This window comes from Bailinhaonella thermotolerans (genome assembly GCF_003594875.1).
Classification (GTDB): Bacteria; Actinomycetota; Actinomycetes; order Streptosporangiales; family Streptosporangiaceae; genus Bailinhaonella; species Bailinhaonella thermotolerans.
This window is the reverse complement of sequence record NZ_QZEY01000006.1, coordinates 1-57671: the sequence shown is the minus strand read 5'-3', so window position 1 is coordinate 57671 and position 57671 is coordinate 1. Positions and strand designations below refer to the sequence as shown.

Genomic DNA, 57671 nt, shown 5'->3' with positions numbered 1-57671 from the left:
CGGCGCGTGATCGCCCTGATCCACGCCCGCCGCCGCCTGGCCCCGGTCGCTCAGGAGTTCGTCGCCCTGGCCGAGGGCGGCTCCGCCGCGTGACCCGCGTGATCCGTGTGACCCGTGCGCCCGCCGTACGGCACGGGCGGGGCGGCGCGGGCGCGTGAGCCGTACGGGATCGGCGGCGGGGGAGCGGGTAGGTTGGGCGGGATGGGCGGCAATGTGGATCGGCGGGGCGTGCTCCGGCTCGGGCGGCGGGAGTTCGCGGCGGGGGAGTACGCCGTGATGGCGGTGATCAACCGCACGCCCGACTCGTTCTTCGACCGGGGGCGGACGTACGGCTTCGGCGCGGCGCTGGAGGCGGTGGACCGCGCGGTCGAGGAGGGCGCGGACATCGTCGACATCGGCGGGGTCAAGGCCGGGCCCGGTGACGACGTGGATGTGGCCGAGGAGCTGCGGCGGGTCGCCGGGCTGGTGGCGGCCGTCAGGGAGCGGCACCCCGACGTGGTGATCAGCGTGGACACCTGGCGCGCGGCGGTGGGCGAGGTGGTCGCCGAGGCGGGGGCCGACCTGCTCAACGACACCTGGGGCGGCCCGGACCCGGAGCTGGCCGAGGTGGCCGCCAAGCACGGGATCGGCCTGGTCTGCGCGCACGCCGGCCGGGTCACGCCGCGCACGCGCCCGCACCGGATCGGGTACGCCGACGTGGTGGCCGACGTGGTCGCGCTGACCACCGAGCTGGCCGAGCGCGCGGTGTCCCTGGGCGTGCGCCGCGACGCCGTGCTGATCGACCCCGCTCACGACTTCGGCAAGAACACCCGGCACTCGCTGGAGGTCAGCCGTCGTCTCGGGGAGCTGGTGGCCACCGGCTGGCCGGTCCTGGTCGCGGTGTCCAACAAGGACTTCGTCGGCGAGACCCTCGGCGGCCTCCCCGTGGACCGGCGCGCCGCGGGCACCACGGCCACGCTCGCGATCTCCGCCGTCCAGGGCGCCCGGGTCTTCCGCGTCCACGACGCCAAGGCCGCCCGCACCGCCCTGAGCACCATCACCCGCCTCCACCCCCCCACCTGACCCCGCCCCTCCTCCCCGGCACCCCCCACCCAGGAACACAAACGCCGGGCGGGCCTGCCCGGCACCGCCCGACCCCTCGCCGTGATCGTGCGGTTTCGCCCACTCCGGGTGCTGGAAGGTGCGTGATCACGGCGAGGGACTCCCCCCGGCGTATCGCCGCCGTCGGCGTTCGCCCACGTTGCGGGGCGCCGGGGGAGGTGCCGCAGGAGGTTCGCCGCAAGGGCGTCTCCCGCCGGGCCTGGTCCTGGCCGCGCGGCCTCCCCGCCGTGCTCACGCGGTTCGCGCAGCGGGTGCTTGAGAGTGCGTGATCACGGCGGCGGAGGGCTCGGGGCATGGGGTCAGCGGCGGGTGCGGGTGAGGGCCAGGATGCCGGTGGCGGCGCCTAGGAGGGCGGCCACCAGGGCGGCGATGGAGAGGGCGCGGGTGGTGGTGTCGGGGGCGGCGGCGGGGCGCGCGGGGGCGGGGGACGGGGTGGCGGCGGCCTTGGGGACGAGCTTCAGGAGCGGGGCGGGGTGTTCGGGTTCGGTGCCGTCGGGCTTGGGGGCGTCGGCCCAGTTGACGACCTCGCCGCTGGAGTAGGTCTGGGTGGTGGGGAAGGCCAGCGAGGCGGCGTTGTCGGGGAGGACGCCCATCGAGACCTCGAACTCCTGGAACTGGCCGGGCTCGATCCGGCCGCCGGACCAGGTGACCTTGCCGACCGCCTCGGTCAGCTCGCCCTCCTTGGTCTTGACGGGCGGGTTCAGCCTGGTCTCGGTGATCTGGACCTGCCAGCCCGGCACCGGGCGCACGGAGACGAACGCCAGCGGGTGGTCCTTGGGGAACGTGACCTCGACGCGCGTGGTGGCGGCGTCGGCCCGCTCGTTCGGCACCCGGAACGCCGCCTTGCTGAACGACCCCTGCTCGGCCGTGCCCGGGTTGATCGTGACGTGGGCCGAGGCGGGGAGCGCGAGGGCGAGGCAGAGCGCCGCCGCGCCCGCCGCGACGGTCCCGGCCCGGCGCATCGCCGTACGGCCGAAGGCGGGGGCGCGTCCGGGCATGACGGAGGCACGCGTGTTCGACATGGGGAGATCTCCACTGTGTGAGGGGATGACGAGGGACGGCGCGGCGCCGCGGGAACGGGCTACCGGCCGGTGACGGGGGCCGCCCAGGGACGGGCGGCGGCACACGGTGGAGGACCCCGGCGGGTGAGCGAGTGCCGGAGCGTGAGCCGGGCCGGGCGGACGGGGCCGCCGGCCGGCCGCGGGGCGGTCCCGGGGGCCGGGATCGGGGCGGGGGACGCCAGCACCGCGAGCAGGCGTACGGCGAGCCGCCGCAGCACCGACCACAGCGCGGCCTCGCCCCGGGCCAGCCACCACCCGGCGAGGGCGGCGGCGACCAGGTGGGCGAGGAGCATCGCCGAGCCGCCGTGGTCATGCGCGGCGGAGGGCCCGGGCGCGGGGGCGCCGAGCCGGAACAGCTCGTGCGAGAGCAGTTGCGCGCCCAGCAGGAAGCCGACGATCAGCCCGGGGGACCGTTCGCGGCCGGCCAGCGCGTAGGCGGCGGCGAGCACCAGCGCGCCCACGCCCGCCGGCGCCGCCCAGCCCGGCAGGCCGCCCCCGGCGAAGACATGCCCGAGCACGCCGAGCAGCACGCAGACGGCGGAGAAGACCGCCGCCCTGGCGAGGCGGAACACGGGCTGAGCAGTCATGACGCCGTCAATCGTCTCACCTCGGCCGGATCGGCGTCCCCGTGGCGGCGTCTTGCGGGGAATCCTGGGAGTTAACGGGATTTGAGGGCCGATGGCGTCATCATCCCGATACTGTCATCGGGCGCCGGGCAACCGGCCGGACAACAGGGTGGTGAGGACATGCGGCACCTCGTCGGCTTCCTCGTCGGGCTCGTGGTCGCGGCGGTCTTGCTGTTCGGGGCCGGATGGGGGCAGCAGCGCGTCGCGCCCGGGCCGCAGCCGCCGGTGAACAACGCCCTCGGCGACACCCGCCTGCTGCTGGCCTTCGCCGCCCTGGCCGGGGCCGGGCTGGTGCTGGGCCTGGTCGTGGCCGGCCGCGTCTCGCCGCTGGCCACCCTGGTCCCCGCGCTGGCGCTGCTCGGCTGGACCGGGTACTTCCTGCTGGACCGGGCCGGCGCGATCCGCCTGGTCCCGGTGAGCGAGGCCACCCCGGGCATGCTCGCCCTGCTCGGCGGCGGGATCTACACCCTCCTCGGCGCCGCGCTGCTCATCCCGGTCTTCATGCCCTCCCGCTGGCGCCGCCGCGAGCCCGACCTCCAGCTCCACGAGCCCGTCGAGGAGACCTACTACTGATCGCCGCCGCCCGCCCGGGCCGCTGCCTCTGATGGGTTTCGTTGGCATTTCGGGTGGGCTGTGGGGTTTTACTGGCTTGCCCGGCACTTCCTGCTTACTTGCCGATACAACGGTGTCCGGGGCGGGAACGATCTGGGCGGAGGCCGCCGATGCGCAGTGATCTCGATGTGGACATCCACCCCGCCTATCCCCTGAGCTGGCAGGCGCGCGCCGTCAACGGCGTGCTGCGGGGGACGGTCAAGCCGCTCGGGACCGTGTTCCTGCGCGGGCAGGGCAGCATGCGGGCGCTGTGCGCGCTCGTGGACGCGACGGGCTCCCTGCCCGGGCGGCTGCCGCGCCACGTCACCGTCCGGCCGGAGGACTTCGGCGACTTCGACGGCGAGTGGGTGCGGTGGGGCGGCGGCGTCGACGAGGGCAAGGTCCTCCTGTACTTCCACGGCGGCGGCTACTTCGTGTGCTCGCCGGCCACCCACCGGCCCATCACCTGGCGCCTCTCGCGCGCGGCCCGGCGGCCGGTGCTCGCGATCGCCTACCGCCAGGGCCCGGTGCACCGGCTGTCGGTCTCGCTCGAGGACGCCCTCACGGCGTACGGCGTCCTCCTGGAGCGGGGGTACGCCCCGGAGGACGTCCTGTTCGCGGGCGACTCGGCGGGCGGGCACCTCACCCTCGCGTCGATGCTCGCGCTGCGCGACCGGGGGCTGCCGCTGCCCCGCGCCGCGATCTGCCTGTCCCCGTGGGCCGACCTGACCGCCTCGGGCGACTACCGCCGCCGCCGCAACCGCTGGGCCGACCCGATGCTGCCCGCCGGCCGCATCAACTGGGTCGCCGGCCACTGGACGCGCGGCCTGGAGTCCCGCGACCCCCTCGTGTCACCGGTGTTCGGCGACTACACGGGGCTGCCGCCGCTGATGATCGTCGTGGGGTCCACCGAGATCCTCAGGGACGAGGGCCGGCTGGTCGCGGAGCGTGCCCGGGTGGCCGGGGTGCCGGTGACCTACGAGGAGTGGCACCGGATGCCCCACGTCTTCCCGATCATGGCGGACGTCCTGCCCGAGGCGCGGCTGGCCTTCCGGCACGTCTCGCGGTTCCTGGCCGCCGTGCACGCCCAGACGGGCAGGCCCGAGCCGGTGGAGCGGGCGGCGTGACTCTCCGCGCACTAGCCAAGAGGTAGTAGTCACCTCACTCCGCCCAGAAAATACTCAGGTTTCGCCATATAGGTGCAACTTCTGCGCCACGCTGTGCCAGGGGTAGGGAACCCCTACAGAGAGGCGAACGGGTCATGGCACCTGCCGCGAACGGCATTCCGGAACCCGCACAGTCGCTCACCGCCGGTGACCCGACCGTCATCGGCCGTTACGTCCTGCGCGCCCGCCTGGGGAGCGGCGGCATGGGGGTCGTGTATCTCGCCCACGGGCCGGAGGGGGCCCCGGTCGCGATCAAGACGTTGCACCCGCTGCACGCCGCCGACCCGACACACCAGGCGCGGTTCCGCGAGGAGGTCGGGCTGACACTGCGGGTCGCGCCGTTCTGCACGGCGCGGGTCCTGGAGCACGGGGTGGACCGGGGCCGCCCCTACCTGGTGACCGAGTACATCGAGGGACCCCACCTGGGCCGCGTCGTCGGCCTGACCGGGGCGCTGAGCCCGGAGATGGCGTACGGCGTCGCGCTGGGCGTCGCCGCCGCCCTCGACGCGATCCACTCCGCGGGGCTCGTCCACCGCGACATCAAGCCGGGCAACGTGCTGCTCGCGCCCGACGGCCCCCGCGTGATCGACTTCGGGATCGCCCGCGAGGTGGACGTGGCCATGGGGCACACCCAGGCCGGGGTCGTCATGGGCAGTCCGGGCTGGATCGCTCCAGAACGGCTGACCGGGGGCGAGGCCATGCCCGCCGCCGACGTCTTCGGCTGGGGCTGCCTGGTGGCCTACGCGGCGACGGGGCGGCACCCCTTCGGTGAGGGAGCGCCGGAGGACCTGGCCCATCGCATCCTCGGCGGCGAACCCGACCTGGCCCACGTCCCGGGCTCGCTGCGCCCGCTGGTGGCCGCGGCGCTGGCCCGCCGCCCCGAGCACCGGCCGCCGGCCTCGCACCTGCTGCGGACCCTGCTGGCCGGCCGCCACCCGGGCCTGCCCCCGCGCGAGGCGGTCGCGGCCGTGCTCTCCCGGATCTGGAACGTGCCGGAGCCGCCTCCCCCCGCCGAGCCCGCCCGCCGCGGCGGGAGCCGTACGGCGTGGCGGCGGCGCCGCGTCCCCGAGCCCGCGCGCGCGGTCGACGAGTCCGGCGGCTTCCCCTGGTTCCCCGCCCGGGCGGACGAGCCCGGCCCGCACCCGGAGGCCGGCGGGGAGGACGGCGCCGGGGACGCCGTGACCGATCCCGGGCGCGTGGCGCTCGGCTCCGGCACGGCGGGCCCGGGGCCGCTCGGGAGCGAGGCGGCGGACTGGCTCTTCGGGGACCGCCCCGCCCGCGCGGACGGGACCGGCGGCGCGAACCCCTCCCGCGAAGCCGGCGCCCACGCCGGCGGCGACGGGGCCCCGGGTGGCGAGGGGGACGCGGGGGACGCGCGGAGACGCGACGACGGCGCCGGGGCACGGCGGCGCGGGCGGCCGGCGCGCGCCGCCCGGCCGGCGCGGGGGCCGCAGGCGGAGCGGCTGCCGCAGGCGGAGCGGTTGCCGCGTACGGAGCGGACGGCGCAGGCGGAGCGGTTGCCGCGTACGGAGCGGACGGCGCAGGCGGAGCGGACGGCGGACGGGGGCGGCCGGGGACGGAAGGCCGGCGGGCGGCGGCGGCGCGGACGCGATGATCGCCCGGCGCGGGTGTCGGGGATGGCGGCGGTGGCGACGCTGGCGCTGGCCTCGCTGACGGTGGTCGCGGCGCAGGCGGGGTTCGAGACGCCGCCGCGGCCGGGCGACGAGGTGATGGGGACCCCCGACGGGCGCAGCCCGACCGTGCTGAACGAGGCGCTGCCCGAGCCGGACGCGACGTCGTACCGGATCAGGGTGCCGATCAGGCCGGTGGACCGGCCGGTTCCCTCGGTGACCGTGACCGAGACCGAGACGCCGACCGTGGGGCCGACGGGCGGCCGCCCTCCGGCGGAGGAGCCCCGGCCGACCGAGACCTCGACGCCTCCGCCGCCGGCCGAGGAGCCGCCGCCGGTGTGCAAGAAGAAGAAAAAGAAGAAGCGGCCGTCGCTGTGCCTGCTCTTCCCCGACCCGTTCGAGCAGCCCAGCCCCAGCGCGAGCCCGACCTCCATCCCGCCCGGTGGCCCCGAGTAGCGGGCGGCCCCGGGCGGCCGGAGCGGGAAGGGAACCGGATCAGGGCGGGCCCGCCCCCGGCCGGGTCAGCTCGACTGGAGTTCGCCGACCGCGCGGGTGGCCGCGGTGATGGCCGCGTCGGCGTACGCCGCGGGGACCGAGTCGGAGTTGGCGATCGCGATCCGGCCCACCCGGCGGCGCGCGGTGTCGGCGGGCAGCGGCCCGTCGGGGTACCAGGGGTCCCAGGGGCGGGTGTACTCCGGCGCGTACCCGTGGCCCCAGCGGTTCACGGTGATCGCCTCGATGTCCCGGGCCGCGTCGAACCCGCCCGGGCCGAGGAGCCGGTTGAGCTGGTCGCGGATGGAGTACTCGAAGTAGGAGAAGCTCGTGCGCAGCAGCTCGTAGCGCCCGGCGACGGCCCCGTTGCGCGGGGACATGCCCGGCTTGGTGGGGATGCGGATCATGTGCACGTTGATCGGTTCGTCCGGCGACCTCGGGCACCGGTAGGAGCCCATGCTGACCGGGAAGTCCAGCTCGGCCACGCACCAGTACGCCCCGGTGAAGCGCGTCTGGTGCACCTTCCGCCGCACCCACGCCCGCCAGTCCCGGAGCTGCACCATCGCGTAGACCAGCGGCATCTTGACGGCCTCGTGCAGCGCCTTGGCCTGGTCGGGGGGCACGTCCGGGCAGAGGTAGGGGATCATCATGTTCCAGCAGGCCATCACCACGTTCCCGGCGGTGACCGAGCGGACCCGCCGCCCGTCGAAGTACGCCACCTCGACCGTGCGCGACCTGGCCGGGTCGCCCCGGTGCGCGACCCGGACGACCGGGCTGGACAGCCGTACCCGCACCCGGCTCCCCGGCTGGTCGAGCCGGCCGTAGTCGAACCGGGCGGTGACGACGTCCTCCATGGTGCCGCCGGGGGCGAGGCCGGGGATGAGGGAGCGCAGCATCAGCCGGACCAGCGAGTGGTTGCCGTCGGGGAAGTGGTCGATGTAGGCCGACTCGTCGTCCCACTCCTTGATGATCGACGGGGAGCAGAGCCGGAAGGGCTTGGAGTCGTCCAGCTTCATCCCGTCGAAGCCGGGATAGCCGCTGGCCCAGGCGTCGTGCGCGCCCATCGCGTCCGTGGCGTACGCCCACTCGTCGCTGGACTGCGTGTGGTAGAACTTCACGACGTCCGGGTGGACCTTGCACACGTCCTTGAGGAACTGCGCGTAGGTCATCGTCGCGAGCTTGTTCTTCTTGTCCTCGTCGGACAGCCCGGGGAACCAGTCGCGCGGGTGGTCCGAGAGCATGACCATGTCCTTCTTGGCCTGCTCGGCGATCGGCATGTCGCGCACGAACTCCGGCGTCTTCCGCCCGTCCTGGATCGCCAGGTGGTCCCTGCCGAAGGTCTCCCGGTCGCAGAAGACGCTCTCGTTCATCCCCAGCGAGCCGTACAGCTTCTGGTCGAAGAACCTCCCGAACTTCTTCAGGTCGACGCCGAGGTCGGCGAGCAGCGCCTTGCCCTCGGCCGTCCACGCCTTGGGCGCCTCGATCGACTGCGAGCCGCCGTACCCGATGAGCGGGCCGCTCCGCTCCTTGGGGTGGAACTCGTTGCGGCGCGCGTGGCCGCCGAAGTCGTCGTGGTTGTCCAGGATGAGGACGCGCGCCTTGGGGTGCCGCCTGGCCCACAGGTACGCCGCCGCCGTGCCGCTGATGCCCGCGCCCACGACGACCAGGTCGTAGTGCTCCCCGGTCGGGTGCGCCCGGCCGGCCCGGCCCCAGAACCGGTCGTCGCGCAGGGCGTGGGGGACGCTGAGCGCCGGATCGGTGTTGCCGCGCAGCCCCTGCAGGTCGGGCGGATACGCCCGGTGGGCCGGCACCTCAAGCCGGGGCGTGCCGATCATTCCGGACCGGTCGGGCTCGTCGGCGCAGCCCGCCGCCGCGCCGAGGGCCGTCGCGCCCACGGCGAGGGCCACCCCGTCGAAGAAGTCGCGCCGGGTGATCGGTCTGTCCATGCCGAGCCGGCGGGCCTCGCCGGGTGACGGCTCGAACGGCTCCGGAGTGCTGCTCATGGGCCGGATGCCATCACACGCGCGGCGGGGGCGGCTCGCGGCGCGAGCGCCCTAGACCCACCCTTGGCCCCGGGTTGCCGCGCGTGTGGGGGTACGGCGGCGCGCGGGCGCTCTGGGCCGTTCCCGGGCGAGGGGGTCGGGGCATCGGTCCTCCGTCTCCCGCCGGATCCGCCTCCCGGGCGCGCGGGGTCGCCGGGGACGGGCGGGCGCCGCCGCGCGCCCGTCCTCATGCTCCCCCAGGCACTCGTCCGGATCAATATGTCATGACATATGGACGTCCTATTGAATTTGAGACAATCTGTCATTACTTTCGGCCCGCAACACCCCCGACCGAGGAGGCGCGATGCGTCCCTTGTCCAAACCGTCCGTGCTGCTGCTGATGCCGGTGCTCCTCGCGGCGCTCGCGGCGCCGGCCGCGGCGCAGGACGTCCCGTCCGTGACGCCCCGGGTGGAGACCCCGGCGCTCTTCGACGACGAGGCGGGCGGCAACGCCAACGGCGACGACCCGGCGATCTGGGTCGACCCCGACGACTCCGAGGACAGCGTCGTGGTCGCCACCGCCAAGGAGGGCGGCCTGTACGTCTACGACCTCGACGGGCGGCAGGTCCAGCACATCCCCGCGCCCGCCCCGCCCGGCCCCGACGACGAGCCGGGCCGGTTCAACAACGTGGACGTCACGTACGGCTTCGCCGGCAAGGACCTGGCGGTCGTGTCGGACCGGGGCCGCGACCAGCTCCGCGTCTACTCCGTCAGGGACGGGCGGCTGACCGACGTGACGGACCCCGCCGCGCCGTTCGTGTTCAACGCGACCCAGGAGGAGGTCAACGAGGCCGCCACCGTCTACGGCCTGACGACCTGGAAGGACTCCACGGGCACGTACGCCCTGGTGAGCCGGCGGCACAAGACCTCGATCGCGCTCGTCAAGCTCCAGCCGGTGACGGGCGGCAAGGTCGGCTACCGGGTCGTGCGGACCCTGGACCTGCCCGCGTCGTTCACCCTCCCCAACGGGCAGACCTGGACCCCCTGCGAGGACCCGGGCGAGCTGCCCCAGGTCGAGGGGATGGTGGTGGACCAGCAGACCGACGTGCTCTACGCGGCGCAGGAGGACGTCGGGATCTGGCGCATGCGGGCCGACCTGACCGGCGCCCCCGTGCTCATGGACAAGGTCCGCGAGTACGGCGTGCCGGGCACGTTCGACCCGGAGACGGAGGAGTGCGTCGCCGGGCCCGACCCCGGGTTCGGCGGGCGGCACATCTCGGCCGACGCCGAGGGGCTGACGATCTACTACCGGGACGGCGGCAAGGGTTACCTGCTGGCGTCCAGCCAGGGTGACAGCACCTTCGCGGTGTACCGCAAGGAGGGCGCCAACGCCTTCCTCGGGCGGTTCCGGATCGGCGGGCCCGACGGCGTCCAGCACAGCGACGGCGCGGCCGTGCTGAACGTGCCGCTGGGCGACTTCGACGAGGGCGTGTTCATCACGCACGACGGCGAGAACGCCCCCGCGGTGCCCGACCGGGAGAACACCAACTTCAAGTACACCGAGTGGGACGACATCGCCGACCCGCTCGACCTGGACGTCGACACCGACGGCCACGACCCGCGCGACTGACACGCCCGGCACGCCCGGCACGCCCGGCACGCCCGGCACGCCCGGCGCGACCGGCACGACGGGCGCGACGGGCACGAAGGCGCGACCGGCACGACCGGAACCCCGGCTGACACCCGCCGCCGGCACCCGCCCGGCGCGAGAAGGCCCCCGGCGCACCCCGCGCCGGGGGCCTTCCGGCAGGGGGTGGACCGGTCAGCGGCGGTTGACGCGATCAGGAGTGATTGTCAAGACGTCTTGACATAACGCGCACTCCGGGCGTGCCGATCACGACCCCCGGCCGCCTTGCGCCCCGAGCGCTCCGACCTGGGGTGTTGAACGCGCGCATTGATAGCTCGTCCTTATGTCAGGACAAAGTATTGACTCGTCCGTTGTGCCTCCTTTAGAACTGAAGACCCCTCGACAAGGAGTTTCGTCATGCGTGTGGGCTTGCTGGGCCTGGGGCGTATCGGCGCCTTCCATGCCGCCACCCTCTCCGGCCTCGTGGACGAGCTGGTGGTGGCGGACCCGGACCGGGCCAGGGCCGAGGACGCGGCCGCCCGGTTCGGAGCGCGGGTGGGAGATCCGTTCGCCGCGGACGCCGTGGTGATCGCGACGCCCACGTCCACGCATGCGGAACTGCTGACCCGGGCGTGCGACCTGGGGATCCCCGCGTTCTGCGAGAAGCCGGCGGCGGCCGGGGCGGAGGAGACCCGGCGGGTGGCCGACGCGGTCGCGCGCAGCGGCGTGATGGTGCACATCGGCTTCCAGCGGCGCTTCGACGCCGGATACGCCGCCGCCCGCGCGGCGCTGGCGGCGGGCGAACTGGGCGACCTGCACCGCGTCCACCTGGTGACCGCCGACCCGGCGCCCCCGCCCCCCGACTACATCCCGCTCTCGGGGGGCATCTTCCGCGACTGCCACATCCACGACTTCGACATCCTGCGCTGGGTCACCGGCCGGGAGGCCGACACCGTCTACGCCACCGGGGCCAACCGCGGCGAGGCGTTCTTCGCCGAGGCCGGGGACGTCGACACCAGCGCCGCCGTGATCACCATGGACGACGGGACGCTCGCCACGCTCCAGGGCTCCCGCTACAACGGGGCCGGCTACGACGTCCGGATGGAGCTGGCCGGCACCCGCGCCACCTGGGCCGCCGGGCTCGGCGACCGCACCCCGGTGCGCCCCGCGGACGGGCCCGCGCCCGCAGGCGAACCCTGGCCGGACTTCCAGGCGCGCTTCGCCGAGGCGTACGCCGCGGAGATGACGGCGTTCCTGGCGGCGGCGCGGGGCGAGCGGGAGAGCCCGTGCACGGTCCAGGACGCCCTCGCCGCCCTCCACATCGCAGAGGCGGCCGACCTGTCCCTGCGGGTGGGACGTCCCGTGCGCCTCGTGGAGGTGACCAAGTGAGGATCGCGGCGGCCCCCATCTCGTGGGGCGTGTGCGAGGTGCCCGGCTGGGGCCACCAGCTCGCCCCCGAGCGGGTGCTCGCGGAGATGGCCGGGCTCGGCCTGACCGCCACCGAACTGGGCCCCGAGGGCTTCCTGCCCGCCGACCCCGCCGAGCGGTCCGCGCTGCTCGCCCGGTACGGCCTGCGCGCCGTCGGCGGGTTCGTCCCGGTCGTGCTGCACGAACCCGGGCACGACCCGCTGCCCGGCCTGCGCGAGGCCCTGGCCGGCTTCGGCGAGGACATGGTGGTCGTGCTCGCCGCGGCCACCGGCGCCGACGGCTACGACGTCCGGCCGGAGCTGGACGCCGGGGGCTGGCGCACGCTGCTGGGCAACCTCGACCGGATCCGGCGGGAGATCGGCCTGCCCGTGACGCTGCACCCGCACGTCGGCACGATGGTCGAGACGCGGGAGGAGGTGGACCGGGTGCTGGACGGGTGCGAGGCCGCCCTCTGCCTGGACACCGGGCACCTGCTCGCCGGCGGGACCGACCCGCTGGACCTCGCGCGCCGGGCCCCGGGACGGATCGCCCACGTCCACCTCAAGGACGTCGACGACGCCCTCGCCGCCCGGGTCCGCGCGGGCGTGCTGACCTACACCGCGGCCGTCAGGGCCGGGATGTACCGGCCGCTGGGGCGGGGCGACGTGGACGTGGCCGGGATCGTCGCGGCGCTGGGCGGCGCCGGCTACGACGGCTGGTACGTCATGGAGCAGGACGTCGTCCTGGACGCCGAGCCCCCCGAGGGCGCGGGCCCGGTCGAGGACGTGCGCGCGAGCGTGGCCGCCCTGGGGGGCCTCGGGTGACCGACGTGATGGTGATGGGGCGGGTCGGCGTGGACCTCTACCCGCTCCAGGTCGGGGTCTCGCTGCGCGAGGTGGAGACCTTCGGCAAGTACCTCGGGGGCAGCGCGGCCAACGTGTCCGTGGCCGCGGCCCGGCTGGGCCGGTCCAGCGCGCTGATCAGCCGCACCGGGCGCGACCCCTTCGGGTTGTTCGTCCACGACGCGCTGCGGGAGTACGGCGTGGACGACGCGCACGTCCTGGACGTGCCCGGCCTGCCCACTCCGGTGACCTTCTGCGAGATCCGGCCGCCGGACGACTTCCCGCTCTACTTCTACCGCTACCCCAAGGCGCCCGACCTGGAGATCCTCCCCGGGGAGCTGGACCTGGCCGCGATCACCGGCGCCCGCCTGTTCTGGGCGACCGTGACCGGGCTGTCGCAGGACCCGTCGCGGTCGGCGCACTTCGCCGCGTGGCGGGCCCGCGGGCGCGCGCCGTACACGGTGCTGGACCTGGACTACCGGCCGATGTTCTGGGAGCGCCCCGCGTCGGCGGCCGAGCAGGTGCGGGCCGCGCTGGAGCACGTCACCGTGGCCGTCGGCAACCTTGACGAGGTGGAGGTGGCCACCGGCACGCGCGAGCCGTACGCGGCGGCGCGGGCGCTGCTGGACTCCGGCGTCGAGCTGGCGGTCGTCAAGCGGGGGCCCGCGGGGGTGCTCGGCATGACCGCGCGCGAGACCGTCGAAGTCCCGCCGGTGAAGGTCGAGGTCGTGAACGGCCTCGGCGCGGGGGACGCCTTCGGCGGGGCCCTGTGCCACGGGCTGCTGGCGGGCTGGCCGCTGGACCGGGTTTTGCGGTTCGCCAACGCGGCCGGGGCGATCGTGGCCGGCCGCCTGGCCTGCGCGCCGGACATGCCCGCCGAGTACGAGGTGACGGCCAAGATCGCCGAGGGGGGCCGGGACGATGCGTGAGGAGGACTACCGGCGGCTGCTCGACGACCGGGCCTGGCGGCCAGAACGGGTGGCCCAGGCGGCGGCCGAGCGGGTGCGCAGGCCGCACCCCCTCGGCCCGGGACAGCTCCTGATCATCGCGGCCGACCACCCCGCGCGCGGCTCGCTCGGGGCCGGGGGGCGGCCGATGGCCATGGAGAGCCGCCCGGAGCTGCTGGACCGGCTGGTCACCGCCCTGGAACGGCCCGGCGTGGACGGCGTCCTGGCCACCCCCGACATCGTGGAGGACCTGCTGCTGCTCGGCGCGCTGCACGGCAAGCTCGTCTTCGGCTCGATGAACCGGGGCGGCGTGCAGGGCACGGTCTTCGAGTTCGACGACAGGTTCACCGCCTACGACGCCGAGTCGATCGCGGCGGCGGGGCTCGACGGCGGCAAGATGCTCTGCCGCATCGGGCCGGACGACCCGGCCACCGCCGGGACGCTGGAGAGCTGCGGGCGGGCCGTCACGCGGCTGGCCGGGCACGGGCTGATGGCGATGGTCGAGCCGTTCTGGTCGCGCCGGGTGGACGGGCACGTGCGGCACGACCTGTCGCCCGAGGCGATGATCCACGCCATCGCCGTGGGCCAGGCGCTCGGCGCGACCTCCGCCCGGACCTGGCTGAAGATCCCGGTGATCGACGACATGGAGCGGGTGATGGCGGCCACCACGCTGCCGACCCTGCTGCTCGGCGGCGACCCGGCCGAGGCGCCCGACCGCGTCTACGCGTCCTGGCGCAAGGCCCTGCAACTGCCCGGCGTCCGCGGCCTCGTCGTGGGCCGGGCCCTGCTCTACCCACCCGACGACGACGTGGCCGCCGCGGTGGACACCGCGGTGGGCCTGCTGGAGGGACGATGACGCACCTGCCCCGGGGAAAGGCCGCCGCGGGCCCGTGGGACGTGGAGATCACCCCCGCCTCGGCCGGCTGGACGTACTGCGGCCTGCGCGTGGCCGACCTGACCGGCGGCGCGCTGACGTTCTCCACCGGACCGGCGGAGGCGCTGGTCCTGCCCCTGTCCGGCTCCTGTGAGGTGGTCGCGGACGGCGTGCGGCTGGAGCTGGCCGGGCGGGACTCGGTCTTCGCCGGGATCACCGACTTCGCCTACCTGCCGATCGGCACGGAGGTCACCGTCACCGGCCGGGGCCGCGTCGCCTTCCCCTCCGCGCTCGCCGGGCGCCGGCTGCCCGTCAGGTACGGCGCGGCCGGGGACGTGCCGGTCGAGGTGCGCGGCGCGGGCCCGGCGACGAGGCAGGTGAACAACTTCTGCGCGCCGGAGGCCTTCGAGTGCGACCGGCTGGTGGCGGTGGAGGTGCTGACGCCCGGCGGCAACTGGTCGTCCTACCCGCCGCACAAGCACGACACCGAGGCGGAGGGGGAGGCCGTCCTGGAGGAGATCTACTACTTCGAGGGCGGCCCCGGCTACCAGCGGGTGTACGGCACGGCGGAGCGGCCCATCGACGTGCTCGCCGAGGTGTCCGCCGGGGACGTCGTGCTGGTGCCGCACGGCTACCACGGGCCGTCGATGGCGGCCCCCGGATACGACCTGTACTACCTGAACGTGCTGGCGGGCCCGGCGGACGAGCGCACCATGGCCTGCCGCGACGACCCCCGCCACGCCTGGGTCCGCGCGTCCTGGGCCGGGCTGCCCACCGACCCGCGCGTCCCGGTGACGGGGGCGGGCCGATCCCCCGGAGGTTCCCGATGAGACTGACCACCGCCCAGGCGCTCGTGCGGTTCCTGTCCCGCCAGTGGACCGAGCGCGACGGGACCGAGCAGCGCCTGATCGCCGGCTGCCTGGGGATCTTCGGCCACGGCAACGTCGCCGGGATCGGCCAGGCGCTCGCCGAGCAGGGCGCGGGCCTGCGCGACGAGCTGCCCTACTACCCGGCCCGCAACGAGCAGGCGATGGTCCACACCGCCGTGGGCTACGCCCGGACCCGCTCGCGGCTGTCCGCGTTCGCCTGCACCACCTCGATCGGCCCCGGCGCGACCAACCTGGTCACCGGGGCGGCGCTGGCGACCATCAACCGGCTGCCCGTGCTGCTGCTGCCCGGCGACGTCTTCGCCACCCGCGTCGCCAACCCGGTGCTCCAGGAGCTGGAGGACCCCAGGTCGTACGACGTGAGCGTCAACGACACCCTGCGCCCGGTGTCGCGCTTCTTCGACCGGGTCAACCGGCCCGAGCAGCTCCCGTCCGCGCTCATGGGGGCCATGCGCGTGCTCACCGACCCGGCCGAGACCGGCGCGGTCACGATCGCGCTGCCGCAGGACGTGCAGGCCGAGGCGTTCGACTGGCCGGACGAGCTGTTCGCGCGGCGCGTCTGGCACGTGCCGCGCCCGGCGCCGGAACCGGCGGCGCTGGAGCGGGCCGTACGGCTGCTGCGGGGCTCGCGGTGGCCGCTGATCGTGGCCGGCGGGGGCGTGGTGCACAGCGAGGCGTGGCGCGAGCTGCTGCGGTTCGCGCAGCGCCACGGCATCCCCGTCACGGAGACGCAGGCGGGCAAGGGCGTCATGCCGTACGACCACCCGTGCGCGGTGGGCGCGATCGGGCACACGGGCACCGCGGCGGCCAACGAGCTGGCGCGCGAGGCCGACCTGGTGATCGGGATCGGCACCCGCTACAGCGACTTCACCACGGCCTCGCGGACCCTGTTCGGCCGGGCCCGGTTCCTCAACGTCAACGTGGCGGCCTTCGACGCGGCCAAGCACGCGGGCGAGACGCTGGTCGCCGACGCCCGGGCGGCGCTGGCGGCGCTGGACCCGGGCGACTGGCGGGCGGCCCCCGTGTGGACCAGGCGCGCGGCCGAGCTGGCCGGGCGATGGCACGCCGAGGTGGACCGGGCGTACGGCGGCGCCGGCCTCACCCAGCCGGTCCTGCTCGGCGTGGTCAACGAGGTCGCGAACGAGACCGGCGACGCCGTCGTGGTCAACGCGGCCGGGTCGATGCCCGGCGACCTGCACCGGATGTGGCGGGCCCGCGACCCCCGCGGCTACCACGTCGAGTACGGCTACTCCTGCATGGGCTACGAGATCGCCGGCGGGCTCGGGGTGAAGCTGGCGGCCCCCGAGCGCGAGGTGATCGTGCTGGTCGGCGACGGGTCGTACCTGATGATGGCCCAGGAGATCGTCACCGCCGTGCAGGAGGGGGTCAAGCTCGTGGTCGTCCTCGTGGACAACCAGGGCTTCGCCTCGATCGGCTCGCTGAGCGAGGCGGTGGGCGCGCAGCGGCTCGGCACCGCCCACCGGGGCCGGGGCATCACCGGGCGGCTCGACGGCCCGCCGCTGCCCGTGGACCTGGCGGCGAACGCGGCCAGTCTCGGCGCCGACGTGCTCAGGGCGGAGGACGCCCGATCGCTGCGCGCGGCGCTGGTCAAGGCGGTCGCCGCCGAGCGCACCACCGTCGTATACGCCAGGACCGAGCCGGGCGGCGGCCTGGACGCCCAGGCGTGGTGGGACGTGCCCGTGGCCGGCGCGTCCGGGCTGGCCGGGGTCCGGGAGGCCCGCGAGCGCTACGAGGAGGCCAAGCGTGATCAGCGGCCCTACCTCTGATGGCTCCGGCGCCGAGCCGGCGCTCACGCCCCGGGCCCTGCTGCTCGACTTCGGCGGCGTGGTGGTGGAGACCCGGAGCCGGCCCGGGTGGGCGGGCGAGCTGGCGGCCGAGGTGCACGAGCTCCTCGCGCGGGCCGGGTTCGCCGGGCTCACCGTGACGGACGTCGAGACCGACATCCGCGCCGGGGCCACGGCCTGCCGGTACTGGAAGGACTCCGCCTCGCGCCGGTACGCCCCGGAGGAGATGACCCACCGCCGCTTCTGGGCGGACTTCGTGGCGGCCGACTGGCCGGAGCGGGCCCGCGCCCTGGTGACCGCCGAGGCCGCCCCGCTGTGCAGGCGGATGGGCGAGCTGAGCCGCGAGCGCGTCACGAGGCCCGGGATCAAGGAGCTCCTCGCCGCCTGCCGGTCCCACGGGGTCGTGCCCGCGATCGTGAGCAACGCCCTCTGCGGCGCGGTGCACCGGGACCACCTGGCCCTGGAGGGCCTGGACCGGCAGGTGGCCGTGCAGGTCTACAGCGACGAGGCCGGCGTCCGCAAGCCCAACCCCGAGATGATCCACATCGCCTGCCGGGCCCTGGGCGTCACGCCCGCGCGGACCTGGTACGTCGGCGACAACCACGACCGCGACGTGCTGTGCGGCACGCGGGCCGGGGCCGGGACCACGGTCCTCATGGTGTCCCGGAGCACCGGGCGGATCCCCTACGAAGTGCGGCAGCGGCCCGGGGTCACCGTGGAGGACCCGCGCGGCCTGCTGGCGTTGCTGGAGGCGACATGGACGTGAACACCTCGCGCGCGCCGGCCGCGACCGCGGCCGGGGAGAGCGGGCGCGAGTCCTCCGCCGGGGCCCTGTCGTGATCCGGTGGATCGTGACCGACCTGGACGGCACGCTGGTCGGCCGGGACCTGGCCATGGTGCCCGCCTCCCGCGAGGCGCTGCGCCGCTTCACCGCCGCGGGCGGCGAGGTGGTCATCGCCACCGGCCGCATGGAGGACTCCGCCCGCCGCTTCTACGAGGAACTGGACCTCACCGGGGAGGCCATCCTCTACAACGGCGCCCGCACGGTGAACCTGGCCACCGGCCGCGTCCTGCACGAGCGCCACCTGCCCGCGGCGGCGTGGAAGGAACTGCTCGCGCTGTTCGGGGAGCTCCCGTCCGGCGTCCATCCGGTCGCCTTCCGCGACGGTGCGGCCTACGCCGTGGACGACGCGCCCGAGCTGCGGGACTTCGCCCGCCGCGACGGCATCACGCTGCGCGACCCGGGGAGCTGGCACGACCTGCCGGCCGAGGGGTTCACCAAGTGCATGCTGATCGGCGACCCGCTGCCGGACCCGCCGATCGCGGGGATCACCGCGGTCAAGTCGGAGGCGACGTACCTGGAGCTGCTGCCCGAGGGCGCCACCAAGGGCGAGGCCCTGCGCCTCCTGGCGGCCTCCCGGGGCGTCCCGCTCGGCCAGGTCGCCGCGATCGGCGACAACCCCAACGATCTCGACATGCTCGCCGTGGCCGGCCTGGGCGCGGCCGTGGGCGACGGCCATCCCGACGTCCGCGCCCGCGCCCAGATCACCGTGGGCGCGTGCGCCGACGGCGCCGTCGCCGACCTGGTCTCCCTGGTCATGTCCGCCTCCTGACCCCCGTACGGCGGGGCGCCCCGCGCGGCGTTCCACCGGGGCCGGGCCCGTCAGGGCGGGCAGGTGGGCGGACGGTCGGAGCGGGGCCAGACGTAGGGCAGGTCGTCGGGGACGTCGCCGAAGACGGGGCGGTAGTGGGCGGGGTCCTTGCGCAGGAGCGCGGAGCGGTGGCTGCGGTGGAAGCCGGGGTCGCCCAGCCACGGCGGGAGGGCGGAGGCGCGGGCCAGGGCGTTCTGGCCGCGGGGATGGCCGATCCCGCAGCGGTCGGCCAGTTCCCTGGTCATCGTCGCGGCGGTGGTGTCGGCCCGCCCGGCGGCGCACCACACGCGGCAGATCTCCAGGCCGTACCGGACCAGGGCCTCCTCGTACCCGGACCACATGCGCACGGCCGGGTGGTGGCGCCAGCCGTACCCGGCGACGGTCAGCGCGCGCAGGACCTGCAGCGTCTCGACCCGCTGCTTGCCGAGCCGGAGCCGGTCCAGGACCCGGGCGGTCTCGGCGAAGTCGGGGTACGGCAGGAAGGTCTGCACGGTCGCCGGAGGTGACCGGCCGGCCCGGCCCGCGCGCGGTGGCACTCGGCGCGGGCCGGGCCCGGCGGGTCAGCCCACGTTCGCCATCTGCGGGGAGCGGGCGTGGCCGAGGCTCTCGTGCGCGTGGCGCTCCTCGTCGGCCTGCTCCTCGATGCGCAGGGCGACGCCCATCGCGAAGAAGGTCGGCGCCCACTCGCCGATGAACAGGCCCCAGTGGTCGGCGCGCTCGATTCCCCGGGCCTCGAAGCGCTTGGACGTCGCCCAGGAGGCCACGGTGAGGGCGATGGAGCCCAGGCCGAGGCCGTACATCATGGACGAGCGGATGCCCATCTTGTGAAGAGCCTTAATCATGATTCCCCCCGAAATGTCGCACTACAGGCCGCTCTACCCGCGATCCCCGGCGTAACACCTGACGGGGCTCCCCACCTGCGGTTTCACGAGCGAGCGGGCGTCACGCCCGCCCCGGACGGCGGTCAGCCCCGCCCGGATGAGCCGCATCCGGGCGGGGCTGACGCGTTCGACCTGGCTTCGCAAGGGGTGGTGCCGTGGGTGCCGCACGGATGCGCGGCGGCGCGCATCGAGTCAGTGAGCCTCGAACTGCTCCTCCTCGGTGGAGCCCTTGAGGGCCGTCGTGGAGGAGTCCGGCGCGATGGCCGTGCTGACCAGGTCGAAGTATCCGGTGCCGACCTCGCGCTGGTGGCGGGTGGCGGTGTAGCCCTGGGACTCGGCGGCGAACTCGGCCTCCTGGAGCTCGACGTAGGCGGTCATGCCCTCCTCGGCGTAGCCGCGCGCGAGGTTGAACATGGAGTGGTTCAGGGAGTGGAACCCGGCCAGGGTGATGAACTGGAACTTGTACCCCATGTGGCCCAGCTCGCGCTGGAACTTGGCGATGGTGGAGTCGTCCAGGTGCTTCTTCCAGTTGAACGACGGGGAGCAGTTGTAGGCGAGGAGCTGGTCGGGGTACTCCGCCTTGATCGCCTCGGCGAACTCCTTGGCGACCTCCAGGTCCGGCGTGGACGTCTCCATCCACAGCAGGTCGGAGTACGGCGCGTACGCCAGGCCTCGGGCGATGCAGGACTCGATGCCGTTGCGCACCCGGTAGAAGCCCTCGGCGGTGCGCTCGCCGGTCACGAACTTGCGGTCGCGCTCGTCCACGTCGCTGGTCAGCAGGGTCGCGGCCTGGGCGTCGGTCCGCGCGACGATCAGCGAGGGCACGCCGGCGACGTCGGCGGCGAGCCGGGCGGCGTTGAGGGTCTTGATGTGCTGCCCGGTCGGGATGAGAACCTTCCCGCCGAGGTGGCCGCACTTCTTCTCGGAGGCGAGCTGGTCCTCCCAGTGGACGCCCGCCGCGCCCGCCGCGATCATCGCCTTCATCAGCTCGAACGCGTTGAGCACACCGCCGAAGCCGGCCTCGGCGTCCGCCACGATCGGCGCGAGCCAGTGCGGGGCGTTCTCGTCCCCCTCGGCCCAGGTGATCTGGTCGGCCCGCAGCAGCGCGTTGTTGATGCGGCGGACCACCGCCGGCACCGAGTTGGCCGGGTACAGGCTCTGGTCGGGGTACGTGTGCCCGCTCAGGTTGGCGTCCGCCGCGACCTGCCAGCCGGACAGGTAGATGGCCTTGAGGCCGGCCTTCACCTGCTGCACGGCCTGGTTGCCGGTCAGCGCGCCGAGCGCGTTCACGTAGTCCTCGTTGTGGATCAGGTCCCACAGCCGCTCCGCGCCGAGCCGGGCGAGCGTGTGCTCCTCCTGGACCGAACCGCGCAGCTTCACAACGTCCTCGGCCGAGAAGGACCGCTCGACTCCCTGCCAGCGCGGGTTGGTCTCCCACTCACGCCGCAGTTCCTCGGCCGCTCCCTTGAGGCGATCGTTCATCGAAATTCACTCCCTATGTCGTCCCCTGGGCGCTTGGTTGGAGTTTCTTCCCGTTACTGGTGGGTTAACAAGCGCGGAACCGAGCGAAGATTGACGAAAATTCTGTCCAGAGGAAGTCGATGCCTTCTTGCGAAGTGAAGATTCGCTGGTCTTTCCCTATGGTCTAGTCCAGTGGCCTGGACCGAAGTTAGGGGGTTGGCGCAAGAACGGCGGTTCTTCCGCCTAGGATCGACGCATGGCAACGTTGCTGGGTGAAGACTCGCTGAGTTTGTCGAACGAGCTGGATCTGCTGGCTTTTGGCCAGCGGCTCCGGCACCTGCGCAAGGCCCGCGGGTTCACCCTCTCCGAACTGGGCGAACGCGTCGGTCGCGCGCCCAGCCAGCTCTCCCTGATGGAGAACGGCAAGCGCGAGCCCAAGCTGTCGCTGCTGAAGGCCCTGGCGGACGCGCTCGGCGTCCCGGTGGAGGAGATGCTGCGCCGGCAGGCCCCGAACCGCCGCGCCCAGCTCGAGATCGCGCTGGAGGAGGCCCAGCGGGACCCCATCTACGCGAGCCTCGGGCTGCCGCACCTGAAGGTCTCCGCCCGCGTGCCCAACGACGTGCTGGAGCACGTGCTCGGCCTCTACCAGGAGCTGCGCCGCCGGGCCGCCAAGGGCACCGCCACCCCCGAGGAGGCCCGGGTCGCCAACGCCGAGCTGCGGCGGCGCATGCGCGAGCGCGACAACTACTTCCCCGAGATCGAACGGCAGGCCGCCGCCGCGCTGGAGGCCGTCGGCTACCGGGGCGGGGCCCTGTCGCAGAGCACCGTGCTGGCCCTGGTCACGCACTTCGGGTACACCCTGCATACCGTCCAGGACCTGCCGCGGACCGTGCGCTCGCTCACCGACCAGCGCAACCGCCGGATCTACCTCAAGCGCGAGCAGCTCGGCATGCACACCCCGCGCACGATCCTGCTCCAGGCCCTCGGCCACCTCGCGCTCGGCCACGCCAAGCCGCGCGACTTCGCCGACTTCCTCCGCCAGCGCGTCGAGGCCAACTACTTCGCGGCGGCCGTGCTCGTGCCGGAGACCTCGGCGGTGCCGTACCTGCTGGAGGCCAAGTCCGAGCGGTCGCTGTCGGTGGAGGACCTGCGCGACGTGTTCGCGGTGTCGTACGAGATGGCCGCGCACCGGTTCACGAACCTGGCCACGCACCACCTGGGGCTGCGCTGCCACTTCGTCCGCAACGACGCGGGCGGGATCATCTACAAGGCGTACGAGAACGACGGGATCCTGCTGCCCGCCGACGAGCAGGGCGCGATCGAGGGGCAGCGCATGTGCCTGCAGTGGTCGGGGCGGCAGGTGTTCACCTCGCCCGACCGGTTCTCGCTCTACTACCAGTACTCCGACACCCCCACCGGGACGTACTGGTGCGTGGCCCACGTGGACCCCAGCCGCGAGCGGGACTTCGCGATCACGCTGGGCGTGCCGTACAAGGAGTCGCGCTGGTTCCGCGGGCGCGAGACCACGAACCGGACCAAGTCCAACTGCCCCACCGGGGAGTGCTGCCGCCGACCGCCCAAGGAGCTGGCCGAGCGCTGGGAGGGGTACGTCTGGCCGTCGGCCCGCGCCAACTCCCACGTGCTCGCCGCCCTCCCGCCCGGCTCGTTCCCCGGCGTGGACGAGGCCGACGTCTACGGCTTCCTGGAGCGCCACGCCGCCGACCAGTGGCCGCCGACCAGTGGCCGCCGACCAGTGGCCGCCGACCAGTGGCCGCCGACCAGTAGCCGCCGACCAGTGGCCGCCGACCAGTGGCCGCCGACCAGTGGCCGCCGACCAGTGGCCGCCGACCAGTGGCCGCCGGCTGGTAGCCGCCGGCCGGTAGCCGCCGCCTGGGGGCCGACCGGCCGCCGACCTGCGCGGTCGTACGGCGGGCGCGGATTAGACGGGGGCCGGTCGTCGTTGGGAAACCTGGACGTACTGGACAAGCCTTACGGTGTTGACGTGAGAAACGGGACGAGGGGGCGGGCGCGTGCTGCCTGAGGTCGAGGCCTGGACGTCCGCGCGCACCTCCTCGGCGGCCCGCTGGCCCCTGGCCGGGCTGCTGGAGGCCAAGGGCGGGCGGACGGTCAGCGTCGTGCTGCCCGCCAGGAACGAGCGCGAGACGGTCGGCGTCATCGCGGGCGTCATCCGCCGCGAGCTGATGGAGGCCGCGCCCCTGGTGGACGAGCTGGTCGTGGTGGACTCCCGCTCCACCGACGACACCGCGGCCGTCGCCCGCGCGGCCGGGGCCCGCGTCGTCGCCCAGGACGAGGTGCTGCCGGATCTCAAGCCGCTGGACGGCAAGGGCGAGGCGCTGTGGAAGTCGCTCGCGGCCACCTCGGGCGACATCGTGGTGTTCGCGGACGCCGACCTGCTCAACTTCACCCCGTCGTTCGTCACCGGCCTGCTCGGGCCGCTGCTGGCCGACCCGTCCGTCGCGTTCGTCAAGGGCTGCTACGACCGGCCGCTCGCGGGCGAGAGCGGCGCCGGGGGCCGGGTCACCGAGCTGGTCGCGCGCCCGCTGATCAACCTGCACTGGCCCCGCCTGGCCGGCTTCGTCCAGCCCCTCGCGGGGGAGTACGCCGCGCGCCGCGACGTCCTCGAACGCGTGCCGTTCGTGACGGGGTACGGCGTCGAGCTGGCCCTGCTCATCGACCTCCTGGAACTGTGCGGCCTGGACGCCCTGGCCCAGGTGGACCTGGGCACCCGCGTCCACTCCCACCAGGGCATCGACGCCCTGGGCGCGATGTCCGCCCAGCTCCTCCACACCGCCTGGTCCCGCCTGGAACGCCACGGCAAGCTGGTCCCCCTCCACACCCCCGCCGCCAGCCTCACCCAGTTCCGCCGCACCCCCGCGGGGCACAGCGTGACGGTCCGCGACGTGGCCGTGGCCGAACGCCCCCCGATGCGGGAGGTCCGGGAACGGCTGGGCGCGGCGTAGCGGCCGGCGCCGTTCCCGGGATGCCCCGGCCCGCGCTGGCCGTACGGCGTGATGGTCAGGACAGGGCGGCGCGGGCGAACTCGACGACGTGATCGCGCATCCGGTCCTTGCCCTCGGGGGTGTCGGCCTCGGGGCCGACGATGAGGCGGGCCACCGTCGGCATCGCGTTCGGCCACACCGCCAGGCCGATGAGGGTCAGCACGAGCCGCGCCACGTCCGGTGACGGGTCGCGGCCCAGGCCCCGCGCCAGCGACTCGACCTTGCGGGCGGACTGGGCCACGCGCTGGGCCTCGCCCGGCAGCGCCTCCTGGCGGTAGTGCAGCGCCTCCCACATCAGCAGGCGCACCACGGTCGGGTTGTCGCGGTGGAAGTCGTAGATGCGGCCCACGTAGTCCACCGGGTCGTCCCCGGGCAACGCCACGGACTCGGCCACCTCGTCGAGCGCGTCCCGCATCACCGCGTCGAACAGCTTCTCCTTGTTGCCGAAATGCCCGTAGATGCGCTCCTTGTTCACGCCGGCCCGCTGCGCGATGCGGTCCACACGCGCTCCGGCGATCCCGTGCTCGGCGAACTCCGCCCGGGCGGCGCAGAGGAGGGCGTCCCGGGTGGCGGTCGTGTCCTTCGGCATGACGACAGACTATCCCAACCATCCAGTTGGCATCCAACTAGTTGGTTGGTATAGCGTTCTCCTCATGACCGCTATCGCATCCGCCGGGCCGGCTCGCGCGGCCTTCGCCCGGACCCTCCCGGTGCTCGTCGGCGTCGCGCTGCTGCTCACCGGTCAGCTCTACGCCGTGATCCCGATGTTCGGTTCGCTCGCGCGCGAGTGGGCCGTCGCGCCCTCGGCCCCCGCCTGGCTGGCCACCGCGTTCTCGACCGGGTACGCCGCGGGCTTCCTGCTCTTCGGCCCCGTCTCCGACCGGTACGGCCGCCGCCGGGTGATCGTCGCCGGGCTCGCCGCCACCGCCGTCACCACCGCCCTCGTCGCCGCCGCGCCCGGCCTCGGCGTGGCGATCGGGCTGCGCGTGCTCCAGGGCGTGACCGCCGCCGCGTTCCCGCCCGCCGCGTTCGCCTATGTGGCCGAGCGCTTCGACCCGGACCGCCGGGCCCCCGCCCTGGCCGCTCTCACCAGCGCCTACCTCGCCTCGGCCGTGGTCGCCCAGGTCGCGGCGCAGGGCGTGCTGGCCGTGGCCGGCTGGCGGGTGTTCTTCCTGGCCTCCGCGGCCGGATTCGCCCTCCTCGCCCTGGCCGTGCGCCGGGTCCTGCTCCCCGACGCGCCGGCCGAGAACGCCGCCGGGTCGCCGTTCGCGGTCTACCGCGCGGTCCCCGGCCTGCTGCGCACCCCGGGCCTGCCGCCGCTGTACCTCGCGACCACCACGCTGCTCACCGGGTTCGTCGGCGTCTACACCGGCCTCCAGCTCGCCGGATGGGCCCCCGGCCCGCTGCTCGCGCTGCGCGCCACCGCGCTGCCCGCGATCGTGGCCGTGCCGCTCCTGATGCCCTGGCTGGCCAGGGTGCCCGCGCCCCGCCGCGCCGGCCTCGGCCTGCTCCTCGCCGCGGCCGCCGCGGGGCTGACCGCGCTGACCGTGCTGACCTCGTCGAACGTCGTCGGGCTCGCGCTGGCGCTGGCGCTGTTCTCCGGCGCGATCGCGGCGACGGCCCCCGCGATGGTCGAGACCGTCGGGCGGTGGGCCGGGGCGGCGCGGGGCACCGGGGTGTCGCTGTTCACCTTCATGCTCTTCGCCGGGGCCGCGCTCGGCCCGCAGCTCGCGGGCGGCCTCGCGGCGGCCGGGGGCTTCGCCGTGGTGCTCGCCGCCGTCGCGCTGGTGCAGGCCGCCGGAGCCGCGATCGTCCTGGTGGCGGCCCGCCGCGCCGGAGCGCCCGCCGGGCGGTAGGGGCCGCCGGACCCTTGGGCCGCCGGCCGTGGGGCCGCCGGACGGTGGGGGCCGCGCCGGACGCCGCCCGCGCGCCCGGGCCGCTCCCGCCGGTCCCGCCCGCCGGAGGCCGTACGGCGATCCGCCCCGGGATGCGGTGACCTGGGCGCCCGCGCCCCGCGCGGATGTGGCCGAGGCCGCCCCGCCGTACGGCCCGGGGCGGGAAGCCGGGCGCGGCGGCCAGGGCCGGGGGAGTGCTGCCGGGGTGGCCGCGCGGTAGGGTGTTACCGCCGGTAACTTTTCGCCGAGGGGTGGGTTAGATGAGCGGCTTCTCGATGGAGCTCAGCGAGGAAATTCGCGAGGTGCGCGACTGGGTGCACGAGTTCGCCAGGGACGTGATCCGGCCGGCCGGGGCCGAGTGGGACGAGCGTGAGGAGACGCCCTGGCCGATCCTCCAGGAGGCCGCCAAGATCGGGCTCTACTCGCTCGACTTCTTCGCGCAGCAGTGGTTCGAGGAGAGCGGCCTCGGCATCCCCGTGGCGTTCGAGGAGATCTTCTGGGGCGACGCGGGCATCGGCCTGTCCATCGTCGGCACCGGGCTGGCCGCCGTCTCGGTCACCGCCAACGGCACCCCCGAGCAGGTCGGCGAGTGGATCCCGCAGATGTTCGGGACCCCCGACGACGTCAAGCTCGGGGCGTTCTGCGCGTCCGAGCCCGACGCCGGCAGCGACGTGGGGGCGATCAGGACCCGCGCCGTCTTCGACGAGGCGGCGGGCGAGTGGGTCATCAACGGTGTGAAGACCTGGGCGACCAACGGCGGCATCGCCAACGTCCACATCGTCGTGGCCTCGGTGGACCCCGACCTGGGCACCCGGGGCCAGGCCAGCTTCATCATCCCGCCGGGCACCAGGGGGCTGTCGCAGGGCCAGAAGTTCAAGAAGCACGGCATCCGCGCCAGCCACACCGCCGAGGTGGTCCTCGACAACGTCCGGGTGCCCGGGAGCTGCCTGCTGGGCGGCAAGGAGAAGCTCGACGAGCGCCTGGCCCGGGCCCGCGAGGGCCGGCGCAGCGGCCAGCAGGCGGCCATGCGCACCTTCGAGGCGTCCCGCCCCAGCGTCGCCGCGATGGCGGTGGGCATCGCGCGCGCGGCCTACGAGTACGCCCGTGACTACGCCGTGGAGCGCCACCAGTTCGGCCGTCCCATCGGCGAGAACCAGGCGATCGCCTTCCTCCTGGCCGACATGGCCACCAAGGTGGACGTCGCCCGCCTCCTGACCTGGCGGGCCGCCTGGATGGCGCGCAACGCCCGGCCCTTCGCCCAGGCCGAGGGCTCCATGTCCAAGCTGGTGGCGGGCGAGACCGCCGTCTGGGTCACCGAGCAGGCCATCCAGGTCCTGGGCGGCGCGGGCTACACCCGCGACCACCCGGTGGAGCGCTGGCACCGCGACGCCAAGATCTACACCATCTTCGAGGGGACGTCGGAGATCCAGCGCCTGATCATCGGCCGCGCGGTCACCGGCCTGACCGTCCGCTGAGGGCCCGCCCGGGGATCGCGGTACGGCGGTGCGCCGCGTTCCCGGGCGGGCGGGTCACCGCTCCACGGTGATGACCGTGATGAGGAGGGCGCCCGTGGCGAGCCAGCGGCCCGTGAGCGTACGCCACGGGCCCTCGGTGTGCAGCCGCGCGCGGAACGCCCCCTCGCGAGCCTCGGAGGCGGTGGCCTCGGGGGCCGGGTCGATGTCCACGGAGGCGTCCTCGAAGCCGAGGGGGCGGCGGGTCAGCGGGAACCAGGCCTTGTAGACCGCCTCCTTGGCGCAGAACAGGAGCCGGTCCCAGCAGACCTGGCCCGGCGGGAGGGCCGCCAGGCCGGCCCTGTCGTCGGGGCGCGAGATCGCCTCCAGCACGCCGTCCGGCAGCGGCGCGTGGGGCTCGGCGTCGATGCCGATGGCGGTGAGATCGGCCGCCCTGGCCACGGCGGCGGCCCGGTAGCCGGCGCAGTGCGTCATGCTGCCGACCACACCCGGCGGCCATGCGGGCGCGCCGCGCTCGGCCGGCAGGATCGGCGCCGGGGCGACGCCCAGCCCGGCGAGCGCGTCGCGGGCGCACCGCCGTACCGTGGCGAACTCGCGCCGCCGCTTCTCCACCGCGCGGGCCACGTGGGCGCGCTCCTCGGGGTAGAGCGGCGCGTCGGCGGCGTCGTCGTACGCCTCCACGGCGACGGCCGAGGGCGGCAGCAGCCTCTCGATCACGGGTCCTCCGGCAGGATGGTCACCGGGTGGCGGGGCCCGCCGCGCCGCCGCCACTCGCGCGGGTAGCCCAGCGAGACCTCCTCGAACCGCACGCCGTCGTGCCAGGTGGTGCGCGGGATGTGCAGATGCCCGTAGACGACGGCGGCGGCGTTGTACCGCAGGTGCCACTTGGCGGTGCGCTCGGTGCCGCACCACAGGGCGAACTCCGGGTAGCGCAGGACCCGGGTCGGCTCGCGGACCAGCGGGTAGTGGTTGACCAGGACCGTCCGCGCGCCGTCCGGCAGTTCGGCCAGGCGCCGCTCGGTGACGGCGAGGCGGGCCGCGCACCAGGCGTCCACGCTCGGGTAGGGATCGGGGTCCAGGAGCACCTCGTCCGTGCAGACCACGCCCGCGTCGTGGGCCAGCCGCAGCGCCTCGGCCTTGGACGCGACGCCGTCGGGCCGGAAGCTGTAGTCGTACAGGAGGAACAGCGGCGCCACGGTCACCGGGCCGTCCCGGCCGGGCCAGACCGGGTACGGATCCTCCGGGGTCAGCACGCCGAGCCGGCGGCAGAGCTCGACCAGGGCGCGGTAGCGCGCGGCGCCGCGGGGCTCGTCGGGGCGGTCGGGGAAGGACCACAGCTCGTGGTTGCCCGGGGCCCACACCACGGTGGCGAACCGGTCGCCGAGCAGTCGCAGCGCCCATTCGATGTCGTCCATGCGCTCGGCCACGTCGCCGGCCACCAGGAGCCAGTCCGACTCCGAAATGGGCCGCAGGTCACGAAGATGCGACCGATTCTCGGGGAACGCCACGTGCAGGTCGCTGATCGCCAGCAGGTTCATGTCATCCACACCATAACTATCGAATGTCCTAGTTGGTCCCTCGAAGGGGGGAGATAGGGGGCCTTTAGGGGTCGAGAGGGGTCGTATTGCCGGATACAGTCATCATGTTGTCCGAAAGATCCATTAATCATGCTGTCTGACAGGGTGGAGCGGGAAGGAGAGGGGCGATCCCAGGATTGTCTCGGGGGGCCGTGACTATCCGTATTGACGGAGCTGGAGGATGCGGGTTGCGGCGGCAGTCCCTTGCGGGAGCGAGAAGAAGAGCCGCGGCGGTCGGCCTCGGCGCGGAATGTGCCGCCGTGAGCGACGCGGCGGGCGCGGATCGTGCTGGTGGGGATTGACGGCTGGCCGCACACCGTCGCGGTGGAACGGACAGGGGGCGGCGTGCCTACGGTGGGGGCGGGATACCCGCGGCATGCCTCGTGAACCAGGGGGAGATCATGGCGGCCGGTTGGGGGTCGCCGCCGGAACGGCTGGAGGCCGGCGGCGGTCCGCACATCGTCCGCGACGACAGCGTCACGCGCAAGCGCCCCGACGTCACATCCTGGCCGGCCGGACGCCGTCGTATCGCCCCGCGCGTCACCTCGCCCGCCCGCGCCCGGCCCGGGCCTGCCGAGATCCTCTCCGGAGTCGTCGCCCGTCAGGCCGCCCGCCGCGGTGTCACCGATGTCAGCGGCCGGATCGCCGTGCCCGGCGTCCCCGTCCACGGCGGGAATGGCCGCCGTGAATCCCTCTCTCCGGCGAGGGACGGCCGAGGGAACATCGCGGAAATTCACCGGAAAGCGAAAGCGACTGATCGAGAGCAACAACTAGGGTGGCCGGCTGGAGGTCTGGGCCATGCAGCTCATCGAACGTGCAGAGGCGCTGGCGAACTTCCACAGCCTAATTGAGAAGGCGCGGCGCGGGGTCGGCGGAGTCATGGTGATAACCGGTCCCGGCGCCATGGGCAAGAGCGCGTTACTGCAGGCCTGTGCGAACGACGCGGCCGCGGCGGGGTTTTTCCTCATGAAAAGCGCCGGCTCGCGGGCGGAACGAATGTTTCCCCTGGGGACTCTGGGACAGTTGTTCCGGTCCGCGGAGTTGCCCCAGGAACTGACCGACGAGGTGGAGCAGACACTCGTCCCAGAACCCGTCAACGGAATCTCCGGGGTGCCCGACCCCGTGGTGCTCGGGCAGAATCTCACCCATGTCGCGGCCCGGCTGTGCGGGGTCCTCGTGGAGCTCACCAAGCGGCAGCCGATCCTGCTGGCCGTCGACGACGTGCACTACGCGGACGGCCCGAGCCTGCAGGCCCTGCTCTACATCCAGCGGCGCATGGCGAACGCGCCGCTGCTGCTGGCCGTGACCTCGCTGTCGCAGCGCCGCTCGGTGAACTCCCTGTTCAGCGCCGAGCTCACGCGGCAGCCCAACTGCGTCCAGGTACGGGTCACCGGGCTCTCGCAGGGCGGGGTGGAGGAACTCCTCCGGGACGCGGTGGGCGCCGAGCCGGCCGTCCGGCTGGCCCCGGAGTACCACCGGCTCAGCGGCGGGAACCCGCTCCTCCTGCACGCCATGGTGCAGGACTACTGGGACGTGGCGCAGGGCGGCTGGTCGCCGGAGGGCTGCCAGCCGGGCGTCGGCCGCCACCTCCACCAGGCCGTCCTGTCCTGCCTGCACCGCTGGGATCCACGGGTCCTGGACGCGGCCCGCGGCGTCGCCCTGCTGGGCCGTTCGGCCAGCACCGGGTCGGTGGCGCAGTTGCTCGGCGTCAAGCCCGCCTACGTGCTGCCCGCCCTGGAGGCCCTGGACTGGGCCGGGCTGCTGCGGGCGAACCAGTTCCGACATCCGACCATGCGCAAGGCCGTACTCCGGGACCTGAGCCCCGACCGCCAGTCCGTGATGCACATGCGCGCCGCGCGGATCATGTACCAGCTCGGCGCCGAGGCCGGGGACATCGCCGAACACCTGCTGACCGCCAGCCCGGCCACCCCGGCCGAGGGGGAGCCGTGGATGGTGGCGGTGCTGCGCGAGGCCGCCCAGGCGGCGCTCGTGCACGACGACCCGGACCGGACGATCAGTTGCCTGGAGCTGGCCCGGCGCATCTGCGACGACGAGCCGGCGCGGGCGGCGATCCTGACCGAGCTGGCCAGGGCGAACTGGTGCCATCGGCCCGCCGCCGCGCTGCGCTTCCTGGCCCCGCTGGAGGACGCCTTCGGGCGCGGCCGGCTCGCCGACGCCGACGCCCGGGCCCTGAGCAGGTATCTGCTGTGGCATGGCCGGATCCGCCGGGCGTCCCGCGTCTACGACTGGACGGCGCCCTCGCGCGATACCCCGCCCCGGGGGAAGGACCGGCTCTGCCTCACCCGGGAGTGGGTGCGGCTGATCTTCCCCTCCCTGTTCGTCGAGGGCGAGGCGGGCGAGCCCGCGGGCGGCGGCGACGCGCGGGAGTTCGCGCTGCGCAACGTGCTGCTGGGCAAGGCCGAGGAGGACGTCGTCGGCGCCGCCCAGGAGCTGCTGGAGAGCTGCAACCTGGCCGAGGCGGAGCTGGAGGCCGTCGTCGGCGCGCTGTTCACCCTGGCCCACGCGGGCCGCCGCCAGGAGGCGGTGCGGTGGTGCGAGTCGCTCGGCACCGAGGGGGCGGCGCGGGGGTTCCCGCGCTGGACGGCCGCGCTCGCCGGGATCCGGTCGTGGCTGGCCGTGCAGAACGGCGAGCTGGGCGACGCCAGGAGGTACGCCCGGCAGGCGCTGAGCGGGATGTCGCGGACCGGCTGGGGGGTCGTCCTCGGGCTGCCGCTGACGGTGCTGCTGCGCGCCACCGTCGCCATGGGGGACCTGGACGAGGCGGCGGAGATCATCAAGCGCGGAATCCCCGACGACCTGCCGCATACCACGCTGTGGCCGCTGTTCCTGCAGGCCAGGGGGGAGTACTACCTCGCCACGGACCGCACCCGGGCGGCGCTGAGCGACTTCCACGAGTGCGGCGAGCTGCTGCGCGCGTGGGACCTGGACATCCCCGCGCTCGCGGACTGGCGCTGCGCGGTCGCCCGGATGTACCTGCGGATCGGCGCGGTCGAGGAGGCCCGGCAGAAGATCACCGAGCAGTTGTCGATGCCCGGCGGCACCCACCCGCGGGTGCGCGGCAGGGCGCTGCGCCTGCTCGCGTCGGTCACCGAGCTGCGGCAGCGGCCGGCGCGGCTGCAGGAGGCGATGTCACTGCTGCAGCGCTCCGGGGACCTGCTGGAGCTCGGCTGGGCGTACGCGGATCTCAGCGACGCCTACCAGGAGCTCGGCGACATCACCCGGGCCCGGCTCATGGCCCGGCGGGCCAAGCAGATCGCCAAGGCGTGCGAGGCCGGCCCGCTGTCGGCGCGGCTGCAGCCGCGCGAGGAGGACAGCGGCGGCGGCATGGGCGAGGTGGCGGCGCTCAGCGACGCCGAACGCCGCGTCGCCTCGCTGGCCGCCTTCGGCTACACCAACCGGGAGATCAGCCAGCGCCTGTTCATCACGGTCAGCACGGTGGAGCAGCACCTCACCCGGGTGTACCGCAAGCTCAACGTGAAGCGGCGCGCCGACCTGCCGACCGAGCTGTCCCTGGGCGTACGGGACTCGTCGAAGGAGACCTATCCCGTCTGAGGACGGCCCCGCCACGCCCGGCGGGAGAGCCGCCCCCGCCGGCGCGCCGCCCCGCGCGCCGGCGGGGACGGACACGCGGAGCGGCCCGGACGACCCGGACGGCTCGGACTTCCCGGACGACCCTGACTGTCCGGACCGCCCGGACTGTCCGGGTGGGCCGGACGGGGTGGCGGCGGTCACGCGGTCATCCACGAGCGCGAGGCGTGGTCGGCGTCGGTCAGCAGCGCGTCGAGCGCCAGCGGCTGCGGCTCGGGCAGCAGGGTGACCAGCAGGCTCATCTTCCTGACCATGCCGGGGGAGTACTCCCGCACGGGAGTGATCTCCGCCTCGGCCAGCTCCCAGGGGCCGAGCAGCTCCTCCGCGCGCTGGGCGGCCAGCACCGGGTCCAGCCCGTACCAGAGGATGACCGAGGTGAGCAGGTCGCGGCCGGTCCAGTGATCCGGGATGTCGGAGTTGCCGGCGAGGGTGAACGGCGTGGTGACGGACGATAGTGGCTTCTGGAACATCAGTGTCCCCCGAATCAGCTCAGCCGTTGTTCGCCGACGATGCGGTGCCGAGTACCTCGCGCTCGGGGCGCGGGTGCCCCCCGCGCCGGTGGATGGGGGGCTGGCGCAGGAGCACGCGCAGCCCGTCGGTCAGATCGGTCACGGAGACCAGGTCGGGGCTGATCAGCCATTGCGCCATCAGCCCCTGGAGCAGGGTGAGGTAGAGCCTGCCCACCGCCCGGGCGGACTCCTCGTCGAGCGCCCCCTCCACGCCGAGCAGGTTGGCCAGGCCGTCGGGGGCCGCGGCCGACTCGAGGGCGTCGCTCAGCCGCTCACGCAGGTCCGGGGCGTGCTCGGCGCAGGTGAGCGCCTCGAAGTTGGCGGCCAGGAGGGGGCGGTTCTCCGCGAAGCTCTCGACCACCTGCGCCCAGGTCTTCTCGAAGCCCTCCAGGGGGTCGGCGGCGTGCGTGGGCACGGCGACCCGCCACAGGTCGACCCAGTCCTGGGTCATCTCGATGAGGGCCTCGCGGAGCAGGGCCTCCTTGGAGCCGAAGTGGTAGCCGATGGAGGCGAGGTTCGCCCCGGAGGCGGCGACGATGTGCCGGGCGGTGGTGTGCGCGTAGCCGCGCTCCATGATGCACCGCTTCGCGCCTTCGAGGAGTTGCTCCCGATGTCCCATGGTCGAGATTCTACCATCTATCCATACGTCCGTCCTATACGGTTGTACAATTCCGGGCATGGCGCAGATGACTCCCGCCGGCGCGGGACCTCGCGAGTGGCTCGGCCTGGCCGTACTCACCATTCCCGTGATCTTGCTGTCCAACTCCATCACCATCCTGTTCCTCGCCGTCCCCTGGATCACCGCGGGGCTCCGGCCCACCGGCACCGAACTGCTGTGGATCATGGACATCTACACGTTCGTGCTCGCCGGTCTGCTGATGACGATGGGCGCGCTGGGCGACCGGATCGGCCGGCGGCGCGTGCTGCTGGGCGGCGCCGTGGTCTTCGGCGTCGGCTCGGCCGCCGCGGCCTACTCGACCTCGCCCGAACTGCTGATCGCCGCGCGGGTGCTGCTGGGCGTCGGCGCGGCCACGCTCATGCCGTCCACGCTGGCGCTCATCCGCACGCTGTTCCGGGATCCCGGGCAGCGCAAGATGGCGGTGGGCATCTGGACCGCCGGCTCGTCGGGAGGCGTGGTGCTCGGCCCGCCGCTGGGCGGCTTTCTGCTGGAGTACTTCTGGTGGGGCTCCGTCTTCCTGATCAACGTGCCGTTCATGGTGCTGCTGCTGATCGCCGGCGTGATGCTGCTGCCGGAGTCCATGGACCCCCGCAAGGGGCGCTTCGACCTGCTCGGCGCGGTGCTGTCGCTGGCCGCGGTGCTGCCGCTGATCTACGGGCTGAAGCAGCTCGCCCTGGAGGAGCCGTCGCTCTGGGCGGTCGGCGCGCTCGCCGCGGGTGTCGCCTTCGGCGTGGCGTTCGTGCGCAGGCAACGCCGGCTGGCCGATCCGATGATCGACATCGACCTCTTCCGGCGGCCCGTCTTCGCGACCGCGGTGAGCGGCTACGCGCTGGTCATGTTCGCCCTCACCGGCGGCACCTACCTCGCCTCGCCGTACCTCCAGCAGGTGCTGGGGCTGAGCCCGCTGCCCGCGGCGCTGTGGCAGATGCCGGCCGGGGCCGGGGTGATCGTCGCGGCGGTGGTCGCCGGCTACCTCGCGCAGCGGGTCCGGCCCGGGCCGATCTTCGCGGCCGGGCCGCTGCTCATGGGCGCCGGCCTGCTGCTCATGGCGCAGGTCCAGGTGGACTCCGGGCTGGCGGTGCTCGTGCCCGGGACGATCCTGGTCGGCGCGGGCACCGGGATCGTGGCCACGGTGGCGGTGGACATCGTCCTCGGCAGCGTCCCGCCCGAGCGGTCCGCGCGGGCCTCCGCGCTGTCGGAGACCAGCCTGGAGCTGGGGACGGCGCTGGGCATCGCGCTCATGGGCCTGATCAGCACCGCCGTCTACAGCCGGACGCTGCTGGACACCGTGCCCGAGGGGCTGCCCGAGGCCGAGACCGCGGCGGCGTCCGAGACCCTCTCGGCGGCGCTCGCGATCGCCGGCGAGCTGTCCGGGCAGCTCGGCGCCCAGCTCGCCGCGGCCGCCCGGTCGGCGTTCACCCTCGGCATGCAGGTGCCGCTCTACGTGACCGCGGCGCTCATGGTGGCGCTGGCCGCCGTCGCGCTGTTCGCGCTGCGCGGCGCCACCATCAAGCACGCGGAGACCGAGGTCCACTGAGGGGCGGCCCGGGAAACGGCTCCGAGGCGTTGAGCCGTGTGCGTCGCGCTGAGCCGTGCTGAGCAGCGCCGAGCCCGCCGCGTGGCGCCGCGGCGGCGTCGCGTGGCGCGGGCGCGCTGACGTGCGGTGAAGGCGCCGTGCCCGGGCTCCCCCTGGCCTCACCCCGGCCCCCACACCTGGTTCGTGGGGCCGGGGTGAGGCCCATTAGGGGTTGATCTAGGGGCGATGGACGCACCTACCGTGGCGATCGTCGATCTGATCGCCGGCGAGGTGGAGGCACCATGCCCGAGGGCGCCAACCCAGTAGCCGATTACGAGTTGGGCCTGCGCCTGCTCAACATCCGCGCCACGCAGCGGGTGCTGGGCAGCCTGGGCGATCCCTACGCCCTGGTCCTGCGCGGCGCCGATGATCCGTACCCCCACTACGCCGCGATCCGCGAGCGCGGCCCGATCCACCGCAGCGCGACAGGGAGCTGGGTGACCGCGGACCCGGAGGTGATCGCCGGGGCCCTGGCCGACTCGCGCTGGCGGATGGCGGGCCCGGACGGCGCGCCCGCCGCCGAGCAGCCGCTGCCCTTCTACGGGTACGGCACGCTGGGCGCCGAGGCCGGCGAGCACGAGCGGCTGCGCGCCCACTGGCGGCCCCTGGTCGACCAGGAGGCGCTCGCCGCGCATCGCAAGACCGTCGAACGGGAGTGCCGGGCCGCCCTCGGCCGGGTCACCGGCGGCGACCTCATGGCCGGGTACGCCTGGCCGGTGGCCGCCGCCGCCACCGGGGCGCTGCTCGGCGTCCCCGGCCCCGCGCTGCCGAGGTACGCGGAGTGCTGCGCGGAGTCCGCGGCGCTGCCGGACTCCCTGCTCGCCGCCCAGCCGCTGCCCCTGGTCCGCCGGGTCGAGGCCGCGGTGGCCGGCCTCGACGCGCTGTTCGGCGAGGCCCCCGACGCCCCGGACGAGCCCGGCCGGGCCGTACGCGTGCTGCTGTCCACCACCGCCGCCCCGGCCACCGCGCACCTGGTGGGCAACGCGGTCCGCGCGCTGCTGGCCGAGCCCGGACAGTGGGCGGCGCTGTGCCGGGACCCGGAGCTGGCCGGCGCCGCCGTGGCGGAGACGCTGCGGTACGACCCGCCGGTGCAGGCGGAGGCCCGGGTGGCCGCGGCCCCCGTCGAAACGGCCGGAACGGAGCTGCCCGCGGGCGGCCACCTCGTGATGATCACCGCGGCCGCGGGGCGGGACCCGGCCCGGCACCCGGATCCGGACCGCTTCCGCCTCGACCGGGAGGCCGGGCCCGCGCCGCTCGCGTTCGCCGGCGGCCTCCACCACCTCCCCGCCGCCCCGGTGGTGCGCGCGCAGGCCGAGGTGGCGCTGCGGGTCCTCGCCGAGGAACGGCCGGACCTGCGGCCGGCCGGCGCCCCGGTGTACCGGCGGCGCGCCCCCGTGGCGCGCGGCCCCGTCGAGCTGCCCGTGCTCGGGCTTGGAGAGAACTGATGCGTGTCCTGCTCACCTCGTTCGCCCTCGCCTCGCACTACAACTGCCTGGTGCCGCTCGGCTGGGCGCTGGCCGCCGCCGGGCATGAGGTCCGGGTGGCCAGCCAGCCCGCGCTGACCGACGCCATCACCGCCTCCGGGCTGACCGCGGTCCCGGTCGGCACCGACCCGCCCCTGGACGAGGTGCGGGAGCGGCCGGGCGCGGCGATGGGCCCGCCCCGCGTGCACGAGGACCGCGACGAGCCGGTCACCTGGGAACAGGCCCTGGACTTCGACACGGTGATCGCGCCGCTGCTGCTCGCCGCCACCAACAACACGGCGATGGTGGACGAACTGGTCGCCTTCGCCCGGCGGTGGCGCCCGGACCTGGTGATCTGGGAGCCGTTCACCCTGGCGGGGGCCGTCGCGGCCGAGGCCTGCGGGGCGGCGCACGTCCGGGCGCTGTGGGGCCTCGACGTGCTGGGCAGCGCCCGCCGCGCCTTCCTGGAACTGCGCGACCGGCAGCCGCGCGCCCACTGGGAGGACCCGGTGGGCGAGTGGCTGGCGCTGACCCTGGGGCGGTACTCCCGCCCGTTCACCGAGGAGGCGGTCACCGGGCGGCTCACCATCGACACCACGATGCCGCCGAGCCTGCGGCTGCCGGCCGGGGTGCCCGTGGTGGGCATGCGGGCGCTGCCGTACAACGGGCGCTCGGTGATGCCCGGCTGGCTGGCCGAGCCGCCCGCGCGCCCGCGCGTCTGCTTCACGCTGGGCCGTACCGGGGCGGACTTCCTGCACGACTGGAAGCTCGGCCCGGCCGAGCTGGTGGCGGCGGCGGCCGAGCTGGACGTGGAGGTGGTGGCCACGCTCGACGCGCAGCAGCGCGCCGCGCTGGAGCCGCTGCCGGGCAACGTGCGCGTCGTCGACTTCGTGCCGATGAACCTGCTGATGCCGACCTGCGCGGTGGCGGTGCACCACGGCGGGGCCGGCACGTTCAGCGCCGCGCTGCTCAACGGGGTGCCGCAACTGATGATCGCCAACACCTGGGACTGCCCGGTGAAGGCCAAGCGGCTGGCCGCCCAGGGCGCGGGCCGCTACATCGCCCCGCCGGAGCTCGACGCCGCCGGCTTCCGGGCCGCGCTGGCGGCGCTGCTGGACGACCCCGGCCCCCGGGCCGCCGCCGACCGGCTGCGCCGCGAGATGCTGGCCGAGCCCACCCCGGCGGAGCTCGTCCCCCGGCTGGAGCGCCTGGTGGCCGAGGATCGCGCGGGCAAGTCAGGGGGTTACCCCGGTCCGATAGGGGATCCCGGGGCGGTGGAGCGGGTCCTACGGTGATCGGGTGGCTGAGATGAGCCGGCGGGCGACCACGCAGGGGACCGTGCCGTTCCGGGAGTACCGCACCTGGTACCGGGTGAGCGGGCGGCTGTCCGGCGAGCGCCCGCCGCTGGTGGTGCTGCACGGCGGGCCGGGGAGCACGCACGACTACCTGCTGCCGCTGTGCGCGCTGACCGAGGCGGGCTGGCCGGTGATCCACTACGACCAGCTCGGCAACGGCGGCTCCACGCACCTGCCGGAGAAGGGCGCGGACTTCTGGACCGTGCGGCTGTTCCTCGACGAGCTGGACAACCTGCTCCGGCGGCTCGGGGTCGCCGACGAGTACGTGATCTTCGGTCACTCCTGGGGCGGCATGCTGGGCGCCGCGCACGCCGCGGGCCGCCCGCCCGGGCTGCGCGGGCTGGTCATCGCGAACTCCCCGGCCTCGATGCCCACCTGGCGGGCGGAGATGGTACGGCTGCGCGCCACGCTCCCCGCCGAGGTGCAGGCGGCACTGGCCCGGCACGAGGCCGCGGGAACCACCGCCAGCCGCGAGTACTTCGACGCCATGCGGGTCTTCTTCGACCGGTACGTGTGCCGGCTGGACCCGTGGCCGCGGGAGTACCGGGCGTCCTTCATGGAGATGCACAACAACCCGACCGTCTACTACACGATGAACGGGCCGACCGAGTTCCACGTCGTGGGCACGTTGCGCGACTGGTCGGTGGAGGACCTGCTGCCGTCCGTCCAGGTGCCCACCCTGATCATCTCCGGGCGGCACGACGAGGCGACGCCGGAGACCGTCCGCCCGTTCCGGGACCTCATCCCGGACTCCCGCTGGGAGATCCTCGAGAACTCCAGCCACCTCCCGCACCTGGAGGAGCCCGACCGGTTCCGGGAGGTGATGGTGGCCTACCTGGCCACCGTGCACGGGGCCCGCGCAGGGGCCGACTCAAGCGACGTCGTGACAGGGAGCCAGACGTGATCCCCATATATCCCGACCCGAAAGCGCGCCCGCGGACGCGCCGCCCACGCGCCATGGTGAGCGGGGTGGCGTCCGACTCGCACACCTGGAACCTGGTCTTCCTGCAGCTCGTCTGCGAGGAGGCCGGGCTGGACGTGGTGAACCTGGGCCCGTGCGTGCCGGACGACCTGCTGGTCGGCGAGTGCGTGGACCAGCGCCCCGACCTCCTGGTCATCAGCAGCGTCAACGGGCACGGCTACCGGGACGGCCTGCGGGTCGTCCCCAGGCTGCGGGCCCGGCCCGAGCTGGCCGGCACCCGGATCGTGATCGGCGGCCGGCTCGGCGTGACCGGGCGCCGCGAGGACGGCCCCGCCGCCCGGCTCGTCGCGGCCGGCTGCGACCGGGTCTTCGACGGCGGGCCGGGGGACCTGGAGGAGTTCCGGGCGCTGGCCGCCGAGGTGGCCTCCCGTACGGCCGACGGCGCGGCCTCGCGGGCGCCGGTCCGGCTCCGCTGAGCCCGCGGTGGCCGCGGGATTCGGCGGCTTCGTGGCCGCCACCGCCGCGGCCGGCGACCTGGTGGTGCAGCCCCGGATGGGGTTCGGCGACGTGGCGGCCATGCGGTCCGGGCTGCTCGCCACCAAACGCGCCCGCGCGGCGACCGCCGGCACGATCACGGTGGACAGCTACACCCGGGTGGGCGACCTGGAGTCGGCTGCCGCCGCGCTGGCCGCGGGCGCCGCGCTCAACGGGTATCCCCTGGTCAGCCATGGCGCCGAGACCAACCGCCGGATGCTGCGCGGGGTGCGGGACGCGACCTTCCCGGTGCAGGTGCGGCACGGCTCGGCCGACCCGGGGAAGATCTTCGAGGCGCTGCTGGACGCCGGCCTGGACGCCACCGAGGGCGGACCGGTCTCCTACTGCCTGCCGTACAGCCGGATGCCGCTGAGCCAGGCGGTCGAGCACTGGGCGCGCGGCTGCGAGCTGCTGGCCGCCCGGGGGCGGGAGGCGGGCAGGGAGCCCCACCTGGAGACCTTCGGCGGCTGCGTGCTGGGCCAGCTCTGCCCGCCCAGCCAGCTCGTCGCGCTCAGCGTCCTGGAGGCGGTGTTCTTCCGGGCCCGCGGCCTGCGCGACATCTCGCTGAGCTACGCCCAGCAGACCGATCCGGGGCAGGACGCCGAGGCGGTGCTCGCGCTGCGCGCGCTGGCCGGGGAGTTCCTGGGCGGCGTCCGCTGGCACGTGGTCGTCTACGCGTACATGGGCGTCTACCCCGAGACCCCGCGCGGGGCGGCGTCGCTGCTGACCGCCGCCGCCGAGCTGGCCGTGCGCACCGGCGCGGAGCGGCTCATCGTCAAGACCGAGGCGGAGTCCCGGCGCATCCCCACGATCTCGGAGAACGTGGCCGCGCTGGAGCTGGCCGGTACGGCGGCGCGCGCGGCCCGGCCGGTCCCGCCGCCGCCGGGCGGTGCCGACTCCCAGGTGTACGCCGAGGCGCGGCGGCTGATCGAGGCGACGCTGGAACTGCACCGGGACGTGGGCCGGGCGCTGCTGCGCGCGTTCAAGCTGGGGTACCTGGACATCCCCTACTGCGTGCACCCGGACAACCGGGGGGCGGCGCGCAGCTACATCGACGGCGACGGGACGCTGCGCTGGGCGGACGTCGGCGCGCTGCCGCTGGACGGGCTGGTGCCGCGCCGCCGCTCCCGCCCGGTCGGCTCGGCGGAGCTGCTGGACGCGCTGCACTACGTCCGGCGCAGGCACGACGGCGAGGGCTGAGGCCCCGCCGTACGGCTCGCGCCGCCGGGCCCCGGCACGCGGGGAAGGACCCGGCATCCGCGGCCCGCGGGTACGGCTCGCGCCGCCGGGACCGCGCCCGGATGCTGGGGTCCGGCAGGGTCACGGTGAGGGGTTTTAGGGGTGTGGCCGGCCGGGCGGTCGCGGTTAGCGTGCGCTGGTGAGCGATGCAGCGAGTCACGAGATGGCGATGGTGTTCCCGGGGATGGGGCCGACCGCGTTCGCCGACGTCGAGGGGTTCGCGACCGAGGTGCCGGTGGCGCGCAGGCTGTTCGCCGAGGCGGATGAGGCGCTCGGCTACCCCGTGCTGGACCGGTTCCGCGACGCGGAGGGGGACTACTCCGAGTACGCCCAGGTCGCCTTCCTGGTCACCTGCCTGGCGCTGGCCGAGTGGGCCGAGCGCGAGGCGCTTCCCGCCCGCCCTGGGCTGTGCGCGGGGCCGAGTTTCGGCGGCAAGGCGGCCGCCGCCTACGTGGGCTGCCTGAGCTTCGCCGACGCGGTGTGGATGACCGCGCGGCTGGCGCGGTGCGTGGCGGACTACTTCAGCCGGGAGCACGGCGACCTGGTCACCCACTCGTTCGTCCGGGTGGCGCCGGAGACGGCGGAGCGGATGTTCGGCGAGCTGACGGCGCGGGGACGGCGGGCGGACGTGGCCTGCCGCGTGGACCGGGACTTCTTCATGGTCACCCTGTCCGCCGACGACCTGCCGGGGCTGGAGAAGGCGATCCGCGCCGCCGGCGGCCTGTCGCTCTACACGATGCGGCCGCCGATGCACTCCCCGGCCCTCGCCCGCCTGCGGGAACGCGCGGAGAAGGAGGTCCTGGCCGAGCTGGAGTTCGCCGAGCCGCGCCTGCCGGTGATCTCCGACCACGACGGGTCGGCGCTGACCACCGGGGAGCAGGTGCGCGCCCTGCTCCTGGACGGCTTCGTACGGCGGATGCACTGGCCGGAGACGGTCGCCGCGCTGCGCGGCAGGGGAGTGCGGACGGTCTGCGTGGCCGGGCCGGACGGCCTGTTCGGCCGGGTGCCGGCCACGACGCGGAACTTCGAGGTGGTGCCGGTCGGCCCGAAGCGGCCGCTCCTCGGCGCGGACCGCGTCGCCGGGCCCCGCTGACCGGCCGGTGCGGAGCCCGGCGCGGCGCGCGGCCCGGCGGGCGGCCTCGCGGGGTCGCCCGGCCGTCTCAGGGAGCCGGCCGGGCCGTGCTGAGCGCGGACCACAGGGCCCCCGGGGTGGTGAAGGTGTCCAGGACGAGGGCCTCCTCGTCGAACTGCACGGAGTAGCCGGCTTCCAGCGCGCTCAGCAGTTCCACCGCGCCCATGGAATCCAGGCCGAATTCCCGGAGGTTGGTGTCCGCGGTGAGCTCGTCGCCGGGCGGCAGCAAGGAAAGGTGCCGCCTTAACAGGGCCTCAAACTGTTCGTCCCACATGGCCTGGATTATGCCTCAATAACTCGCGCTGGGGGAGAAGAAAATGGGCGAAGATATTGACCGGAACCTCCACGGGCGATTTCTGCGCGGGCTCGCCGCCGCACCGCACGGCGGCGCCGCGCTGCGCCTCGGCGACCGCGCGGTCTCCTTCGCGGAGTTGCACGAGACCGCCCTCGTCTGGGCCGGGTCGCTGCTGCGCGCCGGTGTCACGGGCCCCGTAGGGGTGCTGGCGGAGAAGGGGACCACGGCCTACGCCGGGGTGCTCGCGGCGCTGTACACCGGGGGACCGGTGGTGCCGCTGCACGTCGACTTCCCGCCCGAGCGGACGGCGCGGATGGCCGCGGCGGCCGGGGTCACCGCGGTGATCGCGGACGCGCGGGGCGCGGGCCTGCTGCCCGAGCTGCGGGAACGCGGTTACCGAGGGGAGGCGCTGCTGCCCCGGGGCGGCGGTGAGGGCGCGATCCCGGTGGCCGCCGCGCACGCGCCGGCCGAACCCCGCGCGGTGCCGCCCGGCGCCCCCGCCTACACCCTGTTCACCTCCGGCTCGACCGGGCGGCCCAAGGGCGTCGTGCTCACCCACGCCAACCTGTGCCACTACTTCGGCGTGCTGGACGGCCGCTACGACTTCGGCCCGGACGACGCCTTCTCGCAGACCTTCGACCTGACCTTCGACTGCGGGATCTTCGACCTGTTCTGCGCCTGGGGCGCGGGGGCCGCGGCCGTGCCGGTGCCCCCGCGCGGCCACGCCGACCTGCCCGCCTTCCTGGAGCGCCACCGGGTGACCGTGTGGTTCTCCACGCCCAGCGGCATCACCCTGGCCCGCCGGCTCGGGGCCCTGCGCCCGGGGGCGCTGCCCGGCCTGCGCTGGAGCTTCTTCGCCGGGGAGGCGCTGCGCTGCGCCGACGTCGAGGACTGGACGCGGGCGGCGCCGTACTCCGCGGTGGAGAACCTGTACGGGCCCACCGAGCTGACCGTGACGATCACCGGGCACCGGTGGCTGCCGGACCGGTCGGCGGCGCTCGCGGTCAACGGCGTGGTGCCGATCGGCTCCGTCCACCCCGGGCACGAGATCCTGCTCGTCACCGAGGACGGCCGGGTCACCGACGCGGAGGAGGGGGAGCTGTGCGTGACCGGGCCCCAGCTCACCCCGGGCTACCTGGACCCGGCGGACGGCGCGGGCCGGTTCCTCCGGCACGCGGGGCGCACCTGGTACCGCACCGGCGACCGGGTGCGCAGGCTGCCCGGGGGCGAGCTGTGCTACCTGGGCCGGCGGGACGCCCAGGTGCAGGTGCAGGGCTGGCGGGTGGAGCTCGCGGAGATCGAGCACGCGCTGCTGGCAGTCGGCGACGGGGTGGCCGAGGCGGCCGCGGTCGGGGTGGAGGGCGCGGCGGGCACGGAGCTCGTCGTGTTCTACACCGGAGAGGCGCGCCCGCCGGTCGAGCTGGCCAACCGGCTGCGGCGCACCCTGCCCGACGGCATGGTGCCCAAGCGTTATCACCACCTCGGAGAACTCCCCCTCAACGCCAACCGCAAGGTGGACCGAAAGGCGCTCACCGAGCGCGCGGGCGAGCTGCTGCGCGCCGACAACAATTGGTCTTAGGGGGCGCATAGGGGTTAGTCGGGCCCCGAACGTTTCGTAGCTTGGTTACGGCGCCGAAAGGGCGAGTAGCGCCAGGCTCAGGCCGTTCAACTTCTCTTAATATTTTTAGGTGGGTAATGGGCAACGAAGAGAAGCTTGTCAATTACCTGAAAAGAGCGACGGCGGATCTGCGGGAGTCCCGGCGGCGGTTGCGCGCCGCCGAGGACCGCTTGCGCGAGCTGGGCGCGGGCCCGGCCGGCGCGGAGCCGATCGCGATCGTCGGCATGGCCTGCCGGTACCCGGGCGGGGTGACCACGCCCGAGGACCTGTGGCGGCTGCTCAGCGACGAGGTGGACGCGATCACGCCGATGCCCGCCGACCGAGGCTGGGACGTCGACGGGATCTACGACCCGGAGCGCGGCAAGCCCGGCAAGACCTACACCCGGGAGGGCGGCTTCCTCCGCGACGTGGCCGACTTCGAGCCGGAGTTCTTCGGCATCGGCCCCAACGAGGCCACCGCCATGGACCCGCAGCAGCGGCTGCTGCTGGAGACCACCTGGGAGGCGGTGGAGCGCGCCGGGATCGACCCGACCGCGCTGCGCGGCAGCGCCACCGGCGTGTTCGTCGGCGTGATGTACGGCGACTACGGCTCGCGCAGCGACCGGATCCCCCGGGGCGTGCAGGGATTCATCGCGCACGGCAGCCACCGCAGCGTGGCCTCCGGGCGCGTCTCCTACCTGTACGGCTTCGAGGGGCCGGCGGTCACCGTGGACACCGCCTGCTCGTCATCGCTCGTGGCGGTGCACCTGGCGGCGCAGGCGCTGCGCGGCGGCGAGTGCGAGCTCGCGCTCGCGGGCGGCGCCACCGTGCTGTCCACCACCGAGCTGTTCGTCGACTCCGGTCGGCAGGGCGTGCTCTCCCCGGACGGCCGCTGCAAGTCGTTCGCCGCGGCCGCCAACGGCGTGGGCTGGGGCGAGGGCGTCGGCCTGCTGCTGCTGGAGCGGCTCTCCGACGCGCGCCGCAACGGCCACCCCGTGCTGGCCGTGATCCGCGGCTCCGCCGTGAACCAGGACGGCGCCAGCAGCGGCCTGACCGCGCCCAACGGCCCGTCCCAGGAGCGCGTGATCGCCGCCGCCCTGGCCGCGGCGGGGCTGTCGCCCGCGGACGTCGACGTCGTCGAGGGGCACGGCTCCGGGACCGCGCTGGGAGACCCGATCGAGGCGCAGGCGCTGCTCGCGGCCTACGGGCAGGACCGCGACCGCCCGGTGTGGCTGGGGTCGGTGAAGTCGAACATCGGCCACGCCCAGGCGGCCTCCGGCGCCGCCGGGCTCATCAAGATGGTGCTGGCGATGCGGCACCGCACGCTCCCCAGGACGCTGCACGTGGACGCCCCGAGCCGGGAGGTGGACTGGTCCGCCGGCGCGGTGGAGCTGCTGACCGAGTCCCGGCCGTGGCGGCGCGACGGCGGCCCGCGCCGGGCCGGCGTCTCGGCGTTCGGGGTCAGCGGCACCAACGCGCACGTGATCCTGGAGGAGGCCCCCGACGAGGCCGCCCCGCAGGGCGAGGCCCCCTCTCCCGGAGACGGTACGGCCGTGCCGGCCGCGCCCTCCGCGGCGGCCCGCGCGCTGCCGGTGGTGGTGTCGGCCAGGTCCGAGGCGGCGCTGCGCGCGCAGGCCGGCCGGCTGGCCGGATTCCTCGCCGAGCGGGGCGCCGGCGTCGAGACGGCGGACGTGGCCTGGGCGCTGACCCGGCGGGCGGCGCTGCCGCACCGGGCCGCGCTGGTGGCCGAGGACCGGGAGGGCCTGCTGGCCGCGCTGCGCGGCCTGGCGGAGGGCGAGCCGCCCCCCGGCGTGACCGTCGAGACCGCCCGGTCCGGGCGGCTGGGCCTGGTGTTCTCCGGGCAGGGCGCGCAGCGGCCCGGCATGGGCCGCGGCCTCCACGAGCGCTTCGGCGTGTTCGCGCGCGCCTTCGACGAGGCGGCCGAGCTCCTGGCCGCCGAGCTGGCCGCCGTCTCCGGCGGGACGCACGAGCCCGGCCTGCGCGAGGTGCTGGCCTCCGGCTCGCACACCGACGAGGCGGCCGGCGCGCTGGACCGGACGGTGTACGCGCAGGCGGGGCTGTTCGCCGTGGAGACGGCGCTGTTCCGGCTGCTGGAGTCGTTCGGGATCCGGCCGGACTACGTGGCCGGGCACTCCATCGGGGAGATCGCCGCGGCGCACGTCGCCGGGGTGCTGGACCTGGCGGACGCGTGCCGGCTGGTGGCCGCCCGCGGCCACCTCATGCAGCGGCTGCCCGCAGGCGGCGCGATGGCCGCGATCGGCTGCGCCGAGGACGAGATCGCGCCGCTGCTGACCGGCGACGTCTCGGTGGCGGCGGTCAACGCGCCCGGCTCGGTGGTGGTCTCGGGCGCGGCCGCCCAGGTCGCCGAGATCATCGACTGGGCGCGCGGGCGGGGCCACCGCACCCGGCCGCTGCGCGTCTCCCACGCGTTCCACTCGCCCCTGATGGAGCCGATGCTGGCCGAGATCGGCGAGGTCGTGGCGGGGATGACGTTGCGGCCGCCGGAGCTGCCGCTGGTGTCCAACGTCTCCGGCGACCTGGCCGGCGACGAGATCACCCGGCCCGGGTACTGGGTGGACCACGTGCGGCGGCCGGTGCGGTTCGCCGACGGCGTCCGCGTCATGCGGCGGCGCGGGGTCACCCGCTTCCTGGAGGTCGGCCCGGACGCGCAGCTCGCCCCGATGGTCGAGGAGACCCTCGCCGGAGACGGCCACGCGGACCTGGTGGTGCCGCTGCTGCGCCGCGACCGCGACGAGGAGGCCCACTTCGGCGCGGCCCTCGGCGCCGCCTGGGCCGGAGGCGTGCCCGTGGACTGGTCCGCCTGGTTCGCCGGCCGTGCCACGCGGCCCCGCCACGTCGACCTGCCCACCTACCCCTTCCAGCGGCGCCGGTTCTGGCTGGAGGCGCACCGGTCCGGCGACGTGTCGGCGGCCGGCCAGGTCCCCGTCGAGCACCCGCTGCTCGCCGCCGCGGTGACCCACCCCGACGGCGGCGTCACCCTCACCGGGCGGCTGTCCCCGCGCGCCCAGCCCTGGCTGGCCGACCACACGATCGACGGCGCCGTGATCTTCCCCGGGACCGGGTTCGTGGAGCTGGCGATCCGTGCCGGCGACGAGGTGGACAGCGGCCGGCTGGAGGAACTCGTCCTGGAGACTCCGCTGGTCGTCCCCGCCGCCGACGCCGCCGGGGGCGACGCCGCGGGCGGCGTGGCCGTACAGGTCACCGTGGCGGCGCCGGACGACCGGGGCCACCGCGCCGTGGAGATCCACTCGGCGGCGGGGGAGGGCTGGATCCGGCACGCCCGGGGCACCCTGGCGCCCGCCACGGCCGACGGCGCGGACCTGACCGCGTGGCCGCCCCCGGACGCGCACCCCCTGGACGTCGCCGGGCTGGACGACCGGCTGGCCGAGCGCGGCTACGAGTACGGCCCGGCGTTCCGCGCGCTGCGCGCGGCCTGGCGGCGCGGCGACGAGCTCTACGGCGAGGTGGCGCTGCCCGAGGGGCTGGAGTCCGCCGGGTACGGCGCGCATCCGGCGCTGCTGGACGCCGCGCTGCGGGTGGGCCTGCTGCCCGAGGCGGCGGACGCGGACGGGCGCGGGGACGGGCGGCCGGTGGTGCCGTTCGCCTGGCGCGGGGTCGAACTGCACGCCACCGGCGCCGCCGCCGCGCGGGTACGGCTGCGCCCTGACGAGACCGCCGGGGCGGGAGCCGTACGCCTCGACCTGGCCGACGCGTCGGGCCGCCCGCTGGCCACCGTGACCTCGCTGGAGTCCCGCCCGCTCGCCGCCGGCCCCGGCGCGGGCGGCGGCACGGCGGCGCGCGGGCTGTACGAGGTGGCCTGGCGGCCGCTGGCCGGGACGGACGAGCCGCCCGCGCGGGACGCCGCCGCCGGGACCGTCGAGGTGTACGCCGCCTGGGACGGCACCGCAGACGGCACCGCAAATGGCACCGCAAATGGCACCGCAGACGGCACCGGGGCGGACGCCGCCCCGCCGGAGCGGGTACGGCGCGCGGTCACCTCGGCGCTGGACCGCGTGCGGGGCTGGCTGGCCGCCGAGCCCACCCCCGAGGACACGCTCGTGATCGCGACCAGGGGCGCGGTGGCGATCGACGGCGAGGCCCCGGACGAGGCGCAGGCCGCCGTCTGGGGGCTGGCCCGGGCCGCCAGGGAGGAGAGCCAGGGCCGGATCGTCCTGGTGGACCTGGACCTGGACCTGGACCCGGACCTGGACCTGGACCCGGGGGCGGGGGCGGGGCCGGGCCGCGCCGCGATCGACGCGGCCGCCGCGGCCGCGCTGCGCGCCGGGGAGCCCGAGGCCGCCGTCCGCGGCGGCCGGCTCTGGGTGCCCCGGCTCACCCGCCTCGACGCGAACCGCGGACCGGCGCCGGACGGCGGCCGCTCCGCCGTACCGGACGAGGACGGCGCGGCCTGGCCGGCCGAGGGCACCACGCTGATCACCGGGGGGACCGGCGGGCTGGGCGCGCTCGTGGCCCGGCACCTGGTCGCCGGGCACGGGGTGCGGAGCCTGGTGCTGACCAGCCGCCGCGGCCTCGACGCCCCCGGCGCGGCCGAGCTGCGCGACGAGCTGGCCGGGCTGGGCGCCGAGGTGACGGTGGCCGCCTGCGACACCGCCGACCGCGCCGCGCTCGCCGCGCTGCTGGACGGGATCCCGCGGGAACGTCCCCTCACCGCCGTGGTGCACGCGGCCGGAGTGCTGGACGACGGCACCATCCCGGCGCTCGACGCGGAGCGGATGGCGCGGGTGCTGCGGCCCAAGGTGGACGGCGCCTGGCACCTGCACGAGCTGGCCGGCGACGTGCGCAGGTTCGTGCTGTTCTCCTCGACGACCGGCCTGATGGACGCCGCCGGGCAGGGCAACTACGCGGCGGCCAACGCCGCGCTCGACGCGCTCGCCGTACGGCGGGCCGCCGGGGGACGGCCCGCGACCTCGATCGCCTGGGGCGCGTGGGAGACGGAACGCGGCATGGCGGGCAGGCTGGACGACCGGCAGACGGCCCGGCTGGCCGCCTCCGGGATGCGGCCGCTCACCGCCGCCGAGGGGCTGGCCCTGTTCGACGCGGCGCTGGCCGCCGGGCACCCCGCGCCGGTGGCCTGCCGGCTGGACCTGGCCGCGCTGCGCGGCCGGGACGCCGAGCCGCCGCCGGTGCTGCGCGCGCTGACCGGCCGCAGGCAGGCCCGCGCCGCCGCGTCCGGGCCCGGCTCGCTCGCCGACCGGCTGGACCGGCTGTCGCCCGCCGAGCGGCGGGAGCTGCTGCTGGGCGTGGTCCGCGCGGAGACCGCCGGGGTGCTGGGGTACGGCGCGGCCGAGTCGGTGCCGGTGGACCGGGCCTTCCAGGAGCTGGGCTTCGACTCGCTGTCCGGGGTGGAGCTGCGCAACCGGCTGGGCCGGCGGGTCGGCGTGGCGCTGCCCGCGACGCTGGTCTTCGACCATCCCACGGTGACCGCGCTGGCCGGCTTCCTGGCGGACCGGTCCGGCGGGCGGCCCGAGCCCGCCCCGGCCGTCCGGCCGGCGGGCCCGGCGGCGGTCGCGGACGACCCCATCGCGATCGTGGGGCTTGCCTGCCGGTATCCGGGCGGCGTGGAGTCGCCGGAGGACCTGTGGCGGCTGCTCACCGAGGGCGGCGACGCGGTCGGGGAGTTCCCCGCCGACCGCGGCTGGGACCTCGGGTCGCTGTTCCACCCCGAGCCCGGGCACGAGGGGACCTCGTACGTCAAGGAGGGCGGGTTCCTGTACGGCGCGGCCGGCTTCGACCCGGACTTCTTCGGGATCAGCCCGCGCGAGGCGGCGGAGATGGACCCGCAGGAGCGGCAGTTCCTGGAGGTGTGCTGGACCGCGCTGGAGCGGGCCGGGATCGACCCCACGTCGCTGCGCGAGACCGGCGCCGGGGTGTTCGCCGGCGTGATGTACCACGACTACGTGCCCGCGGGCGCGGGCGGCGCGACGGTCTCCGGGCGCGTCTCCTACACCCTGGGCCTGCGCGGACCGGCGATCTCCGTGGACACCGCCTGCTCGTCCTCCCTGGTGGCGCTGCACCTGGCCGCCGAGGCGCTGCGGCGCGGCGAATGCGACCTGGCGCTGGCGGGCGGCGTGACCGTGATGGCCACGCCGGGGGCCTTCGTGGAGTTCTCCCGGCAGCGCGGCCTGGCCCCCGACGGCCGGTGCAAGGCGTTCTCCGACGCGGCCGACGGGGTCGCCTGGGGCGAGGGCGTCGGCGTGCTGGTGGTCGAACGCCTGTCGGAGGCGCGGCGGCGCGGCCACCAGGTGCTGGCGGTGCTCAGCGGCAGCGCGATCAACCAGGACGGCGCCTCCAACGGCCTGACCGCGCCCAACGGGCCCGCCCAGGAGCGGGTGATCACCCAGGCGCTGGCCGCCGCCGGGCTCACCCCGGCCGACGTGGACGTGGTCGAAGGCCACGGCACGGGCACCGCCCTGGGTGACCCGATCGAGGCGCAGGCGTTGCTGGCGACCTACGGCCAGGACCGGGAGTCGCCGCTGTGGCTGGGCTCGGTCAAGTCCAACCTCGGCCACACCCAGGCGGCGGCGGGCGTCGCCGGTGTGATCAAGATGGTGCTGGCGATGCGGCACGAGACGCTGCCGAAGACGCTGCACGTGGACGCCCCGTCGTCCAAGGTGGACTGGTCCGGCGGCGCGGTGGAACTGCTGACCGAGCCCCGGCCCTGGCCCAGGGCCGGGGAACGGCCGCGCCGGGCGGCCGTCTCGTCGTTCGGCATCTCCGGCACCAACGCCCACGTCATCATCGAGGAACCCCCCGCCGAGGAGCCGCCGCCCGCCGCCGACGGCGCGGCCGAGCCGCCCGCCGTCTTCGCGGCCGGGGCACCCGCTCCCGGCGCCGGGACGGAGGCGTCTCCCGCGCCGCCCGTGGTGCCGCTGCTGGTGTCGGCGAAGAGCGAGGCCGCGCTGCGGGCGCAGGCCGACCGGCTGGCCGGCTTCCTGACCGGGCACGACGAGGCCGGGACGCCGGACGTGGCCGCCGCGCTGGCCCGCAGGGCCGGTCTGCCCCGGCGCGCCGCCGTACTGGGCGGGACCAGGGACGCCGCCGTGACCGGGCTGCGCGCGCTGGCCGCCGGCGAACCGGCCGCCGAGCTGGTCCGCGGTCTCGTGCACGACGGCGCCGACCAGCCGGTGTTCGTCTTCCCCGGGCAGGGCGGCCAGTGGCCGGGCATGGCCGTCGACCTGCTGGACTCCTCGCCCGCGTTCGCCGCCGCGCTGGAACGCTGCGCCGCGGAGGTCGAGGCGCTGGTGGACTGGCGGGTGCGCGACGCGCTGGCCGACGCGCGGCTGCTCGACCGGGTGGACGTGGTACAGCCCGTGTTGTGGGCGGTCATGGTCGCGCTGGCCGAGACCTGGCGCGCCGCCGGGGTCGAGCCGGCCGCGGTGGTCGGCCACTCCCAGGGCGAGATCGCCGCCGCCTGCGTGGCCGGGGCGCTGTCGCTCGCCGACGGGGCGCGGGTCGTGGTGCTGCGGTCCCGCGCCGTCGCCGAGCGCCTGTCCGGCCGGAACGGCGGCATGATGTCGGTGGCGCTGCCCGCCGAGCGGATGACCGGGCTGCTCGCCGAGTACGGCGACGCGGTGTCGGTGGCCGTGGTGAACGGGCCCGGCTCGGTCGTGCTGGCCGGCGAGGGCGCGGCGCTGGACGCGGTGGAGGCCCGGCTGCGGGCGGAGGGCACGCGCGTCAAGCGGCTGGCCGTGGACTACGCCTCGCACGGCGCGCAGGTGGAGGTGCTGCGCGAGCCGCTGCTGCGCGACCTGGCGGGGCTGCGCCCCCGGACCGCCCGGGTGCCCTTCTACTCGACCGTCGTCGCGGCCGAGCTGGACACCGCCGGGCTCGACGCCGAGTACTGGTACACCAACCTGCGGCGCACCGTCCGCTTCGCGGAGACCACCCGGGCGCTGCTGGCCCGGGGCCGCCGGGTGTTCCTGGAGATGAGCCCCCACCCCATGCTCACCCCGGCGATCGAGGAGACCGCCGCCGCCGACGGCGTGGACGTGGCCGCAATGGGCACGCTGCGCCGGGACGAGGGCGGCCGGTTCCCCGTCGCCCTGGCCGAGGCGTGGCTGCGCGGGGTGCCGGTGGACTGGCACAGGGTCCTGCCCGCCGCGCGGCGGCGCGTGGATCTGCCCACCTACCCCTTCCAGCACGACCGGTACTGGAAGCCCGCCACGTCGTCCGGCCCGGCCGGGCTGGCCGCGGCCGGCCTGGACCCCGCCGGTCATCCGCTGCTGGCCGCCGTGCTGGACGAGCCGGACGGCGACGGGCTGGTCTTCTCCGGCCGGCTCTCCGTCGCGAGCCAGCCCTGGCTCGCCGACCACCGGGTGGCCGGCCGGATCGTGGTGCCCGGCGCGGCGCTGGTGGAGATGGCGCTGCACGCCGCCGACCGGGCTGGCTGCGACCTGCTGGAGGAGCTGACCCTGGAGCGCCCGCTGGTGCTGCCGGACGACGGCGCGGCCCGGGTGCGCGTGGTGGTCGGCGCCGCCGAGGACGGCCGCAGGCCGATCTCCGTGCACGCCGCCCCGGCGTCGGGGGACACCGCCGTCGCCGCCTGGACCCGGCACGCGACCGGCGCCCTGGCGACCGCCCCCGCCGAGGGGCCCGCCCCGGACACGCCCGGCCCGGCCTGGCCGCCGGCCGACGCGCGGCCGGTGGACGCCGGGGACCTGTACGAGACCATGGCCGCCGGCGGGTACGGCTACGGGCCCGCGTTCCGCGGGCTGCGCCGGGCCTGGCGCCGCGGCGACGAGGTCTTCGCCGAGGTCGCCCTGCCCGAGCCGGCCGCCGCCGAGGCGGACCGGTTCGGCGTCCACCCGGCGCTGCTGGACGCCGCGCTGCACGCCGCCGGGATCCTCGACGGCGACACCTCAGGCGCGCCCCGGCTGCCGTTCACCTGGCGCGGCGTACGGCTGCGCTCCGTCGGCGCGACCACCGCGCGGGTACGGCTGCGCGGCGCGGGCGGCGAGCTCAACGGCTCGACGGACCGCTTCGCCGTGGACCTGGCCGACGCCGAAGGGGCCCCGATGGCCTCGGTGGAGGCCGTGGTGGTGCGCCCGGTGAGCGACGGGGACCTGGCCCGCACGCCGGCCGCCGACGTCGCGCCGCCCCGGCTCACCTGGATCCCGCTGTCCCCGGCCGCCGAGCCGCACACTCCGGCCGGCACGCCCGAGACGCCGGAGCCGCCCCCGATGGCCGAGCCGTCCCCGATGAGCGAGCCGTCCCCGATGGGTGAGCTGTCCCCGATGGGTGAGCTGTCCCCGAGGGCCGAGTCGCGGGGCAACGGGGCGGGACCGGACGCGGCCGAACCCAGCGGCAACGGCGCGGGCCCGGCCCCCGGCGCGGCACGGCCCGGCGCGGCGGCGGCCCTCGCCGCCCCCGAGCAGCCCGCGGAGGCCGTGCCGCCGGGGCTGGAGGTGTTCCACGTGCCCGGCGACGGGGACGAGGACCCGGCCGCCGCCGCCCACACGGCCACCGGGGCCACCCTGGCCGCGCTGCGCGAGTGGCTGTCCGGCGACCGCGACGACCGGCTCGTCGTGGTGGCCCGGCACGCGGCGGCGGTCCTCCCCGGCGAGGACGCCGACCCCGCCCAGGCGGCCGCCGCCGGCCTGGTGCGCGCCGCGCAGGCGGAGCATCCCGGCAGGTTCGTCCTGCTCGACCTCGACGGGCAGGACCCGCCGTGGGCGGAGGTGCGGGCGGCCGCCGAGGCCGGCGAACCGGAGCTGGCCGTACGCGCGGGCACGCTCCACGCGCCGCGGCTGGCGCGCGACGCCGGCGCGCTCGTCCCCCCGGCCGGGCCGTGGCGGCTGGCCACCACCGGCAAGGGCACGCTGTCCAACCTGGCGCTGACGCCCGCGCCGGAGACGGCCCGCCCGCTGGCCCCCACCGAGGTACGGCTGTCGCCCCGGGTCGCCGGGATCAACTTCCACGACCTGGTCGTCGCCCTCGACATGATCACCGAGGAGGACGACGGGCTGATCGGCGAGGCCGCCGGCGTGGTGCTGGAGGTCGGCTCCGCCGTCACCGACCTGCGGCCGGGCGACCGCGTGACCGGCCTGGTCGACGGCGGCGCGGGGACCGTGGCCATAACCGACCGGCGGCTGCTCGTCCCGATCCCGGACGGCTGGTCGTTCACCGAGGCCGCGGTGCTGCCGATCGTCAACCTCACCGCCTACTACGGGCTGGTCGACCTGGCCGGCGTACGCCCCGGGGACCGGGTGCTGGTGCACGCGGGCGCGGGCGGGGTCGGCCTGGCGGCGATCCAGCTCGCCCGGCACCTGGGCGCGGAGGTCTACGCGACCGCGTCCCCGGCCAAGTGGCCCGCGCTGCGCGCGCTCGGCCTGGACGACGCCCACCTGGCCTCCTCCAGGGACCTCGGCTTCCGCGAGAAGTTCCTGGCCGCCACCGGCGGGGCTGGCATGGACGTCGTGCTCAACTCGCTGGCCCGGGAGTTCGTCGACGCCTCGCTGGACCTGCTGCCGCGCGGCGGACACTTCCTGGAGATGGGCAAGACCGACATCCGGCGGGCCGAGGAGGTCGCCGCCGCCCACCCGGGCGTCGTCTACCGCGCCTACGACATGGTGGCCCAGTCGCGCACCCACCACCCGGAGGGGACCCCGGAGCGCGTCCAGGAGATCCTCGCCGAGGTGGTCCGGCTGCACGAACGCGGTGTGCTGCGGCCGCCCCCCGTCACGATCTGGGACGCCCGGCGCGCCCAGGACGCCTTCCGGCACCTCCAGCAGGCCCGGCACGTCGGCAAGCTCGCGCTGACCGTGCCCCGGGAGCTCGACCCGGACGGCACCGTCCTGATCACCGGCGGCACCGGCGTCCTCGCCGGGCACGTCGCCCGCCACCTGGTGACCCGGTACGGCGCGCGCCACCTGCTGCTGGTCACCCGCCGGGGCTTGGACGCGCCCGGCGCGGCCGAGCTGCGCGAGGAACTGGCCGGGCTGGGCGCCTCGGTCCGCGTCGAGGTCTGCGACGTGGCCGACCGGGACGCCCTGGCCGCGCTGCTCGACGGCGTCGCGGCCGAGCGCCCGCTGACCGGGGTGGTGCACGCGGCCGGCGTCCTCGACGACGCCACGATCACCTCGCTCACCCCGGACCGGCTGGCCACGGTGCTGCGGCCCAAGGCCGACGCCGCCTGGCACCTGCACGAGCTGACCCGGGGGCACGACCTGGCCCTGTTCGTCATGTTCTCCTCGGCCGCCGGGCTGCTCGGCGCGCCCGGGCAGGGCAACTACGCCGCGGGCAACGCCTTCCTGGACGCGCTCGCCCAGCACCGCCGGCACCTCGGCCTGCCCGGGCACTCGCTGGCCTGGGGGCTGTGGGCCGAACGCAGCGCGATGACCGCCCACGTGGGCGCGGGCGACTCGGCGCGGCTGGCCGCGACCGGGCTGCGCGAACTCGACACCGAGACCGGGCTGCGCCGCTTCGACGCCGCCGTCGGCGGGGACGCCCCGGTGGTGCTCGCCGCGGACGTGGACACGGCCGCGCTGTCCGGTGGGCCGGTGCCGCCCGTGCTGCGGGGCCTGGTCACCGCCCCGGCCAGGCGGCGGGCCGCGGCGGGCGCGCCCGTGGCGGAGGAGTCGCTGGCCGACCGGCTCTCGGGGCTGCTCCCGGCCGAGCAGCGCCGGATCCTCCTCGACCTGGTCCGCTCGCACGTGGCCGCGGTGCTCGGCCACGCGGGGGTGGACGCGATCGCGGCCGACCGGGCCTTCGCGGAACTGGGCTTCGACTCGCTGACCGCGGTGGAGCTGCGGAACCGGCTGGCCGCCGCCGCCGGGCTGCGCCTGCCGGCGACGCTGGTCTTCGACCACCCCAACCCGGAGGCGCTGGTGACGTTCCTCCTGGAGGAACTCGACCCGGAACACGCCGACCCGGCGCGAGCCGTACTCGACGAACTGGAACGGCTGGAGGCGGCGATGGCCGAGCCCATCGCCGAGGCCGCGCCCGGGCAGGCCGACGTGGAGGCGGTGGCGGCCCGGCTGGAGGCGCTGGCCCGGCGGTGGCGGGAGGCGCACCGCGGCGGGGACGGCGCTGCGCGCGACGGGGCGCCGGATCTGGCCGCGGCGACCGACGAGGAGCTGTTCGCGGTGCTGGACGGTGAGCTGGGCGGCCCGGACGGGCCGGCCTGAGTTGGGGGGATGATTCATGGCGGGCGACGACCGGCTGCGCGACTACCTTCGCAGGGCCACCGCGGATCTCCAGGAGACCCGGCGGCGGCTGCGCGACGTGACGGAGCGGGCCCGGGAGCCGATCGCGATCGTCGGCATGGCCTGCCGGTACCCGGGCGGGGTGACCACGCCCGAGGACCTGTGGGCCCTGGTGGCGGGGGGCCGGGAGGGCATCTCCGGCTTCCCCGCCGACCGGGGCTGGGACCTGGCCGCGCTCTACGACCCCGAGCTGACCCGCCCCGGGACCAGCTACGTCGACCGCGGCGGGTTCCTGGAGGGCTCCGGCGAGTTCGACGCGGGCTTCTTCGGGATGAGCCCGCGCGAGGCCACCGCCACCGACCCGCAGCAGCGGCTGCTGCTCGAGGCGTCCTGGGAGGCCCTGGAACACGCGGGCATCGACCCGACCGGGCTGCGGCGCAGCCGTACCGGCGTCTACGTCGGGGTCATGGCCCCGGACTACGCGATCGGCTACGGCCGGGACGTGCCCGAGGCCGAGGGCCTGCTCAGCACCGGATCGCACGGGAGCGTGGTCTCCGGCCGGGTGGCGTACGCCCTCGGCCTGGAGGGACCGGCGGTGTCGGTGGACACGGCGTGCTCGTCGTCGCTCGTGGCGCTGCACCTGGCGGTGCAGGCGCTGCGCACGGGGGAGTGCGACCTGGCGCTGGCCGGCGGGGTGACCGTGATGTCCACGCCGGAGACGTTCACCGAGTTCGCCCGGCAGCGCGGGCTCGCCCCCGACGGGCGGGTGAAGGCGTTCGCGGACGCCGCCGACGGCACGGCCTGGGGCGAGGGCGCGGGCGTGCTCGTGGTGGAGCGGCTGTCGAAGGCGCGGCGGCGCGGGCACCGGGTGCTCGCGGTGGTGCGCGGCTCGGCGGTCAACCAGGACGGGGCGTCGAACGGCCTGACCGCGCCCAACGGGCCGTCCCAGGAGCGCGTGATCACCCAGGCGCTCGCGTCCGCCGGGCTGGTGGCCGCCGACGTGGACGTGGTCGAGGGCCACGGCACGGGCACCGCCCTGGGCGACCCGATCGAGGCCCAGGCGCTCCTGGCGACCTACGGCCGGGGGCGGCGGCGGCCGCTGTGGCTGGGCTCGGTGAAGTCGAACCTGGGCCACACCCAGGCGGCGGCCGGGGTCGCCGGTGTGATCAAGATGGTGCAGGCGATGCGCCATGGGGTGCTGCCCAAGACGCTGCACGTGGACGCGCCGTCGTCAAAGGTGGACTGGTCCAGCGGGGCCGTCGAGCTGCTGACCGAGCCGCGCGAGTGGCCGCGCGCCGAGGGCCGGCCGCGCCGGGCGGGCGTCTCGTCGTTCGGCTTCAGCGGCACCAACGCCCACGTGATCCTGGAGGAGCCGCCCGCCGAGGAGCCGTCCGAGCCGTCCGAGCCGTCCGAGCCGTCCGAGCCGTCCGAGCCGCCCGCCGGGGAGCCGTCCGGCGGAGGTACGGCGTCGCCGCGCGTGCTGCCGGTGCCGGTCGTGGTGTCGGCGAAGTCGGAGGAGGCGCTGCGGGCGCAGGCGGGCCGGTTGGCGGGGTTCCTG

At 75.4% G+C, this 57671-nt stretch carries 40 protein-coding genes and 1 pseudogene (1 of these 41 running past the window's edge); 29 read left to right on the top strand and 12 right to left on the bottom strand.

Annotated features, from left to right (window positions below):
- On the top strand, positions 1-93 hold the 3' portion of the coding sequence (locus D5H75_RS17970) for a LysR family transcriptional regulator (RefSeq protein ID WP_119927636.1). The gene continues 777 nt to the left of window position 1, outside the view; the window shows 93 of its 870 coding nt (coding positions 778-870); its start codon lies beyond the left edge, outside the window; the stop codon is at positions 91-93.
- Positions 94-201: 108 nt separating this feature from the next.
- Positions 202-1062 (top strand): dihydropteroate synthase, encoded by an 861-nt coding sequence (gene folP / locus D5H75_RS17965; RefSeq protein ID WP_119927635.1) that lies wholly within the window; start codon positions 202-204, stop codon positions 1060-1062.
- A gap of 338 nt (positions 1063-1400) precedes the next feature.
- On the opposite strand, the gene D5H75_RS17960 is transcribed toward folP, so the two are convergent.
- The gene (locus D5H75_RS17960) at positions 1401-2123 is read right to left on the bottom strand and encodes a YcnI family protein (protein WP_242454332.1); all 723 of its coding nucleotides are present in this window, start codon (positions 2121-2123) and stop codon (positions 1401-1403) included.
- 59 nt (positions 2124-2182) lie between these two features.
- The gene (locus tag D5H75_RS17955; RefSeq protein ID WP_119927634.1) at positions 2183-2749 is read right to left on the bottom strand and encodes an MFS transporter; all 567 of its coding nucleotides are present in this window, start codon (positions 2747-2749) and stop codon (positions 2183-2185) included.
- Positions 2750-2908: 159 nt separating this feature from the next.
- Between D5H75_RS17955 and D5H75_RS17950 the strand changes: the two genes are divergently transcribed.
- The 3 genes from D5H75_RS17950 to D5H75_RS44150 all read left to right on the top strand — a co-directional run bounded on the left by D5H75_RS17950 (position 2909) and on the right by D5H75_RS44150 (position 6632).
- Positions 2909-3361 (top strand): hypothetical protein, encoded by a 453-nt coding sequence (locus D5H75_RS17950; protein ID WP_119927633.1) that lies wholly within the window; start codon positions 2909-2911, stop codon positions 3359-3361.
- Between the two features lie 149 nt (positions 3362-3510).
- Positions 3511-4506 (top strand): alpha/beta hydrolase, encoded by a 996-nt coding sequence (locus D5H75_RS17945; protein ID WP_119927632.1) that lies wholly within the window; start codon positions 3511-3513, stop codon positions 4504-4506.
- 134 nt (positions 4507-4640) lie between these two features.
- Positions 4641-6632, top strand: coding sequence for a serine/threonine-protein kinase (locus D5H75_RS44150; RefSeq protein WP_202638267.1), 1992 nt, complete (start codon positions 4641-4643; stop codon positions 6630-6632).
- A gap of 65 nt (positions 6633-6697) precedes the next feature.
- Here the strand turns inward: D5H75_RS44150 and D5H75_RS17935 are convergent, their stop codons facing one another.
- Complete coding sequence (locus D5H75_RS17935) at positions 6698-8671, bottom strand: NAD(P)/FAD-dependent oxidoreductase (RefSeq protein WP_242454331.1); 1974 nt, start codon at positions 8669-8671, stop codon at positions 6698-6700.
- Positions 8672-9014: 343 nt separating this feature from the next.
- Between D5H75_RS17935 and D5H75_RS17930 the strand changes: the two genes are divergently transcribed.
- The 9 genes from D5H75_RS17930 to D5H75_RS17890 all read left to right on the top strand — a co-directional run bounded on the left by D5H75_RS17930 (position 9015) and on the right by D5H75_RS17890 (position 18652).
- A complete protein-coding gene (locus tag D5H75_RS17930; RefSeq protein ID WP_119927631.1) occupies positions 9015-10280 on the top strand; it encodes a phytase in 1266 nt (421 codons plus the stop codon).
- 414 nt (positions 10281-10694) lie between these two features.
- Complete coding sequence (locus D5H75_RS17925; protein WP_119927630.1) at positions 10695-11666, top strand: Gfo/Idh/MocA family protein; 972 nt, start codon at positions 10695-10697, stop codon at positions 11664-11666.
- A complete protein-coding gene (locus tag D5H75_RS17920) occupies positions 11663-12508 on the top strand; it encodes a TIM barrel protein (RefSeq protein ID WP_202638266.1) in 846 nt (281 codons plus the stop codon). The genes D5H75_RS17925 and D5H75_RS17920 overlap by 4 nt, the downstream gene beginning before the upstream one ends.
- Positions 12505-13455 (top strand): 5-dehydro-2-deoxygluconokinase, encoded by a 951-nt coding sequence (iolC, locus tag D5H75_RS17915; protein ID WP_242454330.1) that lies wholly within the window; start codon positions 12505-12507, stop codon positions 13453-13455. The genes D5H75_RS17920 and iolC overlap by 4 nt, the downstream gene beginning before the upstream one ends.
- Positions 13448-14329 (top strand): Cgl0159 family (beta/alpha)8-fold protein, encoded by an 882-nt coding sequence (locus D5H75_RS17910; protein ID WP_119927629.1) that lies wholly within the window; start codon positions 13448-13450, stop codon positions 14327-14329. Before iolC ends, D5H75_RS17910 begins: the two co-directional genes overlap by 8 nt.
- A complete protein-coding gene (gene iolB / locus D5H75_RS17905) occupies positions 14326-15177 on the top strand; it encodes a 5-deoxy-glucuronate isomerase (RefSeq protein WP_119927628.1) in 852 nt (283 codons plus the stop codon). The genes D5H75_RS17910 and iolB overlap by 4 nt, the downstream gene beginning before the upstream one ends.
- Positions 15174-17021 carry a 3D-(3,5/4)-trihydroxycyclohexane-1,2-dione acylhydrolase (decyclizing) gene (gene iolD, locus D5H75_RS17900; protein WP_119927627.1) on the top strand — a complete coding sequence of 616 codons (1848 nt, stop codon included), beginning with the start codon at positions 15174-15176 and terminating at the stop codon, positions 17019-17021. Before iolB ends, iolD begins: the two co-directional genes overlap by 4 nt.
- Complete coding sequence (locus D5H75_RS17895) at positions 16999-17805, top strand: HAD family hydrolase (RefSeq protein ID WP_242454329.1); 807 nt, start codon at positions 16999-17001, stop codon at positions 17803-17805. The genes iolD and D5H75_RS17895 overlap by 23 nt, the downstream gene beginning before the upstream one ends.
- Positions 17806-17875: 70 nt before the next feature.
- Positions 17876-18652 carry an HAD-IIB family hydrolase gene (locus D5H75_RS17890; protein ID WP_202638265.1) on the top strand — a complete coding sequence of 259 codons (777 nt, stop codon included), beginning with the start codon at positions 17876-17878 and terminating at the stop codon, positions 18650-18652.
- Positions 18653-18702: 50 nt separating this feature from the next.
- On the opposite strand, the gene D5H75_RS17885 is transcribed toward D5H75_RS17890, so the two are convergent.
- The 3 genes from D5H75_RS17885 to aceA form a co-directional block, all read right to left on the bottom strand.
- Positions 18703-19182 carry an MSMEG_6728 family protein gene (locus tag D5H75_RS17885; RefSeq protein WP_119927626.1) on the bottom strand — a complete coding sequence of 160 codons (480 nt, stop codon included), beginning with the start codon at positions 19180-19182 and terminating at the stop codon, positions 18703-18705.
- Positions 19183-19251: 69 nt separating this feature from the next.
- Entirely contained in the window at positions 19252-19533 is a 282-nt protein-coding gene (locus tag D5H75_RS17880) for a hypothetical protein (RefSeq protein WP_119927625.1), read from the bottom strand.
- Positions 19534-19764: 231 nt separating this feature from the next.
- Entirely contained in the window at positions 19765-21054 is a 1290-nt protein-coding gene (gene aceA / locus D5H75_RS17875; protein ID WP_202638264.1) for an isocitrate lyase, read from the bottom strand.
- 268 nt (positions 21055-21322) lie between these two features.
- Between aceA and D5H75_RS17870 the strand changes: the two are divergent.
- Both D5H75_RS17870 and D5H75_RS17865 read left to right on the top strand, forming a co-directional pair.
- Positions 21323-22756, top strand: a pseudogene (locus tag D5H75_RS17870) (helix-turn-helix domain-containing protein); the annotation flags it as partial.
- A 307-nt stretch (positions 22757-23063) separates the two neighbouring features.
- Positions 23064-24014, top strand: a complete 951-nt coding sequence (locus D5H75_RS17865; RefSeq protein ID WP_119927623.1) for a glucosyl-3-phosphoglycerate synthase — start codon at positions 23064-23066, stop codon at positions 24012-24014.
- Between the two features lie 55 nt (positions 24015-24069).
- Here the strand turns inward: D5H75_RS17865 and D5H75_RS17860 are convergent, their stop codons facing one another.
- Entirely contained in the window at positions 24070-24642 is a 573-nt protein-coding gene (locus D5H75_RS17860) for a TetR/AcrR family transcriptional regulator (RefSeq protein ID WP_119927622.1), read from the bottom strand.
- Positions 24643-24706: 64 nt separating this feature from the next.
- Between D5H75_RS17860 and D5H75_RS17855 the strand changes: the two genes are divergently transcribed.
- Together D5H75_RS17855 and D5H75_RS17850 are read left to right on the top strand one after the other, a co-directional pair.
- Positions 24707-25909, top strand: a complete 1203-nt coding sequence (locus D5H75_RS17855) for an MFS transporter (RefSeq protein ID WP_242454328.1) — start codon at positions 24707-24709, stop codon at positions 25907-25909.
- A gap of 299 nt (positions 25910-26208) precedes the next feature.
- Positions 26209-27423: an acyl-CoA dehydrogenase family protein gene (locus D5H75_RS17850; RefSeq protein WP_119927621.1), complete on the top strand. Its 1215-nt coding sequence runs from the start codon at positions 26209-26211 to the stop codon at positions 27421-27423.
- Between the two features lie 54 nt (positions 27424-27477).
- On the opposite strand, the gene D5H75_RS41655 is transcribed toward D5H75_RS17850, so the two are convergent.
- Together D5H75_RS41655 and D5H75_RS41650 are read right to left on the bottom strand one after the other, a co-directional pair.
- Entirely contained in the window at positions 27478-28137 is a 660-nt protein-coding gene (locus D5H75_RS41655) for a 4'-phosphopantetheinyl transferase family protein (RefSeq protein ID WP_202638263.1), read from the bottom strand.
- Positions 28134-28958 carry a metallophosphoesterase family protein gene (locus D5H75_RS41650; protein WP_202638302.1) on the bottom strand — a complete coding sequence of 275 codons (825 nt, stop codon included), beginning with the start codon at positions 28956-28958 and terminating at the stop codon, positions 28134-28136. Before D5H75_RS41650 ends, D5H75_RS41655 begins: the two co-directional genes overlap by 4 nt.
- A gap of 837 nt (positions 28959-29795) precedes the next feature.
- Between D5H75_RS41650 and D5H75_RS17840 the strand changes: the two genes are divergently transcribed.
- Complete coding sequence (locus D5H75_RS17840) at positions 29796-32570, top strand: ATP-binding protein (protein ID WP_119927620.1); 2775 nt, start codon at positions 29796-29798, stop codon at positions 32568-32570.
- 176 nt (positions 32571-32746) lie between these two features.
- On the opposite strand, the gene D5H75_RS17835 is transcribed toward D5H75_RS17840, so the two are convergent.
- Entirely contained in the window at positions 32747-33076 is a 330-nt protein-coding gene (locus tag D5H75_RS17835; protein ID WP_119927619.1) for a P-loop NTPase family protein, read from the bottom strand.
- Between the two features lie 19 nt (positions 33077-33095).
- Positions 33096-33734 (bottom strand): TetR/AcrR family transcriptional regulator, encoded by a 639-nt coding sequence (locus D5H75_RS40905; RefSeq protein ID WP_202638262.1) that lies wholly within the window; start codon positions 33732-33734, stop codon positions 33096-33098.
- A gap of 58 nt (positions 33735-33792) precedes the next feature.
- On the opposite strand from D5H75_RS40905, the gene D5H75_RS17820 reads away from it, so the two are divergent.
- The 7 genes from D5H75_RS17820 to D5H75_RS17790 all read left to right on the top strand — a co-directional run bounded on the left by D5H75_RS17820 (position 33793) and on the right by D5H75_RS17790 (position 41976).
- The gene (locus D5H75_RS17820; protein ID WP_119927617.1) at positions 33793-35331 is read left to right on the top strand and encodes an MFS transporter; all 1539 of its coding nucleotides are present in this window, start codon (positions 33793-33795) and stop codon (positions 35329-35331) included.
- 281 nt (positions 35332-35612) lie between these two features.
- Positions 35613-36815: a cytochrome P450 family protein gene (locus D5H75_RS17815; protein WP_119927616.1), complete on the top strand. Its 1203-nt coding sequence runs from the start codon at positions 35613-35615 to the stop codon at positions 36813-36815.
- Positions 36815-38128 carry an activator-dependent family glycosyltransferase gene (locus D5H75_RS17810; RefSeq protein WP_119927615.1) on the top strand — a complete coding sequence of 438 codons (1314 nt, stop codon included), beginning with the start codon at positions 36815-36817 and terminating at the stop codon, positions 38126-38128. Before D5H75_RS17815 ends, D5H75_RS17810 begins: the two co-directional genes overlap by 1 nt.
- 13 nt (positions 38129-38141) lie before the next feature.
- On the top strand, positions 38142-39092 hold the full coding sequence (locus D5H75_RS17805; RefSeq protein WP_119927614.1) for a proline iminopeptidase-family hydrolase: 951 nt from the start codon (positions 38142-38144) through the stop codon (positions 39090-39092).
- A gap of 53 nt (positions 39093-39145) precedes the next feature.
- Positions 39146-39586: a cobalamin B12-binding domain-containing protein gene (locus D5H75_RS17800; protein WP_119927613.1), complete on the top strand. Its 441-nt coding sequence runs from the start codon at positions 39146-39148 to the stop codon at positions 39584-39586.
- 7 nt (positions 39587-39593) lie between these two features.
- On the top strand, positions 39594-40844 hold the full coding sequence (locus tag D5H75_RS17795; RefSeq protein WP_242454326.1) for a methylaspartate mutase: 1251 nt from the start codon (positions 39594-39596) through the stop codon (positions 40842-40844).
- A gap of 178 nt (positions 40845-41022) precedes the next feature.
- The gene (locus D5H75_RS17790; RefSeq protein WP_242454325.1) at positions 41023-41976 is read left to right on the top strand and encodes an ACP S-malonyltransferase; all 954 of its coding nucleotides are present in this window, start codon (positions 41023-41025) and stop codon (positions 41974-41976) included.
- Positions 41977-42043: 67 nt separating this feature from the next.
- Here D5H75_RS17790 and D5H75_RS17785 read toward each other — a convergent pair whose 3' ends face one another.
- On the bottom strand, positions 42044-42244 hold the full coding sequence (locus D5H75_RS17785) for an acyl carrier protein (protein WP_242454324.1): 201 nt from the start codon (positions 42242-42244) through the stop codon (positions 42044-42046).
- Between the two features lie 88 nt (positions 42245-42332).
- Here D5H75_RS17785 and D5H75_RS17780 point away from each other — a divergent pair, with 88 nt between their 5' ends.
- From D5H75_RS17780 to D5H75_RS17770, 3 genes are all read left to right on the top strand, one after another.
- Positions 42333-43889 carry an AMP-binding protein gene (locus D5H75_RS17780; RefSeq protein WP_119927611.1) on the top strand — a complete coding sequence of 519 codons (1557 nt, stop codon included), beginning with the start codon at positions 42333-42335 and terminating at the stop codon, positions 43887-43889.
- A gap of 116 nt (positions 43890-44005) precedes the next feature.
- The gene (locus D5H75_RS17775) at positions 44006-56095 is read left to right on the top strand and encodes a type I polyketide synthase (protein WP_119927610.1); all 12090 of its coding nucleotides are present in this window, start codon (positions 44006-44008) and stop codon (positions 56093-56095) included.
- A gap of 16 nt (positions 56096-56111) precedes the next feature.
- Positions 56112-57671: type I polyketide synthase (locus D5H75_RS17770; RefSeq protein ID WP_202638261.1), on the top strand; the 1560-nt coding region annotated here is incomplete at its 3' end.

Coding starts and splice junctions, on each gene's coding strand:
- folP (WP_119927635.1), top strand. CDS start 202: ATGGGCGGCAATGTGGATCGGCGGGGCGTGCTCCGGCTCGGGCGGCGG.
- D5H75_RS17960 (WP_242454332.1), bottom strand. CDS start 2,123: ATGTCGAACACGCGTGCCTCCGTCATGCCCGGACGCGCCCCCGCCTTC.
- D5H75_RS17955 (WP_119927634.1), bottom strand. CDS start 2,749: ATGACTGCTCAGCCCGTGTTCCGCCTCGCCAGGGCGGCGGTCTTCTCC.
- D5H75_RS17950 (WP_119927633.1), top strand. CDS start 2,909: ATGCGGCACCTCGTCGGCTTCCTCGTCGGGCTCGTGGTCGCGGCGGTC.
- D5H75_RS17945 (WP_119927632.1), top strand. CDS start 3,511: ATGCGCAGTGATCTCGATGTGGACATCCACCCCGCCTATCCCCTGAGC.
- D5H75_RS44150 (WP_202638267.1), top strand. CDS start 4,641: ATGGCACCTGCCGCGAACGGCATTCCGGAACCCGCACAGTCGCTCACC.
- D5H75_RS17935 (WP_242454331.1), bottom strand. CDS start 8,671: ATGAGCAGCACTCCGGAGCCGTTCGAGCCGTCACCCGGCGAGGCCCGC.
- D5H75_RS17930 (WP_119927631.1), top strand. CDS start 9,015: ATGCGTCCCTTGTCCAAACCGTCCGTGCTGCTGCTGATGCCGGTGCTC.
- D5H75_RS17925 (WP_119927630.1), top strand. CDS start 10,695: ATGCGTGTGGGCTTGCTGGGCCTGGGGCGTATCGGCGCCTTCCATGCC.
- D5H75_RS17910 (WP_119927629.1), top strand. CDS start 13,448: ATGCGTGAGGAGGACTACCGGCGGCTGCTCGACGACCGGGCCTGGCGG.
- iolB (WP_119927628.1), top strand. CDS start 14,326: ATGACGCACCTGCCCCGGGGAAAGGCCGCCGCGGGCCCGTGGGACGTG.
- iolD (WP_119927627.1), top strand. CDS start 15,174: ATGAGACTGACCACCGCCCAGGCGCTCGTGCGGTTCCTGTCCCGCCAG.
- D5H75_RS17880 (WP_119927625.1), bottom strand. CDS start 19,533: ATGATTAAGGCTCTTCACAAGATGGGCATCCGCTCGTCCATGATGTAC.
- aceA (WP_202638264.1), bottom strand. CDS start 21,054: ATGAACGATCGCCTCAAGGGAGCGGCCGAGGAACTGCGGCGTGAGTGG.
- D5H75_RS17860 (WP_119927622.1), bottom strand. CDS start 24,642: ATGCCGAAGGACACGACCGCCACCCGGGACGCCCTCCTCTGCGCCGCC.
- D5H75_RS17855 (WP_242454328.1), top strand. CDS start 24,707: ATGACCGCTATCGCATCCGCCGGGCCGGCTCGCGCGGCCTTCGCCCGG.
- D5H75_RS17850 (WP_119927621.1), top strand. CDS start 26,209: ATGAGCGGCTTCTCGATGGAGCTCAGCGAGGAAATTCGCGAGGTGCGC.
- D5H75_RS41650 (WP_202638302.1), bottom strand. CDS start 28,958: ATGAACCTGCTGGCGATCAGCGACCTGCACGTGGCGTTCCCCGAGAAT.
- D5H75_RS17840 (WP_119927620.1), top strand. CDS start 29,796: ATGCAGCTCATCGAACGTGCAGAGGCGCTGGCGAACTTCCACAGCCTA.
- D5H75_RS17835 (WP_119927619.1), bottom strand. CDS start 33,076: ATGTTCCAGAAGCCACTATCGTCCGTCACCACGCCGTTCACCCTCGCC.
- D5H75_RS40905 (WP_202638262.1), bottom strand. CDS start 33,734: ATGGGACATCGGGAGCAACTCCTCGAAGGCGCGAAGCGGTGCATCATG.
- D5H75_RS17820 (WP_119927617.1), top strand. CDS start 33,793: ATGGCGCAGATGACTCCCGCCGGCGCGGGACCTCGCGAGTGGCTCGGC.
- D5H75_RS17815 (WP_119927616.1), top strand. CDS start 35,613: ATGCCCGAGGGCGCCAACCCAGTAGCCGATTACGAGTTGGGCCTGCGC.
- D5H75_RS17810 (WP_119927615.1), top strand. CDS start 36,815: ATGCGTGTCCTGCTCACCTCGTTCGCCCTCGCCTCGCACTACAACTGC.
- D5H75_RS17805 (WP_119927614.1), top strand. CDS start 38,142: ATGAGCCGGCGGGCGACCACGCAGGGGACCGTGCCGTTCCGGGAGTAC.
- D5H75_RS17800 (WP_119927613.1), top strand. CDS start 39,146: ATGGTGAGCGGGGTGGCGTCCGACTCGCACACCTGGAACCTGGTCTTC.
- D5H75_RS17780 (WP_119927611.1), top strand. CDS start 42,333: ATGGGCGAAGATATTGACCGGAACCTCCACGGGCGATTTCTGCGCGGG.
- D5H75_RS17775 (WP_119927610.1), top strand. CDS start 44,006: ATGGGCAACGAAGAGAAGCTTGTCAATTACCTGAAAAGAGCGACGGCG.